The organism is Levilactobacillus huananensis (assembly GCF_003946145.1).
Lineage (GTDB): Bacteria > Bacillota > Bacilli > Lactobacillales > Lactobacillaceae > Levilactobacillus > Levilactobacillus huananensis.
The window spans coordinates 115,343-172,761 of record NZ_RHOC01000001.1; the positions used below are offsets into that span (position 1 = coordinate 115,343).

A 57,419-nucleotide genomic window follows, 5' to 3' on the forward strand; every position below is an offset into this window, starting at 1 on the left:
AACTTGTGGGGTGGATCTGCCGACCTGTTTAGTTCTAACAAGACGGCGGTGGCTGATGAGGAACGGTTCAGTCCGACAAATCGGCAGGGCCGTAATCTCTGGTTTGGGGTCCGAGAATTTGCTGAAGCCGCAGCCATGAACGGAATTGCGTTACATGGTGGGACTCGCGTTTATGGGTCAACATTCTTCGTCTTCTCAGATTACATGAAACCCGCTCTGCGGTTGGCTGCCATTCAACAATTGCCGGTAATCTATGTCTTCACGCATGATTCTCTGGCAGTCGGTGAAGATGGTCCAACCCACGAACCTGTGGAACAGTTGGCTGCCTTGCGTTCCATTCCGAATCTGACCGTTTTCCGGCCAGCCGATGGTAATGAAACGGCCGCTGCTTGGGAAGCCGCACTTGAGACAACGGATCATCCGGTAGCTTTAGTGTTGACACGACAAGCCTTGCCAACCTTACCATTGCCAGCAGCCAAGGTTCACACTGGGGTTAACCAGGGTGGCTACGTGGTTCGCGATGCTAAGGATGAGGCCGAAGGAATTTTGATGGCTTCCGGGTCTGAAGTGCAATTGGCTTTAAACGCACAGGAACGTTTAGCAGAGTTAGGTCACGACGTTCGCGTTGTCTCAATTCCAAGTTTCGAAGCCTTTAATGACCAGAGTCGTGACTACCAAGAATCTGTCTTGCCAATGAAGCTTCGTCGTCGAGTGGCGATCGAAATGGCCAGTGGATCTAGCTGGTATCAGTTCGTTGGTCTCGATGGGGTAGCCCTCACGCAGAATGACTTTGGGGCCAGTGGTAAGGGCGAAGAAGTCATTGCCATGGCTGGGTTTACGCCGGACAAGGTCTTGCAAGCCTACTTGCAACTTAAATAATTTCACGTGATGTCCTCTTGACCGGGTTAGCCTTCCGCAGCTAACTCGGTCTTTTTCATTGGGGCGGGCCTAGTAAGTTAGCCCATTTATTGGTATATTGGGGGTAAAGAAACTGGAGGCGGTTTTTAATGGAAATTAGACGGATCAAGGTGCCGACGGCGTTGGTATGGTCATCGCCAAAGGCAGTTGGTAAGGGCGACCAGGCGTATCTCAAATCAGGCGATCTCACGACCTGGTTGGCCACTCGTAAGCCGACGGACTTGCAGCGCTTGTCGGATGACGAGGCGCTCGTGACCGAAGCCCTGTTTAATGACCGCGTCGTTTTGGACCAACAGGTCGATGGCTGGGCAAAGGTCTTTGTGACCCGACAACCCAATCGTTTGGAACGACGTGGTTATCCCGGTTGGATTCCGCTCTCACAGTTAACTGAAAGTGATGCCGAATTGGATTACCCCACGACAACGGTGCGTTTGGTTCAACCAAACACGACACTGTTGGGGCCTGACAAACAACCCCGTTTAGAGTTACCAATGGGAACCATGCTCACAACAACTGGTCAAGACGATCAATGGATTGATGTGCTGACGCCACTTGGGGCGGGAAAGATTGCGACTCGGGCCGCCAAAATTGGCGTGAGTGGTGTGAATGATGGGAGTCGGCTTCTCTCCTTGGCCGAACAATTTCTAGGAACACCTTACCTATGGGGAGGATTGACCCCGGCCGGGTTTGACTGTTCTGGATTAATCTACAGCTTACATCGCGTGTTGGGCTATACGATTCCTCGGGATGCCAGTGATCAGTTCGCCAATGGCTATCCAGTGGCTCCGGAAGAATTGACCGCTGGAGACCTGGTTTTCTTTGCGAAGAATCATGGAACTGGTGACATTCATCACGTCGGTCTCTACGCCGGATCGGGCTGTCTCTTGCATGCGCCAAAGCCAGGAGAACCTGTTCAGAAGATTAAGATGGCGGCGTCAAAATTAGCCTCAGAATATGCGGGTTCACGGCGTTTCTGGCAATAATCGAGATGTTTGAAGAATTCTCTAAGCTCATGGGCGTTTCGTCAGGATAGACTTGGACCGTGCTATACTGAGGTCACAGGGAAGTCAATCAAGTGAGAAGAGAGGCAAACTAATGAAGTTAAAACGTTTATTAATTGGTCTGACAGTGGCAACACTGGGACTGGGAATCGGTTTCAGTGATCGGACGCTCGTAGTTCATGCGGACGCGACGGACGCTAGCAGTTCTTCAGCTTCGAGTGGCAGTACTGTTCAGACTAAGGCTTTATCGAAGGCTTACGTGGTTTACGGCGCTGGGTTAGCCAGTGAGGACAAAAGTAAGGTGAGTGAAGCCCTAGGGGCCAAATCCAACTATTCTGAACTCACGGTTAACGGGAGCGACTATGCACAGTATCTGAATTCAGCAGGAACGACGGATGCTAGTATGATTAGTTCTGTTTCGTTAGCGCCTGCCGATCCAGGAAGTGGTGTTAAGGTCAATATCGCTAACTATGATGGTCAGAACAACATCACTGAAGTAACCTCGCAACAATACGCCATGGTTGCCACGATGGCCGGGGTGAAGGATGTCATTATCACTGTTACCGCTGACAAATCAGTTTCCGGCGAGTCAGCACTAACTGGGGTTTACAAGGCCCTGGCGGCGGATGGGTTAACTTTGAATGCTGAAAATACACAAGCGGCTAATGGCGTGCTCGATGCCACACAACCGGCTATTGATAGCAACAGTAAGGATAACAAGTATCCTGGTAAGTTGATGTCAGCGGTTGGGGATGTCTCATCCGACCTGGCCAAACAACGTCAGAATGGCAACGACCTTGCCACTAAGTCGGATATCGAGGCTATGCTACAAAAGGCCTTGGCTAAGAAGGGGATTGCGGATCAAACCAGTTCAACGCAGATTACCAATATTGCGATTGCTCTGAGCAAGGTTCAATCAGCTCCAGTTTCAACCAGTAAGACTTATATTAAAAACGTCACGAATGTGGCTGACAACCTAGCTAATAGTATTGGGAATAAAATGGCTAGCGTGAAGGATTTCGCCAACAGTGCGGATGCCCAAAAAGCCGAAAACTTCTTTGTCCAGATTTGGCATAAGGTAGTTTCGTTCTTCAGTGGCATCTTTGGTGGAAATGCGTAAGATTAGTGAGATAACAAATTAACGGGGGAAATTCTCCCGTTTTTTTGTGTCCAAATTTTAATTTCACAATCTTTAGGCAAATCGAAACGATTGTAACTTACATAAAGCGTCTTCAACGGGAACTTGTAGGATGCAATTGAAATCAAATTACGGAAGTTTATGCATTACCAATCATTTTAAACAAGATAGTTCGCTAATGAAAATGAACGTGAGTTCGCCAAATGTAACCGCTTTTTACCGTGGTATCAAGGCTTTCAACGATCGATTGGTAATTGATTGAAGAATTAGGGAACGTCAGTTCAATGAGTAAAACTAGTTATGAAATTCTTAATTATTCACAAGGAACTGGGAAAACGTGTGGTAATATTAATTTGTGATTCGTATTTACTATGAACGAACATCACCTGTTTTCTTTTCGACAGGTTGGGTTCACAAGTTTTGAAAATCTAAAGTCATAAAAGGACGTGTTGGTGAAGATGAGTACAGGACAACGAAAAACCAAAGCAGTTGTTGGAGTCGTTAGTGCCATTGGGGCGTTAGCAGCAGGTGCGACCATTACTGCGAATGCGGATACCGTTCAAGTTAAAGCTGGGGACACTGTTTGGGCGCTTTCACAAAAATTGGGTGTGTCCATTCAAGACCTTGAAAAGCAGAATTCAATTGACAGTTCAACAGATATGATTTTTGTCGGTCAGAAATTACAAGTTAAGTCATCACAGAGCAAAAAGACGATTACGGTTAAGTCCGGGGATACGTTATGGGATCTTGCGCAAGCCTACCACGTTTCCGTGGCGCAGTTGCAAGCCGCTAACCACTTATCAGGGGATATGTTGAGCGTCGGTCAGCAATTGACCTTGCCTACCGGGGCTGCCAAGGCAGCCACCGATACCACGACCACACCAGCAGCAACATCAACCACGCAACAGAAACAGAGTACCGCTAAGGCCAATGCTGTTCAGGCCCAAATCGTTGCCGAACAACAGGCCGCAGCGGCTAAGCAGCAGAAGCAACAAGCAGCTAGTGTAAGCCAATCATCATCAAGCACAGCCACGACGAGTTCTTCAACCAGTGCTCGTACTGAAAATCATACACGCGCCGCAGTTGCTGAAACGACGCCTGTGTCACAATCATCTGCTAGTCAAAACAGTCAATCACAGACTAGTCAAGCATCATCTAACGTTGCCAGTCAGTCTAGTGTGAGCCAGCAGTCACGTTCTAGTCAGGTTCAACAAGCTCAGCCTAGCCAACAACAAAGCCAGACGAGTCAACAGACTAGTGTGAGCCAACCAGCTAGCTCTAGTCAAACACAACAGACCACACAAACTGGTAGCCAGAATGCTACGGCAACCAGTCAGACAAAGCGGATCAAGACGACCACGCAATCAGCCGTTAAGAAGCAAGCTTCACAGGCGAGTCAATCGACGACTACGACAAGTTCATCTTCATCATCGAGTGCTCAGACCAACACGAACTTATCCAGTGGTTCTGTGACTGGATTAGCTTTGAAGTTAGCCTCTGCCAATATTCCATATGTTTGGGGTGGGTCCTCACTCAGTGGGATGGACTGTTCTGGTTTAGTGGCTTACGTTTACAAGAACGCATTGGGTGTGAACTTACCACATAACACAGTCTCTCAAGAAGCCTTCGTTACGAAGCATTCCGTTGGGACTGCTAAGCCTGGGGATATCCTCTTCTGGGGGAATTCTGGGGCGACGTATCATGATGCGATCTACTTAGGGAATAACCAATTCGTTGCCGCACCCGAACCAGGGGACAACGTGAAGGTTCAACAGATTAGTAAGTACTTTATGCCGTCATTTGCTGGGACATTGAAGTAGACTGTTGCGGCCATTTGCCGGTTGTTTAGCCAGTTTTACCTTTTCGTGAACAAAAGTTAAGAAAATCGTTAACAAATCGACAGGCAAGTGGTATGATTCCTTTTAGTCATTTATAGACGTGTTAAAAAATTCTATAGTTGGTTAAAGGAGTTGTTGAAGGATGAGTAATCGAGTAGAGATTCTGGAAGAATATCGGCAAGCTAACAACCAGTTGGCGACATTAAAACGGAAGGAATCGGAGAGCATTTGTCCCAGTGAGGATACCGTACGGATTGAACCCCATTATGGTGAAGAAATGAACTCACTGTCGGATAAATGTGCTCAGCTGGACATGATTCTGGAAGCAATGGCTGCTTCGGAAGATTAAACAAACAAATAATGGTTTAGATAGCCACGAAAAGAGGCCAGGACGTTATGTCCTGACCTTTTTTCGTGGCTATCGTTAAATCGTGGTGTCGAACCAGAAGGGGTACTGTGTGACGCCGACGTAAACATCGAAGAAGCGTCCCCCCATCTCCTCACCGTCTAATTGTCCGTATTCGATGGACGGAACGGTGAGGTGGATATTGGATGCCTGATAGTAGTGAACGGCCTTAGACGTCAAATGACGCTTAAATACGAGCCGTAGGGCTAACCAGATTAACTTAAAGAAATTAGGTTTCTCAATGACGACTAAGTGAAGCTGATGATCGTGAACCGTGGCTCCTGGAGCGATACCCACGCCACCCCCAAAGTAGGGATGGTTGGTGGTGGTGACCAGGAAAGCATTCGGGTAGATGTCCCGTTGGTTGCCGACATGTACCGTCAAAGTGAATCCCGTCTGATTGTAGTAGACGCTCAGTGCCGAAGCCAGATAGGAAAGAGAACCCAGGTGATGCTTGTTCAGCCACACCTTGGCCTTCGACTGATTGGCCTGGGAGATAATCGCGGCATCAAACCCGATCCCCAGGTTGTTGGTAAAGACACCGCGTTCCTGTTTAATGGTTTCGTCGTAGCTGCCGATATCGATATCAGTTGCATGCGTACACTGGATCACTTGTTTAAGGGCCGTTTGCCAATCCATGGCCATGCCGACGCCTCTAGCGAAGTCGTTCCCCGAACCGATCGGAATATAAGCGACTGGGATTCGGTAATGACGGGGTAAACGGGTGAGCCCATTGATGGCTTGATGAAGAGTCCCGTCACCGCCGACAGCGAGAACCACTCGGTCTTGGTGAGGGGTGTCGGGGAGTTGTTTAGCAAATTGTTCGCTAAGTAAAATCGCATGGTTAGGGTACTCTGAGACCGCCACTTCGTAGGGGACCGCAGCGGCGTCGAGTTGTTGCTTGATAGCTGGCCAAACCTCTTTGGCGTGGCCACTACCCGCGTGTTCATTTAGGATGATATAGAACTGGACACTCACCGTACTTCTCCTCTCAATGATTAATCTTAACCATTATAAACGAAAACCGTTTGACTGCCTAGTCATTCCCCTGGAACTTTCCATTGTCGTAAGAAACGCGGTCAGATTAACCACAAAAAAGACACCGGAGAACGAGTCTCAGGTGTCGTTTGTAGATTACTTAGTCATAATGAACATTGGTAAAATCATTGGGTGACGTTCAGTCTTCGCAAAGAGGAAGTTTTGAAGGTCATCAATGACGGCGTTACGGATGGAAGCCTCGGTTGCCTTTGGATTTCGCATGGCTCTGCGAATCGTCTGGAAGACGCGACGACGACCTTCATTGAGTAACTCACCAGATTCCCGCATATAAACAAATCCACGGGAGAGGAGGTCAGGACCGGCCTTGATTTCTTGATTCTTCAGGTCGATAGTGGCTACGACAACCACGAGTCCTTCTTCGGAAAGTAATTGACGGTCGCGCAAGACGACGTTGCCAATGTCACCGATTCCGGAACCGTCGATGTAGACGTCACCAGCACTGAAGTGGCCAGCAACACGGGCAGAATCCTTAGTCAGAGCCAAAACATCTCCATTTTGGAGGATAAAGCTGTGATCGAGAGGAACGCCACATTGTTCAGCTAATTCAGTATGAATCTTTAACATCCGGTATTCCCCATGAATTGGCATAAAGAATTTCGGTTGCATCAGCCGAAGCATCAGTTTTTGTTCCTCTTGGCCACCATGTCCAGAGGTATGGATGTTGTTAACCTTCCCATGAATGACGGTAGCGCCGGCTTCTTCCAGTTCATTAATCACCCGGTTCACAGAAATCGTGTTACCAGGGATTGGATTACTAGAGAAGACAACAGTATCACCGGGTTGGATTGAAATCTGACGGTGGGTGCCATTAGCGATCCGTGAAAGGGCCGCCATGGGTTCACCCTGAGAACCGGTACAAAGAATCATGACTTTGTTAGCTGGTAGGGAGCGAATGGCGTTGGCATCGACTAATGCTTCGTCAGGGATGTTCAAGTAGCCTAATTCGCGACCATTAACGATTGCCGCTTCCATGGAACGACCGAAGACCGCGATCTTACGACCGTGAGCCAGAGCAGTTTCACAGGCGGTTTCAATCCGGGAGATATTTGAAGCGAAGGTGGCAAAGATAACCCGGCCTTCGACTTGGTCAAAGATCTTACGGATTGACTTACCGACCCATTTTTCAGACTTGGTCCAGATTGGACGTTCAGCGTTTGTACTATCAGACATCAAGCACAAAACACCGTCGGCTCCCAACTTGGCCATCTTTTGAAGATCAGGCGGCTGGTTGGTAACGGGTGTCAGATCGAACTTATAATCCCCGGTTTCCACGATGGTTCCGACCGGAGTATGCACGGCAATCCCTAAAGTGTCGGGAATGGAGTGGGTTGTCCGGAAGAAAGTCACGATCATCTTCCGAAACTTCAGCACAGTATCATCGTCAATTGTGTGTAACTCAGTCGATTTAAGTAATCCGTGTTCTTCAAGCTTGTTCTTAATCAACGCTAAGGCCAACGGACCGGCGTAAACCGGAACGTTAAGGGCCTTGAGTAGGTACGGGATACCGCCAATATGGTCTTCATGGCCGTGGGTGATCACTAGCGCCTTGATCTTGGATTGGTTTTCAACGAGATATTGATAATCGGGGATGACATAATCGATCCCTAATAGTTCGTCTTCAGGAAATTTGATTCCGGCATCGATCAGAACAATCTCATCCTGAAATTGGATACCGTAAGTATTTTTCCCGATTTCACCAAGTCCACCCACGCCAAAGATAGCAGTCTCGTTATTTTTGACGTTTAACTTGTTCATTCAGTGAACTCCGTTAATTTGAAATTCGGATTCTCTTGTTCGTAAGCCAGGGTCTTACCTTCCATGGCTTCAATGAATTCGATGTTATGGTCTGTATGGGCCTCAACTTGGGCACGGGCTTCAACTTCGGTGTCCGCTTCCAAGTAGAGAGAATGGGTTTCCTCGCGCTTAGGATTCCGTTTCTTATCGTTTTGATAATAAACTTTATAAATCACTGACAAAACTCCTTTAAAAAATAATTTAATTCACCACTAGAGAGGTGAATCATTTATGTCCTTCCGAACTGCGGGTTGCTTACACAACAATTAGCACAATTTTAGCATAGTTTCAGGTGATTGTATAGAATTACCCCTAGACCGAAAAACATGCTATGATTAAGCTAACGCGAAGTGAACGGAGGAGACACCATGGCATTAATAATAGAAATAATCATTGGGATTATCATTGCCATTGTCGTTTACGAAATGATTCACCGGATGATTGTCCAACGCGCAACAAGGATTGTCCGGCGGTCGGCTCAAGATGATACCGATATGGCAGTTAAAGCGGCCTTGCAACGGCTGGTCAATGATCAGGTTCTCAGCGAAGATGAGGCACAAATTCAACGTGCCGAGACTGTCGCTGATGTGTGGGGGAGAGGGGTTATGGCATTTGAGTACAGCTTACCCGCTGCCATGGATACTGAACGACGTTTGCCAGAGCTAGAGCAAGCTTTGAATCTGGCCCTGGCTAGTTACAGTGCCGATCATCAAATTAAATCCGTGGGAACAGGATCAGCATTTATCGTTAGCGATATTTGGGAATATGAAAATCATCTCCATTTAGACGTTGCCTACTTAATGAATGAATCCACAGTCGAGTATTTAAAAGATTTAAAAAAATTGAATGATCCAGCAGTCTAAAATTAGGTCACAAAAAAGCTCTGAGGATGTGAAATCTTCAGAGCTTTTGATTTAATCAATCATAATTGTATCTTCATCACGACCGAAAGGCTGGTCCTTGTCGATATGATCGTAGAAGAGCATCCCGTGAAGATGGTCGATTTCATGTTGGCAAACAATGGCCGGATAGTTTTTCAAACGTACCTGGTGTTTTTCACCATTCACGTCGTAATAACGCAGAGTAATGCGATCGTGGCGAGGAACAAAGCCTGGAACATCCTTATCCACGGAGAGGCACCCTTCACCCTCTGTCAAGGCACCCTGTTGAACAGATTCTGACACGATGACCGGATTAATGATGACATCTGTGAAAGGTGACTTGCCGTTTTCTTCGGCGGCAGGAACAAGGACAGAGGCCATTTTCTTGGAAACCCCGACCTGAGGCGCTGCCAGACCTACGCCGGCCCGCAAGCCATATTTTTTACATTGTTCAGGATCTTGAGATACCACGAGGTATTCCATGAGGTCCTTAGCGAGTTGTTGGTCTTCTTCAGAGAGGGGGAACACAACGTCTGCGGCTTCTTGACGTAGAACAGGATCACCGTCTCTAACAATATCTTTCATGAGAAACACGAGCATTACCTCCGAAATTTAATCATAATTACCTTGTATTTTAACATACAACCTACTGAAAATGAAACGGTTAGAAAATGGTTTCTTGAGTTAAAAAACCAAGAAAACGGACGATCACAATCAAAATGTGAAAAGTAGCACAAACCCTTTATTCACATGAATGAAAGGGCTTGCAAGAGGTGTGAAAAAATGGTACTTTATAACTGTAGTCAGGAAACGCACAGTTAACTCACTCTTGTTAACAATTTCATATCAAGTGAAAGGAAAGTGTTACTTATGGCTAATGGAAGCAAACAGATTGTAGACTTTGCCAAAATCAAAGCTACGATGGCCGATCCGTATAAGCACCCGGTACAAGTCATTGACCGGGAAGGTACGGTGGTTGATCCGGAGATTCTTGCGAAGTATTCAGATGATCAACTGGTAGACTTTATGAAGAAAATGGTTTGGGAACGGACATTACACGAACAAACCATGAACTTTTCTCGTCAGGGCCGCCTCGGTTTCTATGCGCCAACCGCTGGTGAAGAAGCCAGTGAGATGGGGAGTGTAACTGCCTTTAAGGAACAAGACTTCCTGTTACCTGCCTACCGGGATTTACCACAAATGATTCAGCACGGTACAACCGTTGCCAAAGGGTTCCTGTGGTCCAAGGGTCATGTTGAAGGAAGTCAACACCCGAATCCAAATATGATTTTCCCTCAGATCATCATCGGGGCACAATATGTTGAAACTGCCGGTGTTGCTTTGGGTATTAAGAAGAATAAAGATGAAGACCGTGTGGCCTTTGCTTACACCGGTGATGGTGGGACTTCTCAAGGGGACTGGTATGAAGGGGTTAACTTCGCCAGTGCTTTCCAAGCACCCGCAGTCTTCTTTGTTCAAAACAATGGGTGGGCCATCTCAGTGCCTCGTTACAAACAAACCGCAGCGGAAACGTTGGCTCAAAAGGCGGTTGCCATGGGTGTTCCTTCCGTTCAAGTTGATGGGATGGATATCGTCGCGGTTCACGAAGTGGCTAAGGCTGCCAGAGACTTTGCTGTTGCTGGCAATGGCCCCGTTGTGATTGAAACCCTAACTTATCGTTACGGCGCGCACTCCTCAGCAGGGGACGATCCATCGCGCTACCGGACTAAAGAAGAAGAAAAGCCTTGGTTTGATGCCGACCCACTGATTCGGTTACGTAAAGTGTTAACTGATAAGGGTATCTGGTCACAGGATCAAGAAGACAAATTAGTTGCCGATTATAAAGATGACTTCAAACAAGCAATGAAGGAAGCAGAAGCTGCACCTGCACAGAAGGTCTCCGATTTCTTGAAGTGGACGTATAACGTGCCAACGCCGGCTGTTAAGAAGCAAATTGCAGAATTCGAAGCAAAGGAGTCGAAGTAATCATGGCTAAAATGACATATATTAAAGCGATCACTTCCGGTTTGGATCAAGTTTTGAACGACGATCCGAAGACTTTGATTTTTGGTGAAGACGTGGGTAAGAACGGTGGGGTTTTCCGGACCACTGTTGGCCTGCAAGACAAGTATGGTGAAGACCGAGTTTTCGATACGCCATTAGCTGAATCTGGAATTCTCGGATTGGCTATTGGATTGTCACTGACTGGTTGGCGGCCAATTCCAGAAATTCAATTCATGGGCTTCACGTTCGAAGCAATGGATGGAATTGTGGGTCAATTAGCTCGTGACCACTATCGTTTCGGGGGACAGAAGAACTTTCCTGTGACGGTACGAACACCATTTGGTGGCGGAACTCATACCGCCGAAATGCATGCTGATAATTTGGAAAATTACTTCACGAGTACCCCAGGACTACGAGTTGTGACGCCAGCCAACCCCTATGACGCTAAAGGGATGATTATCTCAGCTGTTGAAAGTGACGATCCCGTTCTCTTCATGGAAAACTTGAAGCTTTACCGGTCGATGAAGGCTGAAGTTCCAGATGAAAAGTATACCGTTCCATTAGACTCTGCTAAGGTCGTTCGCGAGGGGACCGATATCACGATCGTGGCCTACAGTGCCGAAGTGAATGAATCCTTGAAGGCGGCCGATGCTTTGGCTAAGGATAATATCTCAGCTGAAGTCATTGACTTACGCTCCTTGTCACCGATTGACACCGATACCATCTTTGCTTCCATCGACAAGACCCACAAAGTGGTTATTGTTCAAGAGGCCCAACGGATGGCTGGGGTTGGAGCCACAGTTGCGGCTGATATTGCCGAAGAAAAGATCATGTCCTTGGATGCACCAATTGGCCGGGTAGCAGCCCCAGATAGTGTCTATCCATTTGCCCAGGCTGAAAACGATTGGATTCCAAATGCGGACGATGTTGAAGCGAAAGCACGTGAAATCTTTACCTATTAAAATTCCCGTTTAAAAATAAATTAATGTGGGATTATTCGTATTCTAATGAAAGAAAGGAAGTTTTCCCATGGCTTATACGTTCAAACTCCCTGAGCTTGGTGAAGGAATGGCCGAAGGTGAAATTTCTTCATGGCTTGTTAAAGAAGGAGATACCGTCAAGGAAGACGATACATTAGTCGAAATCCAAAACGATAAGTCGGTTTCAGAATTACCGTCCCCAGTTAACGGGAAGGTTGCTCAGATCGTTGCCCAGGAAGGGGACACCGTTGAAATTGGTGACCCACTCATCGTGATCGACGATGGCACTGACACCCCAGCTGACTTGGGTAAGGGCGCTGATGCTCCAGCTGCAGATGCTGCCCCAGCAGAACCAACACCAGAAGCACCAGCTGCGAGTCCCGCACCGGTTGCCGCTGCCCCAACGGGTGTGCCAGCCGCGTCCGATCCCAATAAGCTCGTGATGGCGATGCCTTCGGTTCGGCAGTATGCCCGCGACAAGGGCGTCGACATTACGCAAGTTGCCCCAACCGGGAACCATGGCCAAGTGCTGAAGGCTGACATCGATAACTTTAACGGTGCCGTCGCACCAGCCGCAGCTCCTGCCAAGGCCGCTACTAGTGCCCCGGCCACAGCTAAGGCTACGGGCCAGGCTATCAAGCCTTGGAATGCCGACCGTCCTGAATTGGAGACGCGTGAACCAATGTCCCCAATGCGGAAGATCATTGCCAAAAGTATGCGGGCTTCTAAAGACATCGCGCCACATGTCACGTCATTTGACGAGGTCGAAGTGTCTAAGCTCATGGCTAACCGGAAGAAGTACAAGCAAGTTGCCGCCGACCGCGATATTCACTTAACCTTCTTGCCATACATCGTGAAGGCCTTGGTCGCCGTTATGAAGGACTTCCCAGAATTGAATGCCTCGATTGATGACACGACGCAAGAGATTGTCACGAAGCATTACTACAATATTGGGATTGCCACGAATACAGAACACGGTTTGTACGTCCCAAACATCAAGAACGCGGATGCTAAGGGAATGTTCCAGATTGCTAAGGAAATCACCGAGAATAGTCAAGCGGCTTACGATAACAAGTTGTCACCTGCTTCAATGGCCGGTGGATCGATTACAATCAGTAACGTTGGCTCAATTGGTGGGGGCTGGTTCACACCAGTCATCAACCAACCTGAAGTAGCTATCTTAGGGGTTGGTCGAATTGAGAAGGCACCATACGTCAATGAGGATGATCAAATCGTAATTGGTCGTATGTTGAAGTTATCATTGAGTTATGACCACCGATTAATCGATGGGGCCTTGGCTCAGAATATCTTAAATGAATTGAAAGCCTTGCTTCATGATCCAGAAATGCTTTTAATGGAAGGATGACAGGAATATGGCAGATGTTGAAAAAAAGGATACCGTCATTGTTGGTGCCGGCCCCGGCGGTTACGTTGCCGCGATTCGCGCTTCTGAATTAGGCCAAAAGGTCACATTGATTGAAAAGTCTGATACGCTGGGCGGTGTCTGCCTCAACGTTGGTTGTGTGCCTTCCAAGGCGTTGATTCAAGCGGGTCACCGTTTGGAACAAGCTAAGGATGGGTCTACTTACGGTATTTCAACCCAAGCAGCGACGATTGATTTCAAACAAACGCAACAGTGGAAGCAAACCAAGGTTGTTGATCGGATGACCAGCGGGGTTAAAATGCTGATGAAGAAACACCACGTCGACGTCGTTAATGGTGAAGCGGTGTTCCTCAGTGACACCCAACTTCGTGTCATGCCAACTGGCGAAAAACAATTCATGTCGACGGATACCGGCCAGACGTTTGAATTTAATAACATCATTATCGCTACCGGAAGTCATCCTATCGAAATTCCTGGATTTAAATTCGAAGGTCGTGTGGTGGATTCTACCGGTGGCCTGAACCTGCCAGAAGTTCCTAAAGAATTTGTAGTTATTGGTGGGGGGTACGTCGGGACTGAATTGGCTGGTGCTTATGCTAGTCTTGGCGCCCATGTCACCATTATCGAAGGAACAGGTTCAATTCTACCTAACTTTGAAAAGGACATGGTTGCCGTTGTCCTCAAGAAGCTAAAGGAGAAGGGCATCGATGTTATTACTAACGCGATGGCCAAGAGTTCTAGCCAAGATGATCAGAGCGTTGCGGTCACCTATGCGGTTGACGGTAAGGAAACGACGATTAAGGCGGATTACTGTATGGTTACCGTTGGTCGTCGGCCAAATACTGATACGCTGGGTCTCGAGTACACCAACGTCAAATTAGACAAGCGTGGTTTGATCGAGGTTGACCAACAAGGTCGCACTGCGTCAGAGCACATTTGGGCGGTCGGTGACGTCGTTCCGGGTGCCGCATTGGCTCACAAGGCCTTCGCGGAAGGAAAGACGGCTGCTGGTGCCATTTCTGGTAAGAAGACGGCAAACGACTGGACTAGTGTGCCAGCAGTTTGTTTCGCCGATCCAGAATTGGCTACGGTGGGTTACACCCAAGCTGAAGCTAAGGACAAGGGCTTGAAGGTAAAGACCTCAAAGTTCCCATTTGCTGGGAATGCGCGAGCCGTCTCATTGGATGCACCCGATGGCTTCGTTCGGTTTGTCTATACTGATGACGAGAATCAAAACGTTGTTGGGGCTCAGGTTGTAGGACCGGAAGCCAGCACCTTGGCTGGTGAATTATCCTTAATCGTTAATGGGGGAATGAATGTCGAGGATGTTGCCTTGACGATTCACCCACACCCAACATTAAATGAACCAATTCAGGAAGCTGCCGATATTGCGTTAGGCTTTCCAACCCACATTTAGTGGGCGCACGACAACTCTATTTTTGCAGAAAAGCGAGGGGCTTAGGTTCCTCGTTTTTTGTGTGGCAGAGATGTTACGGTGAGGGCACTTCGCAAAGTAGTTGCGCTTGCTATCCGGGACCCATTATTTATAATGGAACTATGTGGTTTAAATATGACGATTTAAAGGAGGGTCACCATGAACCCAACGTTACTGATTCAAGGGAATTTTGATCAAGCCAGTCAGTTGCTACAGCAGCTTCTGATCACTGACCTGCCACTTGATTGTGTGGTTATGCCGAATACGACAACGGACACCCCACGATATCAGTCGCTGGTGGTGGCCAGTGCCTTGTGTCCACATTTGAGTATTCGAGTGGGCACATCCAGCGACTATGGCCAGGCGACCTGGATGGTCGTGCTTGACCGTAATTTAAAGGACGCTACCTTACAGTCGCGAGTTGATGATTTACGATTATTGATCAAACGAATTGTTGAAAATGGTTTTGCTGGTCAACTTGTTTTTTCAGGAGAACAAGACGAACTCTTGGCCTACTTTGCCTGGAAATTTTCTGGATTGCCGGCCAGTCAAATCTGGGGACTTGGTACCTATCCCTTAACCCGACTTTTAACCTACCGTCTGGCAGAACGATTGGGTGTGGGGGCAGCCGTGATTCAAGCGGCTGTGGTTGGCACAGCTAGTCAGCCCATCGCGGCCTGGAGTCGAACTTATGTGGGCCCGGCCCCAATTCTCATGTATCTGGCGAACGCTGACGCCAACTTTGATGCTGATGATTTGGGTAAAATGAGTAGTTGGCTAGAACGTGAAGCAGCTGGCGATCAGGCCATCTTGCGTGATATGGCGCTGATTCGTCTCCTACAAGCGAACTTTGCGGACCAACCATTGATTGCCTCTGTCACCAATATTCATCAAGAAGCTCCCGTTTATGCGGCGGCTACCCCAGTATTAGTGGGGAAGAAGGGGGTCAAACACCTGACTAATCTCGTACTTTCTGAAGATGAAGAGCAGGCGTTTGCGGTTCAGATTAAAACGATCCGTACGGAAATTGAACAAATTGAAGGACAACAAACGGAGGGAAATAACCGGTGAAGTCGAATAGTAATTATGAATACCCATTGCAAGTGGATTGGTCTACGACCGATATCGTAGCGGTCACGTCGCTCTATCAGTGCGTGGAGGATGCGTATGAATTGAGCCAGGGCGTCTCAGCAACAGATATTATCGCGGCCTATCGGGCATTCCAAACGGTTGTTCCTCAGAAGTTTGAGGAAAAGCAGCTTGGTCGAGATTTTGAAAGGGTGTCCGGTTATAGCATCTACCAGACGGTTAAGCAGGCTAGAGAACATGGTGGCAAGGTCAAGATGAAGGAGGCCCGGGGGTAATGACGCAGGATTGGCAACAACTGGATCGTGACGTGGTGGCCGTGCTTCAAACAGCCCGACAACGGGTCATCGATCGCATGGCGTCTCCTTTAACCGTAGCCGAGAAGACTAACCGCAAAGATCTCGTGACTAATGTGGACCGCGAGAATGAACAGTTTTTGGTTCGTGAGATTCGGCGGATCGATCCTGAGGCTCGCATTTTGGGCGAAGAAGGCTTTGGAGATCACCCGACCAGCCTAAAGGGACGGGTCTGGATCGTCGATCCCATTGATGGCACGATGAATTTCGTCAAGCAACATGATAATTTTGCCATGATGATTGGTATATACCAAGATGGTGTTGGTCAGCTTGGCTTTATCTATGATGTCATGAAGGATGTTTTGTATCATGGTGGGTTGACCGTAGGTGGTGTTTGGGCTAATCAAGATCAGCTGGCAGATCCAATGGATTTACCACTGGCCGAGGGCCTCATGGGAGCCAGTTCACCCATCGTGATTCACGATATTGCCCACATGCAAGCCATTGTTCATGCTAGTTCGGGAATGCGGATTTACGGCAGTGCGGGGATCGAAATCATCAACTGCTTGTTAGGAAAGACGGTGGGGTATATTTCTCACCTGAAGCCTTGGGATATCGCAGCTGGTCAGATTCTCTTGAATTGTTTAGACGTTCGGGTCTCAACTATTGACGGGCGGCCGCTCAATATGCTATCATCTAACCTTGTACTAGTAGCGACGAAAAAAGCGCAACGTGATATTCTCCAAATTGAAGAAGATGACGTCTCACTGTGACACTGTCACAGTTTTTTTATGCGGCCGGCCGGTATGGATGGACTTTGCCGACCATTGACGCTACAATAAAGCGTACTTACTGATGTAAGCATGCCGTGATCCATCTAATTCACCAAGCACGAAAGGAAGAAATACACTTGAAAATCAGAGATGATATCCGCAACATTGCCATCATTGCCCACGTTGACCACGGGAAGACGACCCTGGTTAACGAAATGCTGAAACAATCCGATACGTTGGACGAACACGCGTCAATCGAGGACCGTGCTCTTGATACCAATGCAATCGAAAAGGAACGGGGAATCACGATCCTGTCCAAGAACACTGCCGTTCGTTATGGCGACAAGCAAATTAACATCTTGGATACCCCAGGACATGCCGATTTTGGTGGTGAAGTTGAACGGATCATGCGCATGGTTGACGGCGTTCTGTTAGTCGTTGACGCTTACGAAGGAACGATGCCACAAACGCGTTTCGTTTTGAAGAAGGCATTAGACCAACACTTGACGCCAATCGTTGTTATTAACAAGGTTGACCGTCCAGGTGCCCGTCCTTCTGAAGTTGTAGACGAAGTTTTGGATCTCTTTATTGAATTAGGGGCCGATGAAGACCAATTGGACTTCCCAGTGGTTTACGCCTCTGCAATGAACGGAACTTCCAGCTACGATCCAGAACTAGATACCCAAGAGCACACGATGAAGCCTATCTTTGACACTATCGTTAAGCACATTCCAGCTCCAATTGACAACACCGACGAACCTTTACAGTTCCAAGTTGCCATGCTGGATTACAACGACTTCGTTGGTCGTATCGGAATTGGCCGTATCTTCCGTGGGAAGATCAAGGTCGGCGATAGCGTCTCAGTTATGAAGTTGGATGGCTCGAAGCAAAACTTCCGGGTTACCAAGTTGTTTGGTTTCTTCGGATTGAAGCGTTTGGAAATCAAGGAAGCCCAAGCTGGTGACTTGATTGCTGTTTCTGGGATGGATGAAATCAACGTTGGTGAAACGGTGGTTGATCCTAATACGCCAGAACCACTTCCAATCTTGCGGATTGATGAACCTACGTTACAAATGACTTTCCGGACGAACGACTCTCCATTTGCCGGTCGTGAAGGTAAGTTCGTAACGTCTCGTCAAATCGAAGAACGTTTGAAGCGTGAATTGCATACCGATGTTTCCTTACGTGTTGATGACACCGATAATCCTGGTGCCTGGGTCGTTTCTGGTCGTGGTGAACTTCACTTGTCCATCTTGATCGAAACGATGCGTCGTGAAGGTTACGAATTGCAAGCTTCCCGTCCTGAAGTTATCTACAGAACAGTCGACAACGTTCGTTGCGAACCATTCGAATCTGTTCAGATCGATACACCTGACGAATACACTGGTTCAATCATCGATACGCTTTCACAACGTAAGGGTGAGATGAAGAATATGGAAGCCGTTGGTAACGGTCAAACTCGTTTGACTTTCTTAGCCCCATCTCGTGGGTTAATCGGTTACTCAACTGAATTCTTATCCTTAACCCGTGGTTACGGGATCATGAACCATACCTTCTCCAAGTACTTGCCAGTTATCAAGAACTGGAACCCAGGTCGTCACAACGGGACTTTGGTTTCAATTAACTCTGGTAAGGTAACGACTTACGCTATCATGGCCGTTCAAGACCGTGGAACGATCTTTACCGACGCTGGGACTGAAGTCTACGAAGGGATGATTATTGGTCAAAACAGTCGTGACAATGACATTTCTGTCAACATCACGCGTGGCCGTAACCAAACCAACGTCCGGGCTGCCGGTTCTGAGGATATTGCCAAGGTTAAGTCACCATTGAAGATGTCTCTGGAAGAATCATTGGAATTCATCAATGAAGATGAATACTGTGAAATCACCCCAGAACACGTTCGTCTGCGGAAGCAAATTCTGAACACGAGCGAACGGGAAAAGGCTGCTAAGAAGCGGAAGACTGCTTCACGGAAGTAATTTCTAAACTAAAATTTTAAAAACGGTAAGAATCGCGACTTAAATGCGGTTCTTACCGTTTTTTTATCGAAAAAATTAGAGTGAGCTATGCTATAATGTAAACATTCGATTGCCGTTTTAAAACGGTGGACTTGGAGCGAACAAAAGGTATGCGAAAGTTAAAATATTTAGATTATTTCATCGTGGTCCCCTATCTTATTCTTAGTCTTTTTGGAATTGTGATGGTGTACTCAGCCAGTGCAGACATTGGCTCACAGAATGGGGGAAGTCCCGCTAGTTATTTGATTAAGCAGGCTATCTACGTGTTTATGGGTCTCTTAATCGTAGCCTTCATGCTTTCATTAAATATCAATAAGCTCCGAAATCGATCGGTTCTCAAATGGGCTGGTTACCTGGCCTTTGGATCGTTATTTTTATTGATTGCGATGGGTCAGACGATTAACGGAGCGGCCGGTTGGTTTCATTTGGGGCCCATCAGTATCCAACCCGCTGAGTTTGTGAAGTTTTACGTGATTATCTGGTTGGCCAATACCATTGATCATCGACAGGATGAATTACAGGTGGAAAATTGGTGGGTCCCTATGTGGCGGCCTGTGCTGATCTGTTGTATCATTGTGACTTTAATTTTTGTCCAACCTGATATGGGGGGGGCTGCGATTAATGCTGCAATTATGTTGATTATGTGCCTGGCAAGTGGGTTTAACTATCGACGGGCTGTCTTCTACTTCTGGCTTTCTTTTGTGGCGATTGCGGGGGTTATTTTTCCAATTCTCATTAAGCTTTCTGAAAGTTGGGCGAAAAGTTCCTATAAATTGCAACGAATCGTGGCTTTCATCAATCCATTTGAACATGCGCAAACGGTTGGACAACAACTGGTTAATTCTTACTATGCCCTGAGCAATGGGGGAATCTTTGGCGTGGGTTGGGGGAACAGTATCCAAAAGACCGGGTATCTCCCCGAGCCCAATACTGATTTTATCATGGCGATTGTGGCCGAAGAGTTGGGGTTAGTGACGGCACTTGTCGTGATTGCCCTGTTATTCACGATTATTATTCGGACGGTATTAGTAGGTATTCGGAGTCACTCGGCTTATCAGACCTTGGTGTGTTATGGATCGGCAACTTATTTAACCATTCAGACCCTCTTTAATCTAGGTGGGGTTCTGGGGATGTTGCCAATTACCGGGGTAACTTTCCCCTTCATTAGTTATGGGGGGTCGAGTACCTGGACGCTGGCATTAGTGTTGGGAGTTGTTCTGAACATTAGTGCCCGTCAGAATAGAGAACGGCAAGCCTGATAGCACAAAGGAGGATTAATTATGGCATTTGAAATTCAGCCACGGCAGAGCTTAATTGTTTATACGTATAGTTTAAAACAGACGCGTCAGTTAAAGCGTTACGGTACCGTGATGTATGTTTCTAAGAAGATGCGGTATGTCGTGCTATATGTCAATCGAGACCAAGTGGCGTCTTTGACCGATCAACTCAGTCACTTGCGTTTTGTCAAACGCGTGGTGGCCTCACACCGCCCAGAAATTAATGAGACATTCAATGGGGTTGCTGAAGAAGTGGCGACGCCTGGAGCAAAGGATGATGACCAATGAGAATCGTAGCAGGTGAATTTGGTGGCCGAAGATTGAAGGCCGTTCCTGGGATGGCAACCCGTCCCACCACAGATAAGGTAAAGGAAGCCTTATTCAATATTATTGGACCGTATTTTGATGGTGGCAGGAGTTTGGATCTGTTCGCTGGATCTGGCGGGTTGAGTATCGAAGGTGTCTCTCGTGGTATTGAGGAGGCTGTCCTGATTGATCGCCAATATGCAGCGATTCAAACCATTCGTGATAATGTCGCGGTGACCAAGGCACCCGAAAAGTTTGATATCATCAAACGAGATGCCAATCGGGCACTGAAAGAATTGGCAACACGGGGCGATCAGTTTAATCTGGTTTATTTTGATCCGCCTTATGCCCAACAGAAGATTGTAGAACAGATGGCCACGTTGCGAGATTTGAATCTGCTAAAGCCGCACGCACGAATTGTCTGTGAAACCGATCAAAAGGCAAAATTACCGGATGATGTTCCAGGCTATGTGTTTATCGAACGGCGAGACTACGGCATTACTGAACTGACAATTTATGCTTTAGGAAGTGAAGTCTAATGACGACCGCTGTTTTTCCAGGGAGTTTTGATCCATTGACAAATGGTCACTTGGATCTGATTACCCGAGCCAGTAAGATTTTTGACCACGTGATCGTTGCCGTGGGGCAAAACACTGCCAAACGTGGGGTGTTCACGCCGGCAGAACGAGTGGCTTTTATCACGACGAGTACGCAGAACTTGGCTAATGTCAGTGTACAAATTGAGAGTGGGTTAACTGTGGATTTTTTGCGCGATAATCAAGCCACAGTTTTGATTCGTGGTCTGCGGAATAGTACAGACTTTGAATTTGAACAAGGGATTGCGGGCATGAACCGTTCGCTGGCCCCCGAGATCGAAACGGTCTTTTTGAATGCCGATCCCCAATATCAATTCGTATCCTCTAGCCTTTTAAAGGAGGTCGCCCAATTTGGAGGTGACCTGTCCGCTTTAGTACCGCCCGCAGTTGCACAGGGGCTCCGTGACCGATTGGAGCGTGGCTGAGTATGTTCAAATTAACGCGTAAACAGTGGCGTCAGGTGATTTTAACTGCGGTCATTGCGATTTTGGTGTTGGCGTTCTTCTTCCTCCCACTCCCAAAGTATATCGAGGGGCCCGGCGAAGCGGATGATCTCAAGAGTTTCGTGAAGATGCCTGGTCATCCCGATAAGAACCAGGGAAAGTATATGATTACCGCCGTTGCGGTGGCGCAAGCTCGGCCGGTGTCTTATGTCTATGCTAAATTTAATCCATATTACAGTATTGAAGACGTCGCTGACGTGACTGGGGGACAAGATAACGCTACCTATGACCGTGTTCAGGACTTCTACATGCAAAGTGCGATTAATGAGTCAATTTACACGGCTTATCGCGCAGCAAAGAAACCGGTGACGCGCCAGTACTTAGGAATCTATGTACTCAGTATCGCGAAGAATTCTCCATTTGCAGGGAAGATCAAGGTCGGTGATACAGTAACCAAGGTTAATGGTCGGCACTTTGATTCGATGACGGGTTATCAACATTACATTCAGAAACAACGAGTCGGCCAGCGTGCGACGATTACCTATGAACGTCAGGGCAAGTCTCGTGAGGCGACCGCTAAGCTGATGGCGTTGCCAACCAAGAAGGCCGGAATTGGTATCACACTGACGGACAATGTTAAAGTGAAGCCGAATCCCAAGGTGACAGTCGATCCTGGAAACATCGGGGGACCTTCTGGTGGTCTAATGTTTAGTTTGCAGATCTATACCCAGTTGATGGGGCAGAATCTGCGTCATGGTCAGAACATCGCGGGGACTGGGACCATTGATGCCAATGGTAATGTTGGTGAGATTGGTGGGATTGATAAGAAGATTGTGACGGCTAAGCGAGCCGGAGCAACAGTTTTCTTTGCGCCATACGTCAAGCCTTCTAAGTTGCTCCTCAAATATGAAGAACATCATATGACGAACTATCAATTAGCGAAGGCAACTGCCAAAAAATATGCACCGAATATGAAAGTGGTGCCAGTCCAGACCTTTGATGATGCTTTGAAATATCTTAAAACGCATTCGTAGAATTTAGTGAAGTTTCACTCGAAATGAGTGAAACTTTTTTGCTGTAAGAAATTATCTGCTTCTTTTTACGGAATTAACCGGTAAAGGGGGCAGAGAGATGGAACAAGTAATGATGTGGTGGCAGGAACTGCGTATGCGGACTCGGGTGGCAATGGCAGGGTGTTTAGCCGTGACGGTTGTGTTACTGGTCGGATGGGGATTATTGCATCGGACGCCAACGGCAACTTTACCCGCGAAGATTCCACCCGCAACACAAGCTATAAGTGAGTCTGGAAGTCATAAGGCTGTCGCGGGGGTCGAAAGTCGTGTGTCCAGCAGTCATGACACTCGGGTTTTTGTAGACGTTCAAGGCGCGGTTCGTAAGCCCGGACTTTACCAATTCACTGCGGAAATGCGGGTCGCAGATGCTATTCAAACGGCCGGTGGGTTAGCGCCTCGGGCCGATCGACAACAGATTAACCTAGCGACTCGTCTGACCGATCAACAGAAGCTTTATATTCCACTGAAGGGAGAAAAAGTGCCGCAAGTAGCTACGAGTGGGATGGCCGCGGGGGAAGCTTCCGGGACTCAGGGGAGCAGTGGCCCCACAACTGTGGTCAACCTCAATACGGCGACTGTGGCGGATTTGCAACAGTTAACAGGTATTGGTGAGAAGAAAGCGCAGAAGATCGTGGCGTATCGCGAGGAACATGGTTCCTTTAAGTCGGTGAAGGACTTGGCTCAAGTTTCTGGTTTTGGAGACAAAACGGTGGCTAAGCTGCAGGACCAATTGACGACGTGATATACTAAATCAAACAAATGAGAAAGAGGGATTTCTGATGGCAAGTGAACGAATTTCTTGGGATGATTATTTCATGTTACAGGCCTTGGTGATTTCGACTCGTAGCACCTGTAATCGGCTGTCAGTGGGTGCGACGATTGTCCGGGATAAGCGACTGATAGCAGCTGGGTATAACGGATCGGTTTCCGGCGACAGTCACTGCCTCGATGTGGGTTGCAAGCTGGTCGACGGTCACTGTGTGCGAACCATTCATGCTGAAATGAATGCCATTTTACAGTGTGCTAAGTTTGGTGAGGCCACCGATGGTGCTGAGATTTATGTGACGGATTTTCCTTGTCTCCAATGTACAAAGATGCTACTCCAAGCGGGAATTAAAAAGATTACGTACATGCGGAATTATCACAACAGTGATTATGCGCGGGAACTCATTGCGATGAAACACGTCGATTTAAACCAAGTGACGGTTGATCCAGCTTTATTGAGTCAACTGGTGGATCAACATCCCACAGAGTAGCGATGGGTGGTCGTTGGTTGTTTGTGGCGTTACCGCTGGCTGCACTGAGTGTGGCGTGGGGTGGTCATCCGTGGGCCGGGGTGATATTGATCCTGTTGGCCTGGGGTCGGGTCTTAGCCCTACGCTCGGCCCAAACATTGGTAATAACGGGGATCGTCTTCGTCGTCATTGGTGGTGTGTGGTGGGGTCGTCAACGCCAGTTAGCCGGAAGACGGGTCTCACCTTTTACGGAGAGATCAGTGGGTCTTACTGTTCGCTTCCAACCAGATGCCCTAAGTATTCGCGGTGCCACCTATTCTTTTGTAGGGCAAGTCGTATCCACGGGTGAACGGTCAATTTTTCACGGTCGAATTGGCTCCGCCGCAGAACTTCACCGTCTTCAAACTGTCACTCAGGTTCAATCTTGGCGCGTTCAGGGAACGGAATCTGGAATTTTACCAGCAACCAACTTTAGTCAATTCGATGGGGCAGCCTATTGGTCGCGGCGAGGCATTATGAAGCAAGTGAGAATTTCCCAAGTGACGTCGTTAGTGGCCACAACGGGCCCGTTAACATGGTGGCCTGACTGGTGGCATGGTCTACGAGCTCACCTAATCCAGGCCTGTCAACGGCTTCCGGGGGCACTTAAGGTCTATGCTTTGGGCCTCTTTCCAGGTTATCGCGCGTTAGAAGCGACCCAGGAGCTTGAAGGGATGCAGCGATTGGGGTTACTGCATTTGTTCTCGATCTCTGGATTGCATGTTTCACTCGTTTTATTAGTGGTGGAATGGCTCTGCGTCCATTGTCGCCTGCCCAGAAATCTCTGGGAGCGAGGGATGATTGTCGGTCTCCCTGGTTACTTTATTTTGGCTGGCGGTGGTGGAAGTATTCTGCGGGCCAGCCTCATGCGTGGTTTGCAGTTGTCGGGCCGACAGTTGGGCTTACGGATTAGCGGACTGGATGCATGGTCTCTGGCCCTGATGGCGGCGTTAGTTGGTAATATGGGTCTGCTATTCGAGTTGGGAAGCCAATTGAGCTTTGGTCTGTCGTTGGTCTTGATTCTACTGGAACAAGAGTCGTTTGTTTGGCGGCAGGTCGGTCTGGCCCTGGTCAGTCTACCGAGTCTACTTAACGGTTTGTTTCAATGGCATCTCCTAACGCTACTGGCAAATTGGATCGTCGTTCCCTTATTTTCGATCCTATTACTGCCATTGACCGTTGTTGGCACAGTCATTTTTCCTTGGGTACCCGAGGTGAGCCTCGGGTGTGCGACCCTGTTAGGGTGGTTCGACCAGACGATGACTTGGCTGGGGACGTTACCTGGTAATCTTGTTTTTGGAAAACCTTGGTGGTGGGTGTGCTGGTTGTGGATTTGGTTAGCGGGTAGCGTGTTCAGTTGTGCCATGAGTCAGCGACGAAGGCTCTTGCGGTTGTTGATGATAAGTTATGTCTTGATGTACGGGGCGATTCATTTACCATGGCATGGCGAGGTTGCCTACTTTGACGTCGGTCAAGGAGATAGTATCTTAGTTCGTGAACGCTTTAATCGGCATGTTTCGATGATTGATACTGGTGGTCACCTGGGTTTTCAGCAACCGCGTTGGGTTCCCAAAGTTCCGGTAACCTACGCCGCCGATAGAACCAGTGTGACCTATCTTCGAAGTCGGGGAATTACGACTATTGATGACCTGTACCTGACACATCACGACGCCGACCATATTGGAGACTTACCAGCAGTGCTCAAGGCTTTTCGTGTTAAACGGTTATTGGTACCGGCGGGGATGGAACAGGAACCAGCCTGGCAACATTTGTTGGCCAATCGTCAGGGCACGACAGAGCTGATTCCAATCAAAACGACAAGTGAGCTGCCCTTAACTGTTCGGCATCCATTCGAGGCGGCACCGGCCGAAAATAGCAATTCTTTGGCCTTACAGGGGCAATATGGCGGTTTGAATTTTCTATTTATGGGGGACCTCGACCAGGCCGGTGAACAAAAAATGTTAGAAGTCGATCCGCAATTAAGAACGGACGTGTTAAAATTAGGACATCACGGGAGCAAAACGGCGAGCAGTGTTGCGTTCCTACATCAAGTCAGGCCACGCTGGGGGATTATCTCAGCAGGCCGTCATAATCGCTACGGACACCCTAATCAGGAGACCCTGGCGCGGCTGAGAGCCGACCAGATACCGACAGTGAGTACGCAGACGAGTGGGATGATTCGCTACGTCTTTGCGGGACAATATGGGGAATGGCAGACTAAATTAAAAGGGGACTAAGGTTTTGACGATTAACGAACTCTTAAATAAATTACATACGGGAAAAGATCTCGCACCGGTTTACTTGGTCCTGGGTCAGGGGGATTACTTGCAGCGGCGGCTGAAACGTGCTTTTCGCGCGGTTGTTCCAGCTGGGGAGCAAACCATGAACTTTGCCAGCTACGATATGGACACGGTACCACTGGCTGTTGCGTTGGACGATGCCATGGCGGCACCGTTTTTTGGCGAACGTCGAGTCGTGTGTATCGACAGTCCTGCCTTTTTAACGGGAGAGACAAAAAAACAGAAGGTGGAGCATGATTTGGATAGCTTGCAAACCTATCTCTCATCACCAATGGAGAGTACAGTGTTAGTTTTCTTCGCCCCTTATGACAAACTGGATGGTCGTAAGAAAGTTTCAAAACTCTTGAAAAAAGTGGCGGTGACCGCTGATATTGGTCATTTTACTGAACGGGATGTTCAGAAATTTGTGACGGATCAGGTGAAGCAAGATGGCTATACGATTGATCCCCAGGCGTTGCAAGAGTTGATTCAACGGACTGATGCTGATTTGACACTCATGATGAGTGAACTCCCTAAATTGGAGTTGTTCACTGTGCCGGCGAAGACAATTACCATTGATGCGGTGAATGGCTTGGTGACGCAGACGCTAACGCAAAATGTCTTTGACCTGGTCAATAAAGTTTTAGCAAGGGATACTGCAGGTGCCGTCACGTTATATCGGGAATTGATTCTAGCTAAAGAGGAACCTTTAAAAATCAATGCTATTCTACAAGGGCAATTTCGATTGTTGATTCAATCGAAGGTCTTGGCCAAGCAGGGATACAGTCAAGGCAAACTGGCGAGCCTGTTGAAGGTGCATCCATACCGAATAAAACTAGCTTTGCAAAGCCAGCGGCGTTTCCAGTTAACTGATCTCAATCAGGCCTATCTGGGGTTGTTTCGGGTCGAACAACAAATGAAATCGACTACAGAGGAACCAGAACTGTTATTTTCACTGTTCATGACGCAGTTCGCCAATCAACGTCCAGCCTAGAGGACACAAAAAAGGGGATCGACCAAAAGGTCGACCCCCTTATTGCATCATCTAATCAGGTTGATTAATTGATTACTTGGCAAGGCGTGCAGCCATCCGTGACTTGTCACGGGAAGCCTTGTTACGCTTGATCAAGCCCTTTGAAGCGGCATGGTCAACAGCAGCACTTGCTTGACGGTATAAGTCTTCAACGTTGTCGGCACCGGCCGTCTTGGCCTGTTCGAAACGCTTTACGGCAGTCCGCATTGCGCTCATTTGAGCGGCGTTACGTTCGTTGGCCTTGACGTTGGTCTTGGCACGTTCGATTGCTGATTTAATAATTGGCATGAAAATTTCACCTCCGAATGAGAAATCCTGTACCGGAAATCTTAATTTCAACGTATGTAATTATACAGAATCCACAGACTGATTGCAATAGGTTGTGTCGATAAATGTAAAGTAATTTTACTTGATAGGCATTGCACGGAAAAAACTTGCTATTTAACCGACAATTAAGTATGATAGGTAACTGTGCTAAGCACAAACCCTTAACTTAGTTGATTCGCCGGCCACCGACGGTTTACTCAGTTTTGGGCACTTATTTTGAAGGGTGGTACATTTACCATGGCTATTAGTCAAGCAAAGAAAAACGAAATTATCAAGCAATACGCACGTCACGAAGGCGACACTGGTTCTACTGAAGTTCAAGTTGCCGTTTTAACCGCTGATATCAACGAAATCAACGTGCACATGCAAAATCACCGTAAGGATTACCATTCCCAACGTGGTTTGATGAAGAAGATTGGTCACCGTCGTAACTTAATCAGTTACTTACGTAAGACTGATGTTCAACGTTACCGTGAATTAATCAAGAGCTTGGGCTTACGTCGTTAATTCGATGCGCCTTGGAGGTTCGTTTCCTAATTATTGGGAAACGAACCTTTTTTGATCGGGTTTGGCGACATAGTTCTGTAATCGCACAAAGTATGGTAAACTGAAAGAAGTTTAATCACGGACGAATCTGGGCTAAACGGCCCATATGAAAATAGTAATTACGAGTTAATCGTAAATAAATTAGATTATAGTAGAGAAACTTACTTGAGGTGAACTTATGAGTGCAAAGATCAAAATTATTCCGTTCGGCGGTGTCCGCGAGAACGGGAAGAACATGTATGCCGTCGACGTTAACGGTAGTATTTATATTTTAGATTGTGGGTTAAAGTACCCCGAAAATGAATTGTTAGGAATTGACGTGGTGATTCCCGATTGGAATTACCTACGGGAGAATAAGGATCGTATTGTGGCGGTCTTCTTAACTCACGGCCATGCCGATGCAATCGGGGCGTTACCGTACTTCCTGACGGAATTCAATGTGCCTGTCTTCGGTTCTGAAATGACCGTGGCTTTGGCCAAAATTGATGTCGCAACTGAACCCAAACTTAAGAATTACGATGATTTTCATGTGGTTGACGAAAAGACTGAGATTGACTTCGGTGACGTTGTCGTTTCCTTCTTCTCAACAACGCATTCAATTCCTGAATCCATGGGAATTGTCTTGAAGACTGATGAAGGTCAGATTGTCTATACGGGTGACTTTAAGTTTGACCAGACGGCCAAGCCAGGTTATCAAACGGACTACGCACGCTTAGGGGCTATCGGTCAGGCCGGTGTTTTAGCCTTGCTGAGTGACTCCGCTAATGCGGAAAATCCGGCTATGAACGCCTCTGAACAGACTATTGCGGAAGACATTGAAGAAACCTTTAACTACCGTGAGGGTCGGATTGTGGTGGCCTGTGTTGCCTCCAACATTCTCCGGATTCAACAAGTCTTCGATGCTGCGGCTAAAACCGGTCGTAAGGTTTGCCTGACGGGCCAAGATTTGGAAAAAATTGTCCACACGGCAATGAAGCTCGGCAAGTTGTCCTTTGATGACGACCTGCTGGTGACGCCAGAACAATTGGGTAGCTTGAAGCCTGATGAAACGGTTGTGCTCCAAACGGGTAAGATGGGTGAGCCTATCAAGGCCATTCAACGTATGGCAAACAAGCAAGAAAAGACGTTCAATATTCAAGAGGGTGATTTGGTCTACATCACCACGACGCCTTCTCACGCCATGGACACGACAGTTGCCCAGACCCGTGATATGATTTATCGTGCCGGGGGGGAAGTTAAGGCCATTTCTGATGACTTAAACTCCTCTGGACACGCTTATAAGCGCGACCTTCAACTGATGCTGAACTTGATGAAACCGAAGTATTTGGTTCCGATTCAAGGGGAGTACCGGTTACTGAACGCCCATGCTAACGCTGCCATGGAGCTGGGAATTCCAGCTGAACACATCTTTATCCTGGCCAAGGGGGATGTGCTGACTTATAGCAACGGCAAGATTGGTCTAGGCGAAGGTATCGACGTTAGCGATACCATGATTGATGGGATCGGAGTCGGTGATATTGGAAATATCGTCTTACGTGATCGAAAAGTTCTGGCCGATGATGGTATCTTCATCGCGGTTGTGACAATTGATCGTAAGAAGAAACAGATTGTGGCGGAACCTAAGATTACCTCGCGTGGATTTGTCTACGTTAAGGCCAACAAGGACTTAATGCAGGAGAGTGCCAACATCATTAGCAAGGCGGTTCAAAACAACTTGGATAACAAGGAGTTTGATTGGGGCCACTTAAAACAAGATGTTCGGGAACACTTGAGTCACTATCTCTTTGAACAAACGCATCGTCGTCCAGTAATCTTACCAGTTATTATGGAAGTGAACCAACACCATCGGCGGAGTGGAAACAAGGAGAAGACCGGCGCTAAGCCTAAGCAGCAGCCAAAGGCTAAGAAGGCTCCGGTCAGTGTGAAATCCGATTCAGCAACGAAGGCACAGAAGCCAAATCACAAGGCACATCGCAATCGTAAGCGTCGGCGGGCGGCTAAACCAGCTGAGACGACGGACAACAAGTAAATAAATGACGGACCGAGACCGCTAAGGCGTCGGTCCGTTTTGGATCACAAAAAATAATTGGGAGGAAACCGAGATGGGAGATTTTTCTAGTCCGGCGGCCAAAGAGCAGGCTCTAAAAGCGGCCAGGGCAGCTGCTAAGGCGGAACATTGGTCAATAGCAGCGAGTCAGTTTGAAGCCGTCTACGCCGAAGAACAGACACCAGAATTGAATCGTGAGCTGGTTGACAGCCTCTATCACAATGAGCAATATTTAAGGGCGGAACAGTATGCCGCGGAAATGGACGCCGCCTACCTGTCTTCACAAGCCGATTTTAATCTGCGACTGGTTGTGGCCTTGAAGAACCGGCAATTTATCTTCGCTCGTGAGTTCTGCGCGTTATCAGCTGCGGCGGATTGGCGAGACCAAGGATTGTCCCAGATCATTCAGGCAGAGGATGAGTCCCGAACGACATTGGCGACGACGCAACGGTTGCTAGCTAAGCAGTTTGCCCATTTAGGGGATGTTTCCTTTGGTGAACAGCGTCAACGACTAGAACAGGCACGTCAATTGCCACTCAAAGAATTTATGCAGAGTGTTCAATATTTGCTGGTTGATCCATTTCTTCATCCACTGATCCGTGCAACGTTGTTGGAAGAACTCTTACGCTTGCGGGTCAAGGCAACAGTTAAGCTCCAGTGGCTGGATGAGCAGATGTACACGATCGATACGGCAGACCTGCAACCGGTGAACGCTAGTCGGGCTGCTGCGGGAATTCGATCGTATTTTCAGGAAGATCTCGGCCAACGGGACCCTATGATGGCAGCCAACGCTCAACAGACAGTGACCTTGCAACTCATGATGCTGTATCCGTTTATTGATAAGGTTGTGACCCAGCCCACGAGTTGGGCTCGTCTGGTAGCGGGGGAGGATCTACCACCAGAGGTTACAGCGGACGAAAAAAACGACATGATCGCTTGGCAGCAGCGTCTTAACCGCTTTATGGCTGAACTGTTTGGGCCACTTAACGGTGAAAATGCTGAAAAACCGTAAATTCACGCAGATTTTAGTTTACAAATAATTCTGCAGCATATATACTAGTCAAGGATTCTTTTTTGGGAGGGTTCCAGCTTTCCCTTTCTGAAAAGAAGTAGTATAATTTTACGCAAAGGGTGATTGATTTTCGAGAGAGAGTCAAGCGTTCTTAGCGATAAAATACAGGAGGGTTTCATTAATGGCTGAAAAAGAACATTATGAAAGAACTAAACCCCATGTAAATATTGGTACTATTGGCCATATTGACCATGGGAAAACGACGTTAACTGCTGCAATCACTAAGGTACTTGCTAGCAAAGGTTTAGCAAAGGCCGAAGATTACGCTGATATCGATGCAGCTCCAGAAGAACGTGAACGTGGTATCACGATCAACACTGCTCACGTTGAATATGAAACTGAAAAGCGTCACTATGCGCATATCGATGCCCCAGGACACGCTGACTACATCAAGAACATGATTACTGGTGCTGCCCAAATGGACGGTGCTATCTTGGTTGTTGCCGCAACTGATGGTCCTATGCCACAAACGCGTGAACACATTTTGCTTGCCCGCCAAGTGGGTGTTGACTACATCGTTGTCTTCTTAAACAAGACTGACCTTGTTGACGATGACGAATTGGTTGACTTAGTTGAAATGGAAGTTCGTGAGTTACTTTCAGAATACGATTACCCTGGTGACGACATTCCAGTTGTCCGCGGTTCTGCTTTGAAGGCACTCGAAGGCGACGAAGAACAAGAAAAGGTTATCCTTCACTTGATGGACATTGTGGATGATTACATCCCAACTCCAGAACGTGAAAACGACAAGCCATTCTTGATGCCAGTTGAAGACGTCTTCACGATCACTGGTCGTGGGACTGTTGCTTCTGGTCGTATCGACCGTGGGATGGTCAAGGTCGGTGACGAAGTTGAAATCGTTGGTTTACATGACGACGTATTGAAGACGACTGTTACTGGTCTTGAAATGTTCCGTAAGACGTTGGACCTTGGTGAAGCCGGGGATAACGTTGGTGCCTTGCTTCGTGGTGTTAACCGCGACCAAGTTGTGCGTGGACAAGTTTTGGCAAAGCCAGGCTCGATCCAAACCCACAAGAAGTTCAAGGGTGAAGTCTACATCTTGAGCAAAGAAGAAGGTGGCCGTCATACGCCATTCTTCTCAAACTACCGTCCACAATTCTACTTCCACACCACTGATATCACTGGTGTTATTGAATTGCCTGATGGCGTTGAAATGGTTATGCCTGGTGATAACGTGACGTTCACTGTTGAACTGATCCAACCAGCTGCCATTGAAAAGGGTACTAAGTTCACTGTCCGTGAAGGTGGCCACACTGTTGGTGCCGGTACTGTTACGGAAATTGACGACTAATTTTAATTAGTTCTATCCTGAAAAAGGTTGAAAAGTCTGACTTTTCAACCTTTTTTGTTGTCCTGAGAAATTCTAAAAAGATTTGATAGTAATCGGTTTCACCATAAATTGTGGCATCTGTGACGGCCTAAACCGGTTTTCACGAGACGCCAGCTACAATTTGCGGTAAAATGTTTAAGGAACGCCCGTCATTTGCGGGCTTTCGACAAAAACCATTTTACAATTTGGGTAGCATAAGGTACACTTATACAGTATGCAATTGATAGAATTGTAAATAGTAATATCTTCATTTCGGAGGGAAAATAATGGCTGCAAAGTTTGAAAAAAAGGGCACTAATCAAGGCGAACTAACCTTTGAAATTGCTCCTGATAAGATTAACGAAGGCTTGGACAAAGCTTTCCAACGGACTAAGAAGAACTTATCCATTCCTGGTTTCCGTAAGGGCCGGGTTCCACGTCAGGTCTTCAACCAAATGTATGGTGAAGAAGCCCTCTACCAAGACGCTTTAAACATCGTCTTGCCAGAAGCTTATGACGAAGCTATCAAAGAAGTTAACATCGAACCAGTGGACCAACCACAAATCGATGTACAATCGATGCAAAAGGGTCAAACTTGGGTTCTGAAGGCCGTTGTTACGGTTAAGCCAGATGTTAAGTTGGGCGAATACAAGGGCTTGAGCGTAACTAAGCAAAACACCCGTGTTTACCAAAAAGACATCGATGCTGAAATCGAAAAGCAACGTCAACAACAAGCTGAATTAGTACTTAAGGAAGATGAAGCCGCTGCTAAGGGCGACACTGTTGTAATTGACTTCGACGGTTACGTTGATGGCAAACAATTCGATGGTGGTAAGGCTGACAACTACTCCCTGGAATTAGGTTCTAACTCCTTCATCCCTGGCTTCGAAGACCAATTAGTTGGTCACAAGGCTGGCGAAGATGTTGATGTTAAGGTAACCTTCCCTAAGGATTACCAAGCCGAAGACTTACGTGACAAGGAAGCCACTTTCAAGGTTACTATCCACGAAGTTAAGGAAAAGCAATTACCAGAATTAGATGATGAATTCGCTAAGGATGTTGACGAAGATGTTGACAGCCTTGAAGAACTTCAAGCTAAGACTAAGGACCAACTGAAGGAACAAAAGACTTCAGCTGCTCACAATGCAATTGAAGACGAAGCCATCAGCGAAGCTGTTGACAACGCTGAAATTGCTGACGTCCCAGAGGCTATGCTGAAGGATGACGTTAACCGTCAAATGGACCAATACCTTGCCAACATGCAACAACAAGGTATTGAACCTAAGATGTACTTCCAGTTAACTGGAACGACTGAAGATGACTTGCGTAAGCAATTCACTGACGGTGCTGAAAAGCGGGTTAAGACTAACTTGGTTCTTGAAGCCGTCGTTGAAGCTGAAAAGATCGAACCTTCAGAAGACGAAGTTGCTGCTGAAGTTAAGGACTTGGCTAGCCAATACGGTATGGAAGAAAGCGCCGTTCGTAACGCTCTGTCTGACGACATGTTAAAGCATGATATCGCCATCAAGAGCGCCGTTGACTTGATTGCCGACTCTGCTAAGCAAGACAAGAAGAAAGACGACGACAAGGACTAATTAGTCTGTAAGTATATGTCTTGACCGGGATGACAGTCATTGTTGTCCCGGTTTTTGTCTCTAGAGACCGAAGGCAGGGTCACCTGAGGCGAATTGATTTTCTATCATCGTAAACTGTGGTATAGTACCCAAATGATAGGAATTCTGGTTAGTTCATCAGGTTTACTGACCAAGGTAGGCAAACTGATTTAGGCTTAAGCCTGGAGAGAAAGGGTGAGTTGATTGTTTGAAAACACCGAAACAGAAGGCCCAGTGACCTGCTCGTTTTGTGGTAAGTCACAGGATCAAGTCAAGAAGATCGTTGCGGGCCCAGGTGTTTACATCTGTAACGAATGTATTGACCTTTGTAAGGAAATCATTGACGAAGAATTTAGCCAAGATACAGCGGCAACGACTCTCGAAGTTCCAACGCCAGCTGATATTGTAAACACACTCGACCAGTATGTCATCGGTCAGAATGAAGCCAAGCGGACTCTCTCCGTAGCGGTTTACAACCACTACAAGCGGGTTAACGAAATGGCTCAGGCTGAAGATGATGGTCCCGAACTGCAGAAGAGTAATATCGCGGTTATCGGACCTACTGGATCTGGGAAGACTTATCTGGCTCAGAGCCTGGCAAAGATCTTAAATGTGCCATTCGCCATTGCCGACGCCACGACATTAACCGAAGCTGGTTACGTGGGTGAAGACGTCGAAAACATCCTATTGAAGCTTCTCCAAAGCGCCGACTATGACGTGGAACGGGCCGAAAAGGGAATTATTTACATTGATGAAATTGATAAGATTGCCAAGAAGTCGGAAAATGTTTCCATCACGCGCGATGTTTCCGGTGAAGGGGTCCAACAGGCTCTTTTGAAGATCTTGGAAGGGACCATTGCGAATGTGCCACCTCAGGGTGGACGTAAGCATCCTCAACAGGAATTCATTCAAATCGATACAACGAACATTTTGTTCATCGTTGGTGGGGCATTTGATGGCATTGATGGTATTGTTAAGCGTCGTTTGGGTGATCAGACGATTGGCTTCGGTGCTGACAGTAAGGAACAGACGGTCTTGGCTTCGGGCGACAGCTTGATGCAACACGTTATTCCTGAAGACCTTTTGCAATTCGGATTGATTCCTGAATTTATTGGTCGTCTGCCAATCCTGACAGCGCTCGAAAAGCTTGATGAAAGTGACTTGGTTCGTATCTTAACGGAACCTAAGAACGCCCTGGTTAAACAGTACGAAAAGTTACTGTCACTCGATGGTGTTCAACTGGAATTCCAACCAGCAGCCTTGCGTGAAATGGCGAAGTTAGCCATTGCTCGTAATACTGGGGCTCGTGGATTGCGGTCAATCATCGAAGATGTCATGCGTGACATCATGTTTGATTTGCCAAGTCGTGATGACGTTGCCAAAGTGATTATTACTGCCAAGACGGTGACGGACCATGCCGAACCAGAGATTGAATTAAAGGATCAAAAGGCGTCATAAGGTTAGAAGCCACGTCATGTGGTGTGAGCGATCAGTCCCCGCGGGCTGACCGCTTTTTTATGGTGTCATGGAAGCCGCGTCAGGGACGGGTTTAACCCGTCTGAGGGCATCGTCGTTGCCAGAAACTTTCCCAGTCGGACGACGTTCTGTGTTAGAATGATGAGAGATATTTGGAGAGGATGACAGTAACCAATGGAAGTCAATCACGTAGAATTAGTCATGAGTGCGGTTGATCCCGCCCAGTATCCCACGACAGGATACCCTGAGATTGCGTTTGTCGGTCGATCAAACGTAGGGAAATCGTCATTGACCAATGTGTTGATCAATCGACGCTCGTACGCTCGGACGTCGAGCCAACCCGGGAAGACCCAGACCCTGAATTTTTATAATGTCGAGGATCAGTTATATTTCGTCGACGTTCCCGGGTATGGTTACGCGAAAGTTTCAAAGGCTGCGCGTGAAAAGTGGGGACACATGATCGAGACTTACTTGACGCAACGCGATCAATTACGTGGTGTCGTCTCTCTTGTTGACGCACGTCACGAGCCAACTGAAGCCGATGTTCAGATGTATCAGTGGTTAGCCTACTATGGTCTGCCGACGCTGATTGTTGCCACGAAGAGTGATAAGATCGCTCGAGGAAAGTGGAATCAGACAGTAAGCCAGATTAAGAAAGCCTTGAATTTACCTAGTACTGATAATATTGTGATGTTCTCCGCACCAAAGAAGATTGGCCAAGACACAATTTGGCAATGGATCGAAGAACAAGCCTTTGGGGAGGACGAATAGTATGGAATTTAATGACTATCAAAAAGCAGCTAATCGAACGTTGTATGGTAACGAACAGGTTCTAACAAACTGTGCCTTAGGTCTCGCCGGTGAGACTGGACAAGTCGTCGACCTCGTGAAAAACTATACCTTCCATGGCCAAGACTTGGACCACGATGCCATCGTTAAGGAAATGGGCGACGTCCTCTGGTATCTGAGTCAGATTGCACAATGGTCTGACATTGATTTCGATGAAGTAGCCCAAGATAATATCAAACGGCTGAATGCCCGTTATCCACACGGCTATCAACCTAATCGGTAAATAAAAAGGACCCACGGGGTAAACTCCCGTGAGTCCTTTAACTTACCTAGTCCTGGTGATGTTCCCGTTCGTACTTGGATTTATCGTTCTTGATTAAACCCTTAGCCCGCTTGTTATCCTTGTGGGCGTCCTGGCGTTTCAGAAACTTATCCCGCTTAACATCAGTGGGATCCATTTGTGCAAACTTACCGAACATGGAGTCCAGGTCATCTTGGCGCTTGACTTTCAGAGCCAATCCAGCCACCTCCTTGTCTTTAGCAGTATCATAGCAGAAACCAGGCAGCTTGTCATTTATTGTGCGGAGATGGTGAGGGTGGATTACTTGCACCAAACACGTATTCGGCTTATACTTTATAAGCTAAATTCTAGAAAGTAGGGAGGTTAGGCCGTTGGCGTCGGAATATTTGGAACATAAATTAGCATTATTACCAGGACTACCTGGCTGTTATTTAATGAAGAATATCAATAGCCAGATCATCTATGTGGGGAAGGCGAAGAACCTGAAGAACCGGGTCCGCTCGTACTTTAAGAGTAGCCATACCGGGAAAACAGCACAGTTGGTCAGTGAGATCGTGGATTTTGAAACGATTATCACGTCGACCGATAAGGAAGCCTTCCTGCTAGAAATTACGCTGATTCAGAAGCATCAACCTTACTTCAACATTAAGCTGAAGCGAGGGACGGGGTATCCCTACATCAAGATTACCAATGAACGTGATCCCCAATTGTTGTTAGTGAATGATATTAAAAAGGACGGGGCCTATTATTTTGGACCGTACCCCAACGTTTATGCGGCCGAGGAAACAATTCACTTTTTACAGAAAGTTTACCCGCTCCGTCGGTGTACTGGTTACCAGGGACGCCCGTGTCTGTATTATCATATGGGCCAGTGTCTGGGGGCGTGCTTCAAGGAAGTGCCTGAGGAAAAATACGAGACCCAGGTCAAGAAGATTAAGTCCTTCTTGAATGGCAATGTGGGGCACGCTGAGAAGGAATTGAATGACCGGATGACGGCTGCCGCTGCCGATATGGAATACGAACGGGCCGCAGATTTGCGGGACCAGATTCGGTACATTGAAGCTACGGTTGAAAAGCAGAAGATTATTTCTAATGACAGCACGCCACGAGATATCTTTAATTTTTATCTCGATAAGGGGTGGCTGTCGATTCAGGTCTTCTTCATTCGGCAAGCACGCTTGATGAAACGTGAGAAGCGTCTTTTTCCCGTGGTTAGCACGGCGGAGGAAGAAATTGCGAGCTTCATTGTCCAGTTCTATCAACGAAAGAATACGGTCCTGCCACGTGAAATTTTGGTGCCTGCCTCGATTGACAAGGAGGTCATCGAATCGATGCTCCAGGTTCCCGTTAGAACGCCGCAACGCGGCACCAAACGGGATTTGTTGGAGATGGCCGGGAAAAATGCCAAACTGGTCTTAGAAGAGAAATTTCGGCTGTTAGAGCTTGACGAGGGTAAGACGACCGGTGCCATGAAGGAGATCACGGATGCTTTAGGCATTGCTCCAGGACATCGGATCGAAGCATTTGACCATTCTCATATTCAGGGGGCTGATTTGGTCTCTGCCATGGTTGTGTTCGTCGATGGTCAACCGAACAAGAAGCTTTACCGAAAGTATAAACTTCGTACCGTGGACCATGCGGATGAAACGGCTAGCACCCTCGAGGTTGTTCGCCGGCGTTATGGTCGGCTTCTCAAGGAACACGGGACGATGCCGGATCTCATCTTAATGGATGGGGGCGACATTCAAATGAATGCCGTTAAAGAAGTGTTGGAGGACGAATTTGACCTGCACATTCCGGTTGCTGGGATGGTTAAGAATGACCATCATAAGACGGCGGACTTGCTGTTTGGACCGGATGACCATCACGTGCATTTGGATCCTAAGAGTCAAGGCTTCTATCTGGTGCAACGAATTCAAGATGAGGTTCACCGGTTTGCTATTACGTTCCACCGACAGGTTCACAGCAAACATTCGCTGAGCTCACGGTTAGATCGCATCCCAGGTGTTGGTCCTAAGACGCGAAACAAATTACTGCGAAAGTTCGGTTCTATGAAGAAGATTGGCACCGCAAGTGTTGATGATTTACGGGCCCTGGGCATCAGTGAAACGGTTGCCCAGACCATCCGGCTGACGCTTCAGGCGGATACGGCCGAAATTAAAAGTCCCCGCACACCAACTCAGCTTTGACGGAATGGTGGTTTGCCGGTATACTGGCTAGCAGGAGACGACGAAAAGCAGCGTTGGCTGGTTTAGAAAACGAGGAAAACAATTATGTTTGTAGATCAAGTAAAAATTAGCGTAAAAGCCGGTAAGGGTGGCGACGGGATGGTCGCTTTCCGCCGGGAAAAATTTGTGCCGAACGGGGGACCAGCCGGCGGTGATGGCGGACGCGGTGGCGACATCGTGTTTAAAGTCGACGAAGGTTTGCGGACCCTGATGGATTTCCGTTACCAACGGAAGTTCAAGGCAAAGAACGGTGGCAACGGGGCGATCAAGTCCATGACTGGCCGTGGCGCCGAGGATACCATTATTAGTGTGCCCCAAGGAACCACGATCATGAATGATGAGACTGGTGCCGTGATGGGTGACCTGGTTGCCAGTGATGATTCTATAATCATTGCGCATGGTGGTCGTGGTGGCCGTGGGAATATCCACTTTGCTTCGCCTAAGAATCCGGCCCCAGAAATTGCCGAAAATGGTGAACCAGGACAAGAGTTCGACATCCGACTGGAGTTAAAAGTCCTGGCCGATGTTGGACTAGTTGGCTTCCCATCTGTTGGGAAGTCGACCCTATTGTCGACGGTTACCAGTGCCAAACCCAAAATTGCTGAATATCACTTTACCACGTTGGTCCCTAACCTGGGAATGGTTCGGTTACCCGATGGTCGTGACTTTGTGATGGCCGATTTACCTGGTCTGATCGAAGGCGCTGCTAAGGGTGTCGGTTTGGGCTTCCAGTTTCTTCGCCACGTTGAACGGACGCGGGTTATCCTGCATCTGATCGACATGAGTGGTTTGGAAGGGCGTAACCCTTACGACGATTTTGAGAAGATTAACGAAGAATTGAAGGCATACGATCCAGATATCTTGAAACGTCCACAAATTGTCGTGGCTAACAAGATGGATATGCCTGATTCTGAAGATAACTTGGCTCAGTTCAAAGAAGATTTGGCCCAAGATAAGTTGTTGGCGAACAAGCCTGAAATCTACGCGGTTTCGGCTCTGACGCATAAGGGCTTAACGCCACTTCTTCAACGGACGGCGGATATTTTGGCGGAAACACCGAAGTTCCCAGTTAAGCAGGAAGAAACGGTCAAGACGGTCGAATACGACTTCCAACCGGAACCAGAATTCAAGATTACCCAAGATGCCGATGGAACTTGGATCTTGAGTGGGGCCAAGTTGGAGAAGCTCTTCCAGATGACCGATATCAATCACGACGAAAGTCTCTTACGCTTTGCACGGCAAATGCGGGGGATGGGTGTCGATGACAGTCTCCGTGAACACGGTGCCAAGAATGGTGATAGTGTTCAAATCGATGATTTTGTCTTTGAATACATGGCTTAATTTAGTCGATAAAAAAGGCCTCAGGAATTTTGATCCTGGGGTCTTTCTTTGTGGGTAATTTTAAAGTGCAACCTTGAGCCAGTTTGTTGGGGCCACGACTTGCTTTTGATCAATATAAGCCCCGTTAAAAGCGATCTTTACGGACTTAAAAGTTGGTTTTTGTTTTTCACTAGCTAAGCCTGTGGCGAAGGTATCGAGCTTGCCGCCAGCTGGAATTGTTTTGCCAGCACTAGCATCGCTGAGCTGAGCCATTGCAGTCAACTGTTGGGTCTTGGTCAGCCGAATGGCTTTGATGCCATCAGTGGTCACGGCCTGTTTTCCTCGGTTAGAAATGGTAAACTTAACCTGAAGTGTGTAATAGGGACTCTTAAGATTGGGAACATCGAGTGCGTCGGCCGCCATTTGTTTCGCAGCGGCGGTCTTAGCGGTATTCTTGATGATTCGAATTGTGGTGATACGGTAGGTCAGCTTGCCTGACTTAATTGTCGTCTGGGGATGTTTTACCTGACGAAGGTTGAGTTCCGTGCCGACCTTGTCAAAGGTGTACTGCCCGGTTGCCTTGAGATTGCCAGACTTGACGTAGTTCGGACTCTTGGTCTGACTAGCTGAGGGATGGTAAGTGGCGACTTTCTTGGACTTGGAAGAGGACACAGCCGCATCCGGTTCAGGGGCACTGTATTTTTTACTAGAGGCACTGGAATTCTTGAAACTCGCGGTGCTTTTCTGATCTGTCGAGTGACACGCGGTTAGCCCTAAGGTAATGATGGCCAAACCAATGATCAGTGGTAATTTGACGTGACGCATAGGTGAAAACTCCTTTCAACCGAATAAGATTTGATGGGGGACTAGTCGATACCCATAGAGGCGCGTGGGTGGGGTTGCCTGCACGAAAAGACCAACGTTTGGGGCGACCTGCTGGGTTCGAGTACGAAATTGGTCCAGGGTCAGCGGCCGACCTTTTCCTGTGATCAGGAAAAGGTTGTGGTCACGCGTTTGCAGATCGCAGACGGGGAGGTTCCGATCGGCTTGTTCCCAGTAAAGCGTTAGTGCTGGATGCAAATCGATGGTGGAAAGATTAAAATCGTTGAGTCGCATCGAGAGAGCCCCCTTGTCCAAAACTTACCTTGATTATACCGAATTTAAGCACAGAACCCTAGCAAAAATAGTCGTTAGTCACCGTGACGAGGTATTGAGAGTTGCGGTTTGGGTGAAAATCCCCTAAAATAGTGGACGGACTTTAATTATAGAATAGGAACGAAAAAAATATGGAAATTCAATTTTTAGGAACGGGTGCTGGGTCGCCAGGTAAGTTCCGCAATGTCACGAGTACGGCATTGCGTTTACTCGATGAGCGTAATTCAGTATGGCTGTTCGACGTGGGAGAAGCCACGCAGCATCAGATCTTACGGACGACACTGAAACCGCGCAAGATCGATAAGATTTTTATCACGCATTTGCATGGCGACCATATCTTTGGATTACCAGGACTCCTGAGCAGTCGGTCGTTTCAAGGTGGCGATGGCCCATTAACCATCTACGGCCCAAATGGAATTCGGCAATACGTCGAGACTAGCCTGCGGGTTTCTGAGACCAAGCTGTCGTACAAAATTCATTATCAAGAGCTCACAACGGATGGGTTAGTTTTTGAAGACTCTAAGTTCCGGGTATCCGCGCAACGGTTGGACCACAAGATTCTTTGTTTCGGCTATCGTGTCGAAGAAAAGGATCATGCGGGGGAACTTAACGTGGAGAAGTTACGTGCCGACCAAATTCCGGCAGGCCCGGTCTATGGTCAGCTGAAGTCTGGTGAGACGGTGACATTACCAGATGGTCGGACCATCAATGGGCAGGACTATCTGGGACCAAGCCAACCAGGACGGATCGTGGCACTACTAGGCGATACACGCCAGACACCGAACGCCGCCAAATTGGCTGAAAACGCCGATGTTTTGGTTCATGAGAGCACATTTGCCAAGGGTGAGAGTAAGCTCGCTCGGGCCTACTACCACTCGACGAATATCCAAGCGGCCGAGCTGGCTAAACGAATGCACGTCAAGATGCTCCTGTTGAACCATATCTCCGCCCGTTATACCGGAAAAATGGCGTTGGAACTTCAGAATCAGGCACGTGACGTGTTCCATAACACGCGGGTTGTTAAGGACTTTGACGAAATCAATGTGCCATTCCAGAAGGTCGCACCAGAAGGGACGCACTCATGAAAAATCAATGGCGAATTGTTGTTAGTCTCTTATTAGTGATTATTGTGGCGGTTTTTGCCCTCCTCAATCGGGGCAGTGTGCCCGTTTCCTTCGGGTTTGCTACGGTGCGTTGGCCGCTTATTTTACTCTTGTTGGTTTCCATCCTAATTGGTGCCGTCTTGATGATCTTATTTTCAACTATCTCATCGGTCCAACGGAAGCGGGCTTACAAGGACCTCGAACAGCGCACGACCGAACAGATTACCAAGTTGCAGGCTGAAAATGCTCAACTTAACAAACGAATTCAAAACTCACAGAGTAAACAAGCTTCTGGCCAACAGGCTAAAGAAATTGAGGCCCTTCAGACTGAAATTACTGATTTGAAGGCCCAGTTAGCAGTTAAATAAGAGCAGATAGGGAGAAGAGTGGTGCTAGTGACACCGCTCTTTAACCATTTAGAAAGGATGATTTGCTGGTGATTCCTGCACAATACCAATGGCAGATTAAGAACGTGGATCAACCGTCGGCCGAAGCTTTAGAGCTGGCCGCGACTGAGAAGATCTCACCGATTGTGGCACAGATTCTTTGGAATCGAGGGTATCAGACCACGGAAACCGCGCACGCCTTCCTGAACCCTGGTCCGGAACAACTGCATGATCCCTTTGCATTGCATGACATGCAGCGGGGGATCGATCGGATTGAAGATGCAATTGGGGCTGATCAGCAAATTACCATATATGGTGATTATGATGCTGATGGGGTCACCAGTACCTCGATTCTATACGAAACCTTGAATGAAATGGGCGCAAAGGTTAATTACTATATTCCGAATCGGTTTAAGGATGGTTACGGTCCTAATGTTGACGCCTTCAAGCGTCTGATTGCAGCCGGGACGGAATTAGTCGTCACCGTTGATAATGGGGTAGCGGGTAACGACGCTATCGCGGCGGCTAAGGCGGCTGGGGTGGATGTCGTGGTTACCGATCACCACGAGTTGCCGGAGACATTACCGGAAGCCTATGCTATCATTCATCCTCGGTACCCGGGAGCTGAATACCCCTTTGGCGGACTGTCCGGTGCCGGCGTAGCTTTTAAAGTTGCTCAGGCCTTGCGCGAAGAAATTCCACAAGATCTCTTGGACTTGGCGGCCATTGGAACCGTTGCTGACTTGGTTCCATTGGTAGATGAGAACCGAGTACTGGTACATTTTGGGTTGCAACTCTTGAAACAAGACGAGCGACCGGGATTACAGGCTCTGATGAAGACGGCAGGCTTGAAGCCGGACGATCTAACTGAGCAATCGATTGGCTTTGGTATTGCCCCACGGCTCAATGCTTTAGGTCGTTTAGAAGATGCGGCACCAGCCGTTGAACTCCTGACGACACTAGATGAGTCGCAGGCCAGTCAATTGGCGCAACAGACCGAGTCACAAAATCAGAAGCGGCAAGGATTGGTTCGTCAGATCAGTTCAGAAGCCTTAGCACAGGCGACCGATGAAGCCCATCAGAATCGACCAACGCTGATTATTAGTGGTCATGGTTGGCATGAAGGGGTTCTTGGTATCGTGGCTAGCAAGGTGGTTGAAACGACAGGAAAGCCAACCTTGGTTCTAAACGTGGCCGATGATGGTCATGCTAAGGGTTCGGGTCGAAGCGTTGCGGCATTCAACTTATTTGCTGCCTTAGATGGCCATAGAGACCTGATGACAGCTTTTGGTGGTCATCACATGGCTGTTGGGCTAACGGTCCCAGCGGATAAGCTAGACGCCTTAGCCGACGCGCTAGATGTCGAAGCCCAGAATCAGAAGTTGGCCGAGAGTGGTCCTAGTGAGGTGGCTGTTGCTGCTAGTCTTGATGTGGCCACAGTGACACCGGATTTGTATCATGAATTGGCACAATTGGCCCCGTTTGGTACGGATAACCAGCAACCGCTTTTTGCCTTTGAATCTGCAACATTGACGCAAATTAAGGCAATTGGTAAGGACCATAGTCACTTGAAGTTCCAGCTACAGGAAGGCCAACATCAGTTGAATGCCATTCAGTTTGGGGCAGGAAATGAGGTTGCGGCATTGACTGCGGCTCCGGACCAGGCTGACGTGCTGGGAGCTATTGAAGATAATGTTTGGCAAGGGCGCCATTCACTTCAGTTGATGGTGAAAGATCTCCGGCTGGCCGCACAACCCGTCGTCGATGAGCGGACGACGCGACTGCATCAAGCCATGTTTAAGGAGGCAGGCGTCTACCTATTCTTCCATCGGGGGATTTATGACCAATTGTTAAGCCAACTCCCAAAGGACTCGACAGCGGTGCTGTATGACGGGTCCGTTCAGTCAACCTTACCCCCGGATTCCCGGGTATTTGTGGTGGATTGTCCGGACGCAACGGCCGATTTAGAGACAGTTCTGGGGCAACTTAAACCAGCGACAGTGACGGCTTATCTCTATAAGAAAGAAAGTCTTTCACAATTAGGGATGCCAACTCGCCCGCAATATGCTAAACTATTTAAGTTCATTGCGATGCACCAGCAAGTCGATGTGGGGCACCAGCTGGCTCAGCTCGTCACGTTTTTGGAGATTCCACGGACCCAATTGATCTTTATGATTCAGGTCTTCTTTGAATGTGGGTTCATCACGATTGACCATGGGATCATGAATGGCGTTCCTCATCCGGAGGCCAAGGATCTCTCAACCGCACCGAGTTATCAGCTACGCCTGCAGCAGATTCAGACGGAGGAAGATCTCCTTAGCTGCTCGACTGCAGCACTGACGACGCGTCTTCACGCCCCATTGATATAAAATAAAGGAGCTACTTACAATTATGGCAACTGATTTTACGAAATATATCGCAACGGTTCCCGACTACCCTGAAAAGGGTGTCATGTTTCGGGACATCTCCCCGCTGATGGCGGACGGTGAGGCCTTTCATGCGGCAACGGATGAGATCGTCGCATACGCTCAAAACAAGGGGGTTGAAATGGTCGTTGGTCCGGAAGCCCGTGGATTCATTGTAGGCTGTCCAGTTGCCTACCAAATGGGCATTGGCTTTGCGCCAGCTCGTAAGGAAGGTAAATTGCCACGGCCAACCGTTAAGGCGTCTTATGATCTGGAATATGGTACCTCAGCACTCTACCTGCACAAGGACGCCATCAAGCCAGGCCAAAAGGTCTTGGTAACTGATGACTTGCTGGCAACCGGTGGGACTATTGGGGCAACCATTCAATTGGTTGAAGACCTCGGTGGAATTGTTGTGGGGACAGCTTTCTTGATCGAGTTGGAAGACCTGCATGGTCGTGACAAGCTGAAGGGCTACGATGTCTTTAGCTTGATGACTTACTAATTTATTGATGATATAAATAGAGACACCTCCAGCTGATGGGCTGGGGGTGTCTTTTAATTGCACTGGTAGGCTATCTAATTTGTAAACTCGACGAATTGAAACGGATTATCACCTCTCAACTAATGGCGTCTAGCCATTGATTTTGAAAGTGGTCGTCAAATTTAGTGACAGCGGTAGTATAGATTATGTTAAGGATCCGACATCAAAAATGTTAGGAATTTTGAGAAGAAAATAAATTTTGCATCGTGCTAATTAGGTGAAATGGTAAATCTGTAGAAATAATTTTATGGATAAGGATAATTTGTCTTTTTCGACATCCGTCCACTAAATTTATATAGTCTTATATGTTTTAAGCTGATATTATCCATACGGACTAATGTCTTTGCAGAAGTTTTTTTATAGATAAAGTATGTTTGGCTTTTATCAACATATTTATCAAGGAATAGATTACCTGAAATTTTATAAGTTTTTGAGCCAACAAGCCTATATTTTAAATTTTTTGCACAATAAATATCCGTTTGGAATCCTTGCCATACATGATACTTGTTAGTTATATGTATATAGTCAAAAGCCCATACCTTAGGACATATTGTTCCAGCAGATACCTTATGTTTTTTAGTACGCCACCATCCGCGTAATTCTGTTGGTGTTCCGTGATGCCATGATTGCGCATGAGCACTGATAATGTCATTAGATGATGTGAGAAATGCTAAACTGAGCAATAAAAACTGGTATGCTTTTTTCATGACACGCTCTTCTTTCATTAGTCGTCTGTACTGATAATAGTCCAAAATAAGAGGAATATGTTGTGGGATGTGTTGAAATTTATCGTAATATGAAATTGAGATTGGGCAAAGTGGTGGTGTATGACAGACAACACCGCTCGTGCCAAGGATTGAAATAGAAATATTCAAATATGGATAAGTTGGTATTTTTTAGATATATTTAACGGATAATTACGCAAACGGTTCTTGTTAACGACGCCAAGGTCAATCAGTATGAAGTGTGTAAAATATGTGCAAAGTGATTTTATAAATTAGGATATTATTATCGAATCTCAAAAAAGGATCCTTCTAAACTTAATTAGAAGGATCCTTAATTTTAAAAATATTCTATTTGATACCAAAAAGGAGAGTACAGGAATTGAACCTGCGCGCCGGGTATTCGCCGGTTCGACGGATTTCGAGTCCGTTGCATTACCACTCTGCCAACTCTCCATGTGACTACTAATACATTTTACCAATAATGAATATAAATGCAAGCCAAGTTTGGATTAATTTCGTTGTTGGGTGAAAACAGAGCGGTCGAATGGGGGGATCCAGGTTGAAGGACCAGCGATTAGAGCTAATGGTGCAATGTTGGTACTGTCTAATTTGGTTGCGAGTACAGTCTTTCCCGCTTGGATGGCGGTCGCAATCTCCCAGTCTGTCCACTCGGATTGCCAGGTTTCACGACTGACGATGACCAGGAGGCGGTGAGCCCGTTTGATGTCCCGCTTGAGTTGGCGTTTAATCTTAGCGGCTCGGAATCCGGTAAACCGAATTGGTAGATGTTGTTCGTGAAAACTCACTGTCGGAAACTCCCAGTCCTGTTCTGACCAACATTCAAGCTGTTGGCGAAACGAATGGGCCAACGGATCGGCCGACTGACAACTGATAAAAAGTTCACTCATAAAGGGACGCTCCTTTCTGCATGGGGTTCATTCTAACGGATAGTTGCGACAACTGGGTAACAGCAAGATTGGCGTCTTATGAAATTAATATGACAGTTCTAATACAGAATCGTCGACTTAAGTTTACCTGACTACGGCAATGAACGACAGCCAATGGATTAAGTTAGTAATGGTACCAATTATTCGAACCGGAAAACAAAAAATCCCTCACACGGGGTGGGGGATTAAGCCAATTTAATTGGTTTGCTTCACTTTAATTGTGGGTGCCTTATGAGCAGCAACGGCTAATTCTGGGAACCAAATGGCGATCTCATGATGTGCGTTCTCACGACTGTCCGAGGTGTGGACGATGTTTCTGAGAATGCCATCTGGATATTCGTGGGCGAAGTCCCCACGAATGGTCCCAGGTTGAGCATCATTAGGACGGGTCTTGCCGGCCAGATTGTGGACGGATTTAACGACGTCAGTCCCGGTAACAATAATGGCTACCAAGGGACCTTCTTGCATATAGGTTTCAATTTCGTGGAAATAAGGTTTGCCAACTTGATCGCGGTAGTGTTGCTGAAGTTGGGCGCTGGTAGCTTTAACCACCTTTAAGGCGACGATTTCATACCGTTTACGTTCGAGTCGGGTGATAATTTCACCAACGTGACCTTCTTCAACGCCATCGGGTTTAACTAACAATAAAGTCTTTTCTGAATTTGCCATGGTAGTGCCTCCTTGAAGTTTTTGAAACAGTCAAGAAACAGTTGCTCACTCATTAACAAGTTACTAACTTAGATATTAGGCTAAACGGTTCCCACAGTCAACCTGCATGCCTTTAAGTAATGATTAGGCTGGGTCACCCATTACCATCCAGAGAATCAGGTAGACGATAATCCCGGGGAAGACCGGCATCAACGTCAAGACGATAAACAGAAGGCGGGCAACACCAACGTTCCAGTCGAATTGCTCGGCAAGTCCGCCAATGACACCGGCAAAGACTCGATTAGTTGCGGAACGATGAAACTTTTTCATGATAACAACCTCCTAAAATTAAGACTGAAAATCAATTTTATTGAAAAAGTCGACGTGAATGTCGTCATCGGTAATCTCCAACTTAGTGATGCTACCATTGATTGTGGCGATTCCCTCATCCAATTCTGGTGCATACCGGTCGACAATGGAACGAATGGTTACCCCATGGGAAATGACAACAACTTGATCGCCATCTTGGGAGTTGGCCCGAAGTTTATCGAACCCGCGGTCAAGACGTTCCCAGAACATGTCGTTACTTTCGGCATCGCCGTAAAGGTCCGCTTGGTGAATCAAGTCACGGGCTTTTTCCAAGCCATAGGTACCCAACACTTTGGATTCGGAATCCAAACCTACTTGAACCCCAACGAATTGCCACATTTGGTTCAGGTCATTACCTTCAAAATAACCGTGGCATTGTTCCCGGAATTCCGGATATTGGTAGGATACGAGGTTCTGGGAGTCGGGGATTTCACGCAAGGCGATTTTTGCCGTCTCAATGGCCCGACCCGAGTCACTACTGTAAGCGGCTGTCAGGGGAACGTTCTTAAGTTGTCGACCGGCACGCTGCGCGTCAGCCCGTCCCTTGGCCGTCAGAGGTGAGTCGATCCATCCCTGAACCTTGTTATAATGGTTCAGCATCGTTTGACCGTGTCGCACAAAGTAAGCCGTAATTTTTTTCATAATTTTAGACCCCTCCATCATTCAGGTAAGTGGTTACATCTTTAGTATAGCAAGCTTTGTGAAAGAACGCGAAGATTTTTGCATGGCAGGACTAACTCGTTAAATTTTTAAGGCTTTAGACCGTTATTGTGAGGCAAAACATGCTATGTTATTACCATACAGGAGATGATGTGGATGAGCATTGAAAGTAGTTACCGCTATACGGGTGATCTGGACTTAGACCTTGACGAATTGGCCACACGAGTGGAGAAGGGGCCCGATGCCACAGCGATTGAGAATCGACTGACGGCGAATGTCCTGGCGCTAGGGGACTTACAGACACGACTATATTCACAGAAAAAGTATGGCATTATTATTATTTTGCAGGGGATGGATACTGCTGGTAAGGATGGACTCATTCGACACGTTTTTAGCGGTCTTAATCCTTCCGGAACGAGTGTGGTGAGTTTTAAGCAACCGACGTCAATGCAGTTGGACCATGACTTTCTCTGGCGGATCAATCAGGAGCTGCCACCGAGAGGGGATATTCGGATCTTCAACCGTTCGCAATATGAAGATGTGTTGATTAGTCATGTTCATCCCGAGATGCTGACAAAACAGAATCTGCCTGGAATTAATGTCGCGGCGGATGCGGATGAGGCATTCTTTGATCGCCGGTACCAGGACCTCAAGCATTACGAAAAATATCTACGTCATCAGGGATTTGTCACCATTAAATTTTATTTGCATCTTTCCAAGGAAGAACAGACGCGACGTTTTGAAAAAAGAATTGAGGTGCCAAGCAAGAACTGGAAATTCTCGCCGAGTGACGTCAGTGAACGCGCCTATTGGGATGATTATCGCGTTGCCTACACGAAAATGCTTGAGAATACCGCAACGAAACGGTCGCCTTGGTACCTGATTCCGGCGGATGATAAGGGCATTGCACGGCTTATTGTATCTAACATCTTGATTCAACGCTTTCAAGCCCTACAACTTGAATATCCGACGGTTGACCCGAATGTGAAACGCCAATTGAAATCGACTCTCGAACAATTGAAAAGTGGAAAATTGTAATAGGCAAAAAGCCAAATTTGGCCTTTCTTAAGCTTTTAAATAAATGGTAAATGTAGTATGCAATGAGCCAATCTGGTTGCGAATGTGGTATGATGACTCGCAGAATGTTTCATAAATAGGAGGAATCTAGACATGACCGTAACCGTCGGAATTGATAAAATAGGGTTCTTTACCCCCAACCTTTATTTAGATATGCGTGACTTAGCACTCGCAAGAAACACCGATCCAAATAAGTACTTAATTGGGATCGGCCAATCGAAACAGGCAGTGATTCCACCAACCCAAGATGTTGTGACGATGGCAGCCAACGCGGCTGCACAATTTTTAACCCCAGAGTTAAAGGCAGAGATTGGGATGGTGTTGTTTGGGACGGAATCTGGTATTGATAATTCCAAGTCCACGGCGATTTACTTGGCGCATCTCCTGGGGCTGCCAGCTGAGACCCGTGCCGTTGAATTGAAACAGGCTTGTTACGGGGCAACCGCTGGCCTCCAATTAGCGGCAGACTTTGTGCGGGTACGGCCAACGGCTAAGGTCTTGGTCATCGGAGCAGATATTGCGCGTTACGGGTTGCGGACTGCCGGTGAAGTGACCCAGGGTGGTGGCGCAATTGCCATGATAGTGAGTGCCGACCCACAGATTCTGGCGCTGGATACGGTCACAAGCTACCATAACGAAGATGTCATGGATTTCTGGCGGCCAACGTACCGGACCGAAGCATTGGTTGATGGCAAGTATTCTACCAATGTTTACTTAGATTTTTTTCAGCGGGTTTGGCGTGGTTATCAAGACCAAACGGATCTGTCGATTGCCGACTTCTCAGCCTTTGTCTTCCACTTACCTTTCACCAAGATGGGTCGTAAAGGACTTCGCCAGATTCTACCGTCGGCGACCGAGGCCCATCAGGCAGAACTCACCGCAGCCTTTGAGGCTAGCCAGGAGGATAATCGCAATGTGGGAAATCTGTATACGGGGGCACTTTACCTCAGCCTACTGTCTTTGCTGCGGCACCACAATCTGACACCCGGGGAGCGCATAGGTCTCTTCAGCTATGGATCCGGTGCTGAGGGCGAGTTCTTTAGTGGAACTGTGCAGACAAGCTATCGTCAAGGGTTTGATTCGCCGGCTATTGACCGGCTATTGGACCAGCGTCAGCGGGTCACGGTTGCCGAGTACGAAGAAATTTTCATGCGACGGCTGAGCAGTGACGGCAGTGATGCCCGACTTGCTGTGGGCAATGATCCAGCTGAGTACTTATTAATCGGCCGCCAGGGCGAACAGCGTCGTTATCAAAAACAATAAAAAGGAGCCGTGAAACAATAAAGTTTCACGGCTTCCTGTCGTTTATTCAAACTTGTTATGGATCACGTACCCATCCTTATAAACCAAGACCGGTTTTTGATCTTTGAGCCCAATCTCAAAGGTATAGCCAGTTCCCAACGCCTTCTTAAGCGAGGCACTGGTTTTACTGAAACTGTTTACGAAGCGTGGCCACTTGGCTTGCTTGGCTTGTTCAGGATGCTTGGTCAATCCTTGAATCGTCGATTGTAGGTCCTTGTTAGTCACGGTCAGGGTGTAAGTCTTGGTCTTGGCATCAAAGCTCATCGTGCCAATCTTTTGCAATGACTTTCCCAGCTGCTTGTTGACGCTTTTCTCATTGTCAGCCCGGGTTGCCTGTTGTGATTGTGAGCTGAAGGCTTGACCGGAGTTTGAACTGATCTTCTTAGTTGACTCGGTCGTGGGATTGTCTGCGGCGCGCTGGTGGGACCAGTAAGGCAGCTTCCAAACGGACCAACCGGTCAGGAGCAAGGCAATGATGAGTAGGGCACTTGCACCCACCTTGGAACTTCTTTGGTGAAACGCAGTAATTAATGAAAATAAGGCAATCAGTGACATTAGGCCACCGAGAATGGCAAATCCGAGGAACATAATGGTGCCTCCTTGAAGAGTTTATAGGTTCAGTATAGCATGAATCATTTCAATGCCGAAAGACTCAGGCTAAAACCAGATAAACTCGAATAATGTTCGGCATTTGGTCTCGAAAAAGGCTTATTAGTAAATTATAACCGAATACTAATTAAAAATCAGTCGCTAAGTGGTCGGTTTTCCGGTATAATAACGATATTCTAGAGAAAAGAGGAGATTAGTGTGACCAACGTTTATTTAGCAGGCCCCTTCTTCGATGACGAACAGATCGCTCGGATTGAACGGGTAGAAGCAGCTTTAGAGCAAAATCCGCAGGTTGATAGTGTCTTTAGCCCCCGGAAGGATGAAATTCCCGGCTTAACCATGGGAACTCCCGAATGGGCCACACAGACCTTCCAAATGGACGTGTCGCAGATTGATCACGCCGATGTTGTGGTAGCCATTTCTGACTTTGTCGACGATCAAGTGGATTCCGGCACGGCCTTTGAAATTGGCTACGCGTTCCACAGTAAGAAACCTGTCGTTTTATTCCACGAAAAGGACACTGTTTTAAATTTGATGTTAGCCGAGAGCCTACACGCTTACCTCAAAACGGCCAAGGATTTGGCTGAATATGACTTCAATTCATTACCAGAAAGTCATTATCATGGTAAAGTCTTCTAAATAAAAAATTCAAGGTGTGATTGCCCGAAAGAAAAGGCGTGTGCCAAATGGCACACGCCTTTTGCTGTGTTTAAGGATTAGTGAACGTCGTCACGGAAGAGGCCAACGACTTTACCGAGAATGCTGACATGGTTTAAAATAATCGGTGCCATGGTATCATTTTCGGGTTGTAACCGGAAATGGTCGGCTTCCTTGAAGAATCGCTTGCAGGTCGCTTCATTTTCTTCGGTCATTGCGATTACAATATCGCCATTGTCTGCGGATTGTTGCCGCCGGACGATAACTTGGTCACCATTGAGAATCCCGATATTAATCATACTTTCCCCGCGGATGGTCAACATGAAGAGCTGATCGTCGTCACGTTCGAATTCAGGTGGAACCGGGAAGTAATCCGTGGCTTCCTGAACGGCCAGAATAGGTTCCCCGGCTGTCACCGTTCCCAGAACAGGGATTCGCGTTTGTTTCTCGTGAACACCAAGCTCCTCTAATCCGGCAGGCGTGACTTCCAAAGCCCGTGGCTTGGTAGGGTCCTTAGTTAGGAGCCCCTTTTTTTCTAGGCGGGCGATGTGACCATGTACCGTCGAGGTAGAGGAGAGGGCAACAGCCTCGCCAATTTCACGGACGGTTGGCGGATACCCTTTTTCGTTTACCCGTTCCCAAATGAAGCGTAGAACGGCAAGTTGTTTGCTTTCTGATGCTTTCGTCATGTAATGCCACCTCGTTCGTCATTCGTAGTATAGTTTAGTGATAGTGTAGCATAGGTAGACTGGCTTTTCAAACAGATGTTCGGGTAGATTAGTTGAATTCTAAAATTAAGCCTGATAAGATAGGGATTAGTTTTAAAAACGGGGCAGCAATGCCAACATGTTTCACCGATTCTATTGAATAAGGAGGGTTGTTCATGGCAGAGGAAACAATGGACACCTTATTGGTCCGGATTAACGAACTCGCGCACAAGGCAAAGGATACGGGACTCAACGATGCGGAGAAGGCCGAGCGAGCCGAACTGCGTCAACGTTACCTGAAGTTATTCCGCGCTAGCTTTAAGAGCCAAGTGGAAATGCTCCAGGTTTACGATAAGGATGGCAAAGAAGTCACACCTGAAAAGGTCCGCAATATCCAACGTAAAAAGGGTTTGCGTGACAATTAATCGAGAGAGCGGGTCATTTTCAGCGATTCGCTCTTTTATTTTGCGTTAAGGTTGTGTAGAATTGTTTATTGAATGACGTCAAGAAGGAGGGGAATCAGCTTGGCAACCTGGATCTGGATTTTAATCGTAATTATCGTCGGAATCGCCGGTGCTGTTGGGGGCTTCTATGCTGCCCGCAAGTACATGGAAAACTATCTGAAAGATAATCCACCAATTAACGAAGACCAATTACGCGCAATGATGTTGCAGATGGGGCAGAAACCATCACAACGCAAGTTACATCAAATGATGAATGCGATGAAACAACAATCAACGCCTAAAAAGTAAATTTGGTTAATCGATGGCTCGCTCCCGGTTTATCCGGGGCGAGCTTTTTGATTGCAATAAAAATTATTTCCGCTAGAATTATAAGGTTTGTTATAATTTAATCATGTTTTAATCGTATTCTAATCTTAGGAGGGACGTTCGTGAGTATATTTCGGAAATTAGCGTTGTACTTTCGTCAAGAATGGCGAGTGTATCTCACGGGAATCGTGGGGCTCATATTGACTGCGATTATTGCCATAATTCCTCCACGGATCATTGGGAACATGGTGGATGGTATCCACGGTCAAACCATGACGGGAAAGGTCTTGGCAATTGATCTCGCTTTAATCACAATAGCAGCTCTGGCTCAGTATGGAACCCGTTATCTTTGGCGGAATGCCATCTGGGGTGGCGCGGCTAACTTGGAACAACTGCTCAGAAATCGGTTGTTTAATCACTTTATGCGAATGGATCGCGTGTTTTATCAGCGCTACCGGACCGGGGATTTGATGGCACACGCCACCAATGATTTGGAAGCTATCCAACGAGTAGCCGGTGGGGGGATCCTTGAGTTTGCAGATGCCATCATCACGGGGGGCACAACTTTGATTGCCATGATGACACTGATCGACTGGCGGTTAACGTTACTAGCAATCATTCCCTTTCCATTTTTAGCACTGATCTCGTGGTATTTGGGCCATAAGATTCATCGGGCCTTTGGCGCCTCTCAGGAGGCCTTCTCACGGCTGAATAACAAAGCCCAGGAAAGTATTAGCGGTATCAAGGTTATTAAGGCTCTGGGGCAAGAGGACGCCGATGTGGCAGACTTCAACACTCAAGTCGACCAGACCATTAAGATTAACCGGCGTGTGAACCGGTTAGATTCATTATTTGATCCCATGATTACCTTGGTAATTTCGGTTTCTTATATCGCAACGATTGTGTTGGGGGGGCTCTTCGTGGTCAACCACAGCATTACTATTGGAAACCTGGTGTCATTTATCAGCTACCTGGCCATGATGGTCTGGCCCATGTTTGCTGTGGGGATGCTCTTTAACACCATGGAACGTGGTAACGCCAGTTACGATCGGGTCATGGAATTGTTGGAACAAAAGACCCACATCATTGACCGACAGGATGGTATCACGACACATCCCACGGGAACACTGAGTTATCATGTCAACCGGTTCGATTATCCTGATGACGCCGGTGCCAGCCTCCAACGAGTTGATTTCGATCTGCCAGCTGGTCATACCTTAGGAATTGTCGGTCGGGTCGGGGCTGGAAAGTCCACGATTATGAAACTAATTCTCCGAGAATTCGACAATTATGAAGGAACGATCAGTTTTGGTGGACACGATATTAAGGACTATGCCCTCGACAGCTACTTGCCGGCCATCGGTTACGTCCCGCAAGAGAGTTTCCTATTCTCATCTAATATCTTTGAAAATATTCGGTTTGCTAATCCGAACGCAACCCAGGCCGAAGTTGAGGCTGCGGCTGCCAAGAGTGACCTAGCGGGACAAATTGCGCAGTTACCGGCGGGCTACGATACCGAAGTTGGTGAGGAAGGGATTTCGTTGTCCGGTGGGCAACGTCAACGGCTGGCAATTGCCAGAGCCCTGCTCATTAATCCGGAGTTGTTAATTCTGGATGATGCCTTATCTGCGGTAGATGCTGAGACGGAGACTGAAATTTTAACGAACCTTAAGGCTGAACGGGCCAACAAAACCACCATCATTTCGGCTCATCGGTTGAGTTCGGTGATGAATGCTGATGAGATTCTGGTACTTAACGACGGTCACGTGGTTGAACGCGGCAACCATGCCGAGCTAATGGCCAATGATGGTTGGTATCACCGCATGTTTATTGAACAGCAGCTAGAGACGCAAGTGAGAGGAGGGAACGGCCATGGCAGATAAGCCACAGCAATCGGCATGGGCACACAGCATGACCACCAAGGAACAGTGGACGGTCGTTAAGCGGCTACTTAAGTTTGCTGCCCCTTACAAGTGGTTTTTCATTGGTTCCGTTATTCTGTCAGCACTGATCAGTGCTGTGAACGTCTTTCTCCCCTGGATTCTTCAAACCTACATGGATAAGTATCTTCGGACGAATAACGCCACTATTGTTATCATGTGGACCTTTGCTGGCATTTACTTTTTGGGCATGTTAACACGTGCCATCATGCAATTCTGGCAGAACTATACCAGTACCATGGGGGCCGAGTACATGCTTGAAAACGTTCGGCGTAAACTCTTCAGTGAGTTACACCAAAAGGGGATGCGCTACTTCGATCAGACGCCAGGCGGGTCGATCCTGTCACGGTTGATGAATGATACCATGACGTTTGCGAACTTCTGGGCGTTATTGAATACCTTAGTGCTAGCCTTCTTCGCGGTCGTGTCGTCCTTTGCGGCGATGTATGCGACTGATGTTAAAGTCGCTCTCTGGACGCTGGTGTTGGTACCATTTCTGGTCCTCACCATCTGGTACTATCAACGGTTCAGTTCACGGGTTTACCGGCGAATGCGAGAACGGTTAAGTGAACTCAACACGAAGCTGGCCGAGGCCATTACTGGCATCACCGTGATTCAGGAGTTCCGGCAAGAGAAGCGGACGGCTAAAAATTTTGAGAAGACCAATGCGGCGTATTACGAGACACGTAAAGATATGATTCGAACGAACTCATTACTGTTGAGCCCCATCATCAACTTACTCTATGCATTAGGTACGGTCATTGTTTTGGGGATCTTCGGGATGCGGGGCCTTCATGAGGTCGTCGCAGCCGGGGTGATTTATGCGTTCATTACCTACTTGAACAACTTCTACAGCCCGATGAGTAACATGATGGATAGTCTCAGTGACTTCCAAAATGGCATGGTCGCGGGATCGCGGGTCTTGCGTGTTGTGGATGACCAGACATTGGCGCCACAGCAACGGCCTGTTGCTGATGCCAAGATTACGCGGGGTAAGGTTGAATTTCGTCACGTGACATTTGCTTACGACCAGGAACATCCCGTTTTAAAGGACGTCTCTTTCGTGGCAGA

Annotated in this window: 59 protein-coding genes and 1 tRNA gene (2 of these 60 running past the window's edge); 44 read left to right on the top strand and 16 right to left on the bottom strand. The window is 47.5% G+C overall.

Annotation, left to right across the window (positions count from 1 at the left end; genetic code table 11):
- The 5 genes from tkt to EKM71_RS00580 all read left to right on the top strand — a co-directional run.
- Nucleotides 1–879, top strand: partial view of a transketolase gene (gene tkt / locus EKM71_RS00560; protein WP_125572745.1) — the 3' portion only. Its footprint begins 1,140 nt before the window's first position; only the last 879 of its 2,019 coding nucleotides appear in the window; the start codon falls outside the window, past its left edge; it ends in the stop codon at nt 877–879.
- A gap of 128 nt (nt 880–1,007) precedes the next feature.
- A complete protein-coding gene (locus EKM71_RS00565) occupies nt 1,008–1,901 on the top strand; it encodes a C40 family peptidase (protein ID WP_125572746.1) in 894 nt (297 codons plus the stop codon).
- Between the two features lie 112 nt (nt 1,902–2,013).
- On the top strand, nt 2,014–3,039 hold the full coding sequence (locus EKM71_RS00570) for a DUF1002 domain-containing protein (RefSeq protein ID WP_125572747.1): 1,026 nt from the start codon (nt 2,014–2,016) through the stop codon (nt 3,037–3,039).
- A gap of 476 nt (nt 3,040–3,515) precedes the next feature.
- Nucleotides 3,516–4,877 (top strand): LysM peptidoglycan-binding domain-containing protein, encoded by a 1,362-nt coding sequence (locus EKM71_RS00575; protein ID WP_125572748.1) that lies wholly within the window; start codon nt 3,516–3,518, stop codon nt 4,875–4,877.
- A gap of 160 nt (nt 4,878–5,037) precedes the next feature.
- Entirely contained in the window at nt 5,038–5,244 is a 207-nt protein-coding gene (locus EKM71_RS00580) for a hypothetical protein (protein ID WP_125572749.1), read from the top strand.
- A gap of 75 nt (nt 5,245–5,319) precedes the next feature.
- Here the strand turns inward: EKM71_RS00580 and EKM71_RS00585 are convergent, their stop codons facing one another.
- The 3 genes from EKM71_RS00585 to EKM71_RS00595 form a co-directional block, all read right to left on the bottom strand.
- The gene (locus EKM71_RS00585) at nt 5,320–6,279 is read right to left on the bottom strand and encodes a diacylglycerol/lipid kinase family protein (RefSeq protein WP_125572750.1); all 960 of its coding nucleotides are present in this window, start codon (nt 6,277–6,279) and stop codon (nt 5,320–5,322) included.
- A gap of 156 nt (nt 6,280–6,435) precedes the next feature.
- Nucleotides 6,436–8,115 (bottom strand): ribonuclease J1, encoded by a 1,680-nt coding sequence (rnjA, locus tag EKM71_RS00590; RefSeq protein WP_125572751.1) that lies wholly within the window; start codon nt 8,113–8,115, stop codon nt 6,436–6,438.
- Entirely contained in the window at nt 8,112–8,330 is a 219-nt protein-coding gene (locus tag EKM71_RS00595) for a DNA-directed RNA polymerase subunit epsilon (RefSeq protein ID WP_125572752.1), read from the bottom strand. Before EKM71_RS00595 ends, rnjA begins: the two co-directional genes overlap by 4 nt.
- Before the next feature lie 192 nt (nt 8,331–8,522).
- Here EKM71_RS00595 and EKM71_RS00600 point away from each other — a divergent pair, with 192 nt between their 5' ends.
- Nucleotides 8,523–9,017: a hypothetical protein gene (locus EKM71_RS00600; RefSeq protein ID WP_125572753.1), complete on the top strand. Its 495-nt coding sequence runs from the start codon at nt 8,523–8,525 to the stop codon at nt 9,015–9,017.
- A 51-nt stretch (nt 9,018–9,068) separates the two neighbouring features.
- On the opposite strand, the gene def is transcribed toward EKM71_RS00600, so the two are convergent.
- On the bottom strand, nt 9,069–9,629 hold the full coding sequence (gene def, locus EKM71_RS00605) for a peptide deformylase (RefSeq protein WP_125572754.1): 561 nt from the start codon (nt 9,627–9,629) through the stop codon (nt 9,069–9,071).
- Between the two features lie 276 nt (nt 9,630–9,905).
- Between def and pdhA the strand changes: the two genes are divergently transcribed.
- The 17 genes from pdhA to holA all read left to right on the top strand — a co-directional run bounded on the left by pdhA (nt 9,906) and on the right by holA (nt 27,256).
- Nucleotides 9,906–11,021, top strand: coding sequence for a pyruvate dehydrogenase (acetyl-transferring) E1 component subunit alpha (pdhA, locus tag EKM71_RS00610; RefSeq protein WP_125572755.1), 1,116 nt, complete (start codon nt 9,906–9,908; stop codon nt 11,019–11,021).
- A gap of 2 nt (nt 11,022–11,023) precedes the next feature.
- A complete protein-coding gene (locus EKM71_RS00615; protein WP_125572756.1) occupies nt 11,024–12,001 on the top strand; it encodes an alpha-ketoacid dehydrogenase subunit beta in 978 nt (325 codons plus the stop codon).
- 67 nt (nt 12,002–12,068) lie between these two features.
- A complete protein-coding gene (locus EKM71_RS00620) occupies nt 12,069–13,385 on the top strand; it encodes a 2-oxo acid dehydrogenase subunit E2 (protein ID WP_125572757.1) in 1,317 nt (438 codons plus the stop codon).
- A gap of 7 nt (nt 13,386–13,392) precedes the next feature.
- A complete protein-coding gene (gene lpdA / locus EKM71_RS00625; RefSeq protein WP_125572758.1) occupies nt 13,393–14,820 on the top strand; it encodes a dihydrolipoyl dehydrogenase in 1,428 nt (475 codons plus the stop codon).
- Between the two features lie 177 nt (nt 14,821–14,997).
- Nucleotides 14,998–15,909 carry a Rossmann-fold NAD(P)-binding domain-containing protein gene (locus EKM71_RS00630; protein WP_125572759.1) on the top strand — a complete coding sequence of 304 codons (912 nt, stop codon included), beginning with the start codon at nt 14,998–15,000 and terminating at the stop codon, nt 15,907–15,909.
- On the top strand, nt 15,906–16,202 hold the full coding sequence (locus EKM71_RS00635) for a UPF0223 family protein (protein ID WP_125572760.1): 297 nt from the start codon (nt 15,906–15,908) through the stop codon (nt 16,200–16,202). The genes EKM71_RS00630 and EKM71_RS00635 overlap by 4 nt, the downstream gene beginning before the upstream one ends.
- Complete coding sequence (locus EKM71_RS00640; protein WP_125572761.1) at nt 16,202–16,993, top strand: inositol monophosphatase family protein; 792 nt, start codon at nt 16,202–16,204, stop codon at nt 16,991–16,993. The genes EKM71_RS00635 and EKM71_RS00640 overlap by 1 nt, the downstream gene beginning before the upstream one ends.
- Before the next feature lie 137 nt (nt 16,994–17,130).
- Complete coding sequence (typA, locus tag EKM71_RS00645; RefSeq protein ID WP_125572762.1) at nt 17,131–18,975, top strand: translational GTPase TypA; 1,845 nt, start codon at nt 17,131–17,133, stop codon at nt 18,973–18,975.
- 149 nt (nt 18,976–19,124) lie between these two features.
- Entirely contained in the window at nt 19,125–20,273 is a 1,149-nt protein-coding gene (locus EKM71_RS00650) for an FtsW/RodA/SpoVE family cell cycle protein (RefSeq protein ID WP_125572763.1), read from the top strand.
- Nucleotides 20,274–20,294: 21 nt separating this feature from the next.
- Nucleotides 20,295–20,579 (top strand): YlbG family protein, encoded by a 285-nt coding sequence (locus EKM71_RS00655; RefSeq protein WP_125572764.1) that lies wholly within the window; start codon nt 20,295–20,297, stop codon nt 20,577–20,579.
- Nucleotides 20,576–21,136, top strand: coding sequence for a 16S rRNA (guanine(966)-N(2))-methyltransferase RsmD (gene rsmD, locus EKM71_RS00660; RefSeq protein WP_125572765.1), 561 nt, complete (start codon nt 20,576–20,578; stop codon nt 21,134–21,136). The genes EKM71_RS00655 and rsmD overlap by 4 nt, the downstream gene beginning before the upstream one ends.
- Nucleotides 21,136–21,618 carry a pantetheine-phosphate adenylyltransferase gene (coaD, locus tag EKM71_RS00665; RefSeq protein ID WP_125572766.1) on the top strand — a complete coding sequence of 161 codons (483 nt, stop codon included), beginning with the start codon at nt 21,136–21,138 and terminating at the stop codon, nt 21,616–21,618. Before rsmD ends, coaD begins: the two co-directional genes overlap by 1 nt.
- Before the next feature lie 2 nt (nt 21,619–21,620).
- Nucleotides 21,621–22,670, top strand: a complete 1,050-nt coding sequence (locus tag EKM71_RS00670; protein WP_125572767.1) for a SepM family pheromone-processing serine protease — start codon at nt 21,621–21,623, stop codon at nt 22,668–22,670.
- A gap of 97 nt (nt 22,671–22,767) precedes the next feature.
- A complete protein-coding gene (locus EKM71_RS00675; protein ID WP_225417966.1) occupies nt 22,768–23,451 on the top strand; it encodes a helix-hairpin-helix domain-containing protein in 684 nt (227 codons plus the stop codon).
- A gap of 37 nt (nt 23,452–23,488) precedes the next feature.
- On the top strand, nt 23,489–23,965 hold the full coding sequence (locus EKM71_RS00680; protein ID WP_125572768.1) for a ComE operon protein 2: 477 nt from the start codon (nt 23,489–23,491) through the stop codon (nt 23,963–23,965).
- A gap of 23 nt (nt 23,966–23,988) precedes the next feature.
- Nucleotides 23,989–26,220 (top strand): DNA internalization-related competence protein ComEC/Rec2, encoded by a 2,232-nt coding sequence (locus EKM71_RS00685; protein ID WP_225417970.1) that lies wholly within the window; start codon nt 23,989–23,991, stop codon nt 26,218–26,220.
- Nucleotides 26,221–26,224: 4 nt separating this feature from the next.
- The gene (gene holA, locus EKM71_RS00690; RefSeq protein ID WP_125572770.1) at nt 26,225–27,256 is read left to right on the top strand and encodes a DNA polymerase III subunit delta; all 1,032 of its coding nucleotides are present in this window, start codon (nt 26,225–26,227) and stop codon (nt 27,254–27,256) included.
- A 72-nt stretch (nt 27,257–27,328) separates the two neighbouring features.
- Here the strand turns inward: holA and rpsT are convergent, their stop codons facing one another.
- Entirely contained in the window at nt 27,329–27,583 is a 255-nt protein-coding gene (rpsT, locus tag EKM71_RS00695) for a 30S ribosomal protein S20 (protein ID WP_057877533.1), read from the bottom strand.
- 276 nt (nt 27,584–27,859) lie between these two features.
- Here rpsT and rpsO point away from each other — a divergent pair, with 276 nt between their 5' ends.
- From rpsO to EKM71_RS00735, 8 genes are all read left to right on the top strand, one after another.
- Entirely contained in the window at nt 27,860–28,129 is a 270-nt protein-coding gene (rpsO, locus tag EKM71_RS00700) for a 30S ribosomal protein S15 (protein WP_125547388.1), read from the top strand.
- Nucleotides 28,130–28,346: 217 nt separating this feature from the next.
- Entirely contained in the window at nt 28,347–30,197 is a 1,851-nt protein-coding gene (locus EKM71_RS00705; RefSeq protein ID WP_125572771.1) for a ribonuclease J, read from the top strand.
- A gap of 73 nt (nt 30,198–30,270) precedes the next feature.
- A complete protein-coding gene (locus EKM71_RS00710; protein ID WP_125572772.1) occupies nt 30,271–31,227 on the top strand; it encodes a hypothetical protein in 957 nt (318 codons plus the stop codon).
- Between the two features lie 181 nt (nt 31,228–31,408).
- Nucleotides 31,409–32,599: an elongation factor Tu gene (gene tuf, locus EKM71_RS00715; protein WP_125572773.1), complete on the top strand. Its 1,191-nt coding sequence runs from the start codon at nt 31,409–31,411 to the stop codon at nt 32,597–32,599.
- Between the two features lie 305 nt (nt 32,600–32,904).
- Nucleotides 32,905–34,212, top strand: coding sequence for a trigger factor (gene tig / locus EKM71_RS00720; protein ID WP_125572774.1), 1,308 nt, complete (start codon nt 32,905–32,907; stop codon nt 34,210–34,212).
- 222 nt (nt 34,213–34,434) lie between these two features.
- A complete protein-coding gene (gene clpX / locus EKM71_RS00725) occupies nt 34,435–35,688 on the top strand; it encodes an ATP-dependent Clp protease ATP-binding subunit ClpX (RefSeq protein ID WP_125572775.1) in 1,254 nt (417 codons plus the stop codon).
- Nucleotides 35,689–35,880: 192 nt separating this feature from the next.
- The gene (gene yihA / locus EKM71_RS00730; protein ID WP_125572776.1) at nt 35,881–36,477 is read left to right on the top strand and encodes a ribosome biogenesis GTP-binding protein YihA/YsxC; all 597 of its coding nucleotides are present in this window, start codon (nt 35,881–35,883) and stop codon (nt 36,475–36,477) included.
- 1 nt (nt 36,478) lies between these two features.
- Nucleotides 36,479–36,778, top strand: coding sequence for a nucleoside triphosphate pyrophosphohydrolase family protein (locus EKM71_RS00735; RefSeq protein ID WP_125547402.1), 300 nt, complete (start codon nt 36,479–36,481; stop codon nt 36,776–36,778).
- A gap of 46 nt (nt 36,779–36,824) precedes the next feature.
- On the opposite strand, the gene EKM71_RS00740 is transcribed toward EKM71_RS00735, so the two are convergent.
- A complete protein-coding gene (locus tag EKM71_RS00740; RefSeq protein WP_057877542.1) occupies nt 36,825–37,013 on the bottom strand; it encodes an SPJ_0845 family protein in 189 nt (62 codons plus the stop codon).
- Nucleotides 37,014–37,167: 154 nt separating this feature from the next.
- Here EKM71_RS00740 and uvrC point away from each other — a divergent pair, with 154 nt between their 5' ends.
- Nucleotides 37,168–38,985 (top strand): excinuclease ABC subunit UvrC, encoded by a 1,818-nt coding sequence (gene uvrC, locus EKM71_RS00745; protein WP_125572777.1) that lies wholly within the window; start codon nt 37,168–37,170, stop codon nt 38,983–38,985.
- A gap of 84 nt (nt 38,986–39,069) precedes the next feature.
- Nucleotides 39,070–40,365: a GTPase ObgE gene (gene obgE / locus EKM71_RS00750; RefSeq protein WP_125572778.1), complete on the top strand. Its 1,296-nt coding sequence runs from the start codon at nt 39,070–39,072 to the stop codon at nt 40,363–40,365.
- Between the two features lie 60 nt (nt 40,366–40,425).
- Here obgE and EKM71_RS00755 read toward each other — a convergent pair whose 3' ends face one another.
- Both EKM71_RS00755 and EKM71_RS00760 read right to left on the bottom strand, forming a co-directional pair.
- Nucleotides 40,426–41,169: a hypothetical protein gene (locus EKM71_RS00755; RefSeq protein ID WP_125572779.1), complete on the bottom strand. Its 744-nt coding sequence runs from the start codon at nt 41,167–41,169 to the stop codon at nt 40,426–40,428.
- 15 nt (nt 41,170–41,184) lie between these two features.
- Nucleotides 41,185–41,460 (bottom strand): hypothetical protein, encoded by a 276-nt coding sequence (locus EKM71_RS00760; protein ID WP_125572780.1) that lies wholly within the window; start codon nt 41,458–41,460, stop codon nt 41,185–41,187.
- 170 nt (nt 41,461–41,630) lie between these two features.
- Here EKM71_RS00760 and rnz point away from each other — a divergent pair, with 170 nt between their 5' ends.
- The 4 genes from rnz (at nt 41,631) to EKM71_RS00780 (ending at nt 45,898) form a co-directional block, all read left to right on the top strand.
- Nucleotides 41,631–42,584: a ribonuclease Z gene (gene rnz / locus EKM71_RS00765; protein WP_125572781.1), complete on the top strand. Its 954-nt coding sequence runs from the start codon at nt 41,631–41,633 to the stop codon at nt 42,582–42,584.
- Nucleotides 42,581–42,970 carry a lipopolysaccharide assembly protein LapA domain-containing protein gene (locus tag EKM71_RS00770; RefSeq protein ID WP_125572782.1) on the top strand — a complete coding sequence of 130 codons (390 nt, stop codon included), beginning with the start codon at nt 42,581–42,583 and terminating at the stop codon, nt 42,968–42,970. The genes rnz and EKM71_RS00770 overlap by 4 nt, the downstream gene beginning before the upstream one ends.
- Nucleotides 42,971–43,038: 68 nt before the next feature.
- Entirely contained in the window at nt 43,039–45,357 is a 2,319-nt protein-coding gene (gene recJ, locus EKM71_RS00775; protein WP_125572783.1) for a single-stranded-DNA-specific exonuclease RecJ, read from the top strand.
- Nucleotides 45,358–45,379: 22 nt separating this feature from the next.
- On the top strand, nt 45,380–45,898 hold the full coding sequence (locus tag EKM71_RS00780) for an adenine phosphoribosyltransferase (RefSeq protein ID WP_125572784.1): 519 nt from the start codon (nt 45,380–45,382) through the stop codon (nt 45,896–45,898).
- Nucleotides 45,899–46,182: 284 nt separating this feature from the next.
- Here EKM71_RS00780 and EKM71_RS00785 read toward each other — a convergent pair whose 3' ends face one another.
- The 6 genes from EKM71_RS00785 to EKM71_RS00810 all read right to left on the bottom strand — a co-directional run bounded on the left by EKM71_RS00785 (nt 46,183) and on the right by EKM71_RS00810 (nt 49,268).
- Nucleotides 46,183–46,644: a hypothetical protein gene (locus tag EKM71_RS00785; RefSeq protein WP_164504688.1), complete on the bottom strand. Its 462-nt coding sequence runs from the start codon at nt 46,642–46,644 to the stop codon at nt 46,183–46,185.
- 382 nt (nt 46,645–47,026) lie between these two features.
- Nucleotides 47,027–47,115, bottom strand: a tRNA-Ser gene (locus EKM71_RS00790).
- A 56-nt stretch (nt 47,116–47,171) separates the two neighbouring features.
- Complete coding sequence (locus tag EKM71_RS00795; RefSeq protein ID WP_125572786.1) at nt 47,172–47,570, bottom strand: TIR domain-containing protein; 399 nt, start codon at nt 47,568–47,570, stop codon at nt 47,172–47,174.
- A 234-nt stretch (nt 47,571–47,804) separates the two neighbouring features.
- Nucleotides 47,805–48,278: a nucleoside-diphosphate kinase gene (ndk, locus tag EKM71_RS00800; RefSeq protein ID WP_125572787.1), complete on the bottom strand. Its 474-nt coding sequence runs from the start codon at nt 48,276–48,278 to the stop codon at nt 47,805–47,807.
- 123 nt (nt 48,279–48,401) lie between these two features.
- A complete protein-coding gene (locus EKM71_RS00805) occupies nt 48,402–48,587 on the bottom strand; it encodes a PspC domain-containing protein (RefSeq protein ID WP_125572788.1) in 186 nt (61 codons plus the stop codon).
- A gap of 18 nt (nt 48,588–48,605) precedes the next feature.
- On the bottom strand, nt 48,606–49,268 hold the full coding sequence (locus EKM71_RS00810; protein WP_125572789.1) for a histidine phosphatase family protein: 663 nt from the start codon (nt 49,266–49,268) through the stop codon (nt 48,606–48,608).
- 174 nt (nt 49,269–49,442) lie between these two features.
- Here EKM71_RS00810 and EKM71_RS00815 point away from each other — a divergent pair, with 174 nt between their 5' ends.
- Together EKM71_RS00815 and EKM71_RS00820 are read left to right on the top strand one after the other, a co-directional pair.
- Nucleotides 49,443–50,324, top strand: coding sequence for a PPK2 family polyphosphate kinase (locus EKM71_RS00815; RefSeq protein ID WP_125572790.1), 882 nt, complete (start codon nt 49,443–49,445; stop codon nt 50,322–50,324).
- A gap of 132 nt (nt 50,325–50,456) precedes the next feature.
- On the top strand, nt 50,457–51,626 hold the full coding sequence (locus EKM71_RS00820) for a hydroxymethylglutaryl-CoA synthase (protein ID WP_125572791.1): 1,170 nt from the start codon (nt 50,457–50,459) through the stop codon (nt 51,624–51,626).
- Between the two features lie 42 nt (nt 51,627–51,668).
- On the opposite strand, the gene EKM71_RS00825 is transcribed toward EKM71_RS00820, so the two are convergent.
- Nucleotides 51,669–52,253 carry a hypothetical protein gene (locus EKM71_RS00825; RefSeq protein ID WP_125572792.1) on the bottom strand — a complete coding sequence of 195 codons (585 nt, stop codon included), beginning with the start codon at nt 52,251–52,253 and terminating at the stop codon, nt 51,669–51,671.
- Between the two features lie 219 nt (nt 52,254–52,472).
- Between EKM71_RS00825 and EKM71_RS00830 the strand changes: the two genes are divergently transcribed.
- Nucleotides 52,473–52,913, top strand: coding sequence for a nucleoside 2-deoxyribosyltransferase (locus tag EKM71_RS00830; protein WP_125572793.1), 441 nt, complete (start codon nt 52,473–52,475; stop codon nt 52,911–52,913).
- A gap of 77 nt (nt 52,914–52,990) precedes the next feature.
- Here EKM71_RS00830 and lexA read toward each other — a convergent pair whose 3' ends face one another.
- Complete coding sequence (gene lexA / locus EKM71_RS00835) at nt 52,991–53,620, bottom strand: transcriptional repressor LexA (protein ID WP_057877560.1); 630 nt, start codon at nt 53,618–53,620, stop codon at nt 52,991–52,993.
- Nucleotides 53,621–53,814: 194 nt separating this feature from the next.
- Here lexA and EKM71_RS00840 point away from each other — a divergent pair, with 194 nt between their 5' ends.
- From EKM71_RS00840 to EKM71_RS00855, 4 genes are all read left to right on the top strand, one after another.
- On the top strand, nt 53,815–54,063 hold the full coding sequence (locus EKM71_RS00840) for a DUF896 domain-containing protein (RefSeq protein ID WP_125572794.1): 249 nt from the start codon (nt 53,815–53,817) through the stop codon (nt 54,061–54,063).
- 99 nt (nt 54,064–54,162) lie between these two features.
- Nucleotides 54,163–54,390 (top strand): YneF family protein, encoded by a 228-nt coding sequence (locus EKM71_RS00845; protein WP_125572795.1) that lies wholly within the window; start codon nt 54,163–54,165, stop codon nt 54,388–54,390.
- A 140-nt stretch (nt 54,391–54,530) separates the two neighbouring features.
- The gene (locus EKM71_RS00850; protein ID WP_125572796.1) at nt 54,531–56,291 is read left to right on the top strand and encodes an ABC transporter ATP-binding protein; all 1,761 of its coding nucleotides are present in this window, start codon (nt 54,531–54,533) and stop codon (nt 56,289–56,291) included.
- A protein-coding gene (locus EKM71_RS00855; protein WP_125572797.1) for an ABC transporter ATP-binding protein crosses the window boundary here: on the top strand, nt 56,281–57,419 show its 5' portion. The gene runs 652 nt beyond the window's last position; only the first 1,139 of its 1,791 coding nucleotides appear in the window; the start codon lies at nt 56,281–56,283; the stop codon falls past the right edge of the window. The genes EKM71_RS00850 and EKM71_RS00855 overlap by 11 nt, the downstream gene beginning before the upstream one ends.

What these genes read in the sequence shown, in the direction of transcription:
- EKM71_RS00565 (WP_125572746.1), top strand. Translation starts at nt 1,008, where the DNA reads ATGGAAATTAGACGGATCAAGGTGCCGACGGCGTTGGTATGGTCATCG.
- EKM71_RS00570 (WP_125572747.1), top strand. Translation starts at nt 2,014, where the DNA reads ATGAAGTTAAAACGTTTATTAATTGGTCTGACAGTGGCAACACTGGGA.
- EKM71_RS00575 (WP_125572748.1), top strand. Translation starts at nt 3,516, where the DNA reads ATGAGTACAGGACAACGAAAAACCAAAGCAGTTGTTGGAGTCGTTAGT.
- EKM71_RS00580 (WP_125572749.1), top strand. Translation starts at nt 5,038, where the DNA reads ATGAGTAATCGAGTAGAGATTCTGGAAGAATATCGGCAAGCTAACAAC.
- rnjA (WP_125572751.1), bottom strand. Translation starts at nt 8,115, where the DNA reads ATGAACAAGTTAAACGTCAAAAATAACGAGACTGCTATCTTTGGCGTG.
- EKM71_RS00600 (WP_125572753.1), top strand. Translation starts at nt 8,523, where the DNA reads ATGGCATTAATAATAGAAATAATCATTGGGATTATCATTGCCATTGTC.
- pdhA (WP_125572755.1), top strand. Translation starts at nt 9,906, where the DNA reads ATGGCTAATGGAAGCAAACAGATTGTAGACTTTGCCAAAATCAAAGCT.
- EKM71_RS00615 (WP_125572756.1), top strand. Translation starts at nt 11,024, where the DNA reads ATGGCTAAAATGACATATATTAAAGCGATCACTTCCGGTTTGGATCAA.
- EKM71_RS00620 (WP_125572757.1), top strand. Translation starts at nt 12,069, where the DNA reads ATGGCTTATACGTTCAAACTCCCTGAGCTTGGTGAAGGAATGGCCGAA.
- lpdA (WP_125572758.1), top strand. Translation starts at nt 13,393, where the DNA reads ATGGCAGATGTTGAAAAAAAGGATACCGTCATTGTTGGTGCCGGCCCC.
- EKM71_RS00630 (WP_125572759.1), top strand. Translation starts at nt 14,998, where the DNA reads ATGAACCCAACGTTACTGATTCAAGGGAATTTTGATCAAGCCAGTCAG.
- EKM71_RS00640 (WP_125572761.1), top strand. Translation starts at nt 16,202, where the DNA reads ATGACGCAGGATTGGCAACAACTGGATCGTGACGTGGTGGCCGTGCTT.
- EKM71_RS00650 (WP_125572763.1), top strand. Translation starts at nt 19,125, where the DNA reads ATGCGAAAGTTAAAATATTTAGATTATTTCATCGTGGTCCCCTATCTT.
- EKM71_RS00655 (WP_125572764.1), top strand. Translation starts at nt 20,295, where the DNA reads ATGGCATTTGAAATTCAGCCACGGCAGAGCTTAATTGTTTATACGTAT.
- rsmD (WP_125572765.1), top strand. Translation starts at nt 20,576, where the DNA reads ATGAGAATCGTAGCAGGTGAATTTGGTGGCCGAAGATTGAAGGCCGTT.
- coaD (WP_125572766.1), top strand. Translation starts at nt 21,136, where the DNA reads ATGACGACCGCTGTTTTTCCAGGGAGTTTTGATCCATTGACAAATGGT.
- EKM71_RS00670 (WP_125572767.1), top strand. Translation starts at nt 21,621, where the DNA reads ATGTTCAAATTAACGCGTAAACAGTGGCGTCAGGTGATTTTAACTGCG.
- EKM71_RS00675 (WP_225417966.1), top strand. Translation starts at nt 22,768, where the DNA reads ATGGAACAAGTAATGATGTGGTGGCAGGAACTGCGTATGCGGACTCGG.
- EKM71_RS00680 (WP_125572768.1), top strand. Translation starts at nt 23,489, where the DNA reads ATGGCAAGTGAACGAATTTCTTGGGATGATTATTTCATGTTACAGGCC.
- rpsT (WP_057877533.1), bottom strand. Translation starts at nt 27,583, where the DNA reads ATGCCAATTATTAAATCAGCAATCGAACGTGCCAAGACCAACGTCAAG.
- rpsO (WP_125547388.1), top strand. Translation starts at nt 27,860, where the DNA reads ATGGCTATTAGTCAAGCAAAGAAAAACGAAATTATCAAGCAATACGCA.
- EKM71_RS00705 (WP_125572771.1), top strand. Translation starts at nt 28,347, where the DNA reads ATGAGTGCAAAGATCAAAATTATTCCGTTCGGCGGTGTCCGCGAGAAC.
- EKM71_RS00710 (WP_125572772.1), top strand. Translation starts at nt 30,271, where the DNA reads ATGGGAGATTTTTCTAGTCCGGCGGCCAAAGAGCAGGCTCTAAAAGCG.
- tuf (WP_125572773.1), top strand. Translation starts at nt 31,409, where the DNA reads ATGGCTGAAAAAGAACATTATGAAAGAACTAAACCCCATGTAAATATT.
- tig (WP_125572774.1), top strand. Translation starts at nt 32,905, where the DNA reads ATGGCTGCAAAGTTTGAAAAAAAGGGCACTAATCAAGGCGAACTAACC.
- yihA (WP_125572776.1), top strand. Translation starts at nt 35,881, where the DNA reads ATGGAAGTCAATCACGTAGAATTAGTCATGAGTGCGGTTGATCCCGCC.
- EKM71_RS00735 (WP_125547402.1), top strand. Translation starts at nt 36,479, where the DNA reads ATGGAATTTAATGACTATCAAAAAGCAGCTAATCGAACGTTGTATGGT.
- obgE (WP_125572778.1), top strand. Translation starts at nt 39,070, where the DNA reads ATGTTTGTAGATCAAGTAAAAATTAGCGTAAAAGCCGGTAAGGGTGGC.
- EKM71_RS00755 (WP_125572779.1), bottom strand. Translation starts at nt 41,169, where the DNA reads ATGCGTCACGTCAAATTACCACTGATCATTGGTTTGGCCATCATTACC.
- EKM71_RS00760 (WP_125572780.1), bottom strand. Translation starts at nt 41,460, where the DNA reads ATGCGACTCAACGATTTTAATCTTTCCACCATCGATTTGCATCCAGCA.
- rnz (WP_125572781.1), top strand. Translation starts at nt 41,631, where the DNA reads ATGGAAATTCAATTTTTAGGAACGGGTGCTGGGTCGCCAGGTAAGTTC.
- EKM71_RS00770 (WP_125572782.1), top strand. Translation starts at nt 42,581, where the DNA reads ATGAAAAATCAATGGCGAATTGTTGTTAGTCTCTTATTAGTGATTATT.
- EKM71_RS00780 (WP_125572784.1), top strand. Translation starts at nt 45,380, where the DNA reads ATGGCAACTGATTTTACGAAATATATCGCAACGGTTCCCGACTACCCT.
- EKM71_RS00785 (WP_164504688.1), bottom strand. Translation starts at nt 46,644, where the DNA reads ATGAAAAAAGCATACCAGTTTTTATTGCTCAGTTTAGCATTTCTCACA.
- EKM71_RS00795 (WP_125572786.1), bottom strand. Translation starts at nt 47,570, where the DNA reads ATGAGTGAACTTTTTATCAGTTGTCAGTCGGCCGATCCGTTGGCCCAT.
- ndk (WP_125572787.1), bottom strand. Translation starts at nt 48,278, where the DNA reads ATGGCAAATTCAGAAAAGACTTTATTGTTAGTTAAACCCGATGGCGTT.
- EKM71_RS00805 (WP_125572788.1), bottom strand. Translation starts at nt 48,587, where the DNA reads ATGAAAAAGTTTCATCGTTCCGCAACTAATCGAGTCTTTGCCGGTGTC.
- EKM71_RS00810 (WP_125572789.1), bottom strand. Translation starts at nt 49,268, where the DNA reads ATGAAAAAAATTACGGCTTACTTTGTGCGACACGGTCAAACGATGCTG.
- EKM71_RS00815 (WP_125572790.1), top strand. Translation starts at nt 49,443, where the DNA reads ATGAGCATTGAAAGTAGTTACCGCTATACGGGTGATCTGGACTTAGAC.
- EKM71_RS00820 (WP_125572791.1), top strand. Translation starts at nt 50,457, where the DNA reads ATGACCGTAACCGTCGGAATTGATAAAATAGGGTTCTTTACCCCCAAC.
- EKM71_RS00825 (WP_125572792.1), bottom strand. Translation starts at nt 52,253, where the DNA reads ATGTTCCTCGGATTTGCCATTCTCGGTGGCCTAATGTCACTGATTGCC.
- lexA (WP_057877560.1), bottom strand. Translation starts at nt 53,620, where the DNA reads ATGACGAAAGCATCAGAAAGCAAACAACTTGCCGTTCTACGCTTCATT.
- EKM71_RS00840 (WP_125572794.1), top strand. Translation starts at nt 53,815, where the DNA reads ATGGCAGAGGAAACAATGGACACCTTATTGGTCCGGATTAACGAACTC.